This is a genomic window from Prolixibacter sp. DSM 2831 (assembly GCF_056493735.1).
In genome coordinates, this window is the sequence record NZ_CM151379.1 from 3,056,587 (window position 1) to 3,114,257 (window position 57,671).

General features: G+C 41.3%; 38 protein-coding genes and 1 riboswitch (2 of these 39 only partly in view). Of the genes, 6 read left to right on the top strand and 32 right to left on the bottom strand.

All coding sequences use genetic code 11. The features are described 5' to 3' along the window. The 3 genes from AC060N_RS12465 to AC060N_RS12475 all read right to left on the bottom strand — a co-directional run. A protein-coding gene (locus tag AC060N_RS12465; RefSeq protein WP_479524084.1) for a TonB-dependent receptor crosses the window boundary here: on the bottom strand, positions 1–2,594 show its 5' portion. Its footprint begins 784 nt before the window's first position; the window shows 2,594 of its 3,378 coding nt (coding positions 1–2,594); its start codon is at positions 2,592–2,594; its stop codon lies off the left edge, out of view. Positions 2,595–2,686: 92 nt separating this feature from the next. Further along, positions 2,687–3,676 carry a FecR family protein gene (locus tag AC060N_RS12470; RefSeq protein WP_479524085.1) on the bottom strand — a complete coding sequence of 330 codons (990 nt, stop codon included), beginning with the start codon at positions 3,674–3,676 and terminating at the stop codon, positions 2,687–2,689. A 125-nt stretch (positions 3,677–3,801) separates the two neighbouring features. Further along, a complete protein-coding gene (locus AC060N_RS12475; RefSeq protein WP_479524086.1) occupies positions 3,802–4,398 on the bottom strand; it encodes an RNA polymerase sigma-70 factor in 597 nt (198 codons plus the stop codon). 704 nt (positions 4,399–5,102) lie between these two features. On the opposite strand from AC060N_RS12475, the gene AC060N_RS12480 reads away from it, so the two are divergent. The 5 genes from AC060N_RS12480 (at position 5,103) to AC060N_RS12500 (ending at position 9,750) form a co-directional block, all read left to right on the top strand. After that, positions 5,103–6,371 (top strand): site-specific integrase, encoded by a 1,269-nt coding sequence (locus AC060N_RS12480; protein ID WP_479524087.1) that lies wholly within the window; start codon positions 5,103–5,105, stop codon positions 6,369–6,371. A 192-nt stretch (positions 6,372–6,563) separates the two neighbouring features. After that, a complete protein-coding gene (locus AC060N_RS12485) occupies positions 6,564–7,757 on the top strand; it encodes a hypothetical protein (RefSeq protein ID WP_479524088.1) in 1,194 nt (397 codons plus the stop codon). Between the two features lie 180 nt (positions 7,758–7,937). Then, positions 7,938–8,261, top strand: a complete 324-nt coding sequence (locus tag AC060N_RS12490) for a helix-turn-helix domain-containing protein (protein ID WP_051538935.1) — start codon at positions 7,938–7,940, stop codon at positions 8,259–8,261. Positions 8,262–8,333: 72 nt separating this feature from the next. Then, a complete protein-coding gene (locus AC060N_RS12495) occupies positions 8,334–9,086 on the top strand; it encodes a hypothetical protein (RefSeq protein ID WP_479524089.1) in 753 nt (250 codons plus the stop codon). Next, entirely contained in the window at positions 9,070–9,750 is a 681-nt protein-coding gene (locus AC060N_RS12500; protein WP_479524090.1) for a P-loop NTPase family protein, read from the top strand. Before AC060N_RS12495 ends, AC060N_RS12500 begins: the two co-directional genes overlap by 17 nt. Positions 9,751–10,115: 365 nt before the next feature. Here the strand turns inward: AC060N_RS12500 and AC060N_RS12505 are convergent, their stop codons facing one another. The 19 genes from AC060N_RS12505 to AC060N_RS12595 all read right to left on the bottom strand — a co-directional run bounded on the left by AC060N_RS12505 (position 10,116) and on the right by AC060N_RS12595 (position 39,351). Further along, positions 10,116–10,763, bottom strand: a complete 648-nt coding sequence (locus AC060N_RS12505) for a GDSL-type esterase/lipase family protein (protein WP_479524091.1) — start codon at positions 10,761–10,763, stop codon at positions 10,116–10,118. Positions 10,764–10,843: 80 nt separating this feature from the next. Continuing rightward, complete coding sequence (locus AC060N_RS12510; protein WP_479526995.1) at positions 10,844–10,984, bottom strand: hypothetical protein; 141 nt, start codon at positions 10,982–10,984, stop codon at positions 10,844–10,846. A gap of 146 nt (positions 10,985–11,130) precedes the next feature. After that, entirely contained in the window at positions 11,131–11,775 is a 645-nt protein-coding gene (gene ribB / locus AC060N_RS12515; protein WP_479524092.1) for a 3,4-dihydroxy-2-butanone-4-phosphate synthase, read from the bottom strand. A gap of 88 nt (positions 11,776–11,863) precedes the next feature. Next, positions 11,864–11,985: riboswitch (FMN riboswitch) on the bottom strand. Positions 11,986–12,146: 161 nt separating this feature from the next. Beyond that, positions 12,147–13,853 (bottom strand): glycoside hydrolase family 28 protein, encoded by a 1,707-nt coding sequence (locus tag AC060N_RS12520; protein ID WP_479524093.1) that lies wholly within the window; start codon positions 13,851–13,853, stop codon positions 12,147–12,149. Positions 13,854–13,916: 63 nt separating this feature from the next. Further along, the gene (locus tag AC060N_RS12525) at positions 13,917–16,139 is read right to left on the bottom strand and encodes an alpha-L-rhamnosidase-related protein (protein WP_479524094.1); all 2,223 of its coding nucleotides are present in this window, start codon (positions 16,137–16,139) and stop codon (positions 13,917–13,919) included. After that, a complete protein-coding gene (locus AC060N_RS12530) occupies positions 16,096–17,586 on the bottom strand; it encodes a pectate lyase (RefSeq protein WP_479524095.1) in 1,491 nt (496 codons plus the stop codon). The genes AC060N_RS12525 and AC060N_RS12530 overlap by 44 nt, the downstream gene beginning before the upstream one ends. Before the next feature lie 72 nt (positions 17,587–17,658). After that, the gene (locus AC060N_RS12535; protein WP_479524096.1) at positions 17,659–19,002 is read right to left on the bottom strand and encodes a pectate lyase; all 1,344 of its coding nucleotides are present in this window, start codon (positions 19,000–19,002) and stop codon (positions 17,659–17,661) included. A 319-nt stretch (positions 19,003–19,321) separates the two neighbouring features. Continuing rightward, positions 19,322–20,761 (bottom strand): DUF1593 domain-containing protein, encoded by a 1,440-nt coding sequence (locus AC060N_RS12540; protein WP_479524097.1) that lies wholly within the window; start codon positions 20,759–20,761, stop codon positions 19,322–19,324. 144 nt (positions 20,762–20,905) lie between these two features. Further along, entirely contained in the window at positions 20,906–22,360 is a 1,455-nt protein-coding gene (locus AC060N_RS12545) for a nucleoside hydrolase-like domain-containing protein (RefSeq protein ID WP_479524098.1), read from the bottom strand. Positions 22,361–22,482: 122 nt separating this feature from the next. Next, a complete protein-coding gene (locus AC060N_RS12550; protein WP_479524099.1) occupies positions 22,483–23,508 on the bottom strand; it encodes a GRP family sugar transporter in 1,026 nt (341 codons plus the stop codon). A gap of 198 nt (positions 23,509–23,706) precedes the next feature. Continuing rightward, positions 23,707–24,633: a transketolase family protein gene (locus AC060N_RS12555; protein ID WP_479524100.1), complete on the bottom strand. Its 927-nt coding sequence runs from the start codon at positions 24,631–24,633 to the stop codon at positions 23,707–23,709. 23 nt (positions 24,634–24,656) lie between these two features. Next, positions 24,657–25,568 carry a transketolase gene (locus tag AC060N_RS12560; RefSeq protein WP_479524101.1) on the bottom strand — a complete coding sequence of 304 codons (912 nt, stop codon included), beginning with the start codon at positions 25,566–25,568 and terminating at the stop codon, positions 24,657–24,659. 187 nt (positions 25,569–25,755) lie between these two features. Further along, positions 25,756–27,171 carry an L-fucose/L-arabinose isomerase family protein gene (locus AC060N_RS12565; RefSeq protein WP_479524102.1) on the bottom strand — a complete coding sequence of 472 codons (1,416 nt, stop codon included), beginning with the start codon at positions 27,169–27,171 and terminating at the stop codon, positions 25,756–25,758. Between the two features lie 37 nt (positions 27,172–27,208). Next, positions 27,209–28,705 carry a glycerol kinase GlpK gene (glpK, locus tag AC060N_RS12570; protein WP_479524103.1) on the bottom strand — a complete coding sequence of 499 codons (1,497 nt, stop codon included), beginning with the start codon at positions 28,703–28,705 and terminating at the stop codon, positions 27,209–27,211. A 339-nt stretch (positions 28,706–29,044) separates the two neighbouring features. Next, positions 29,045–29,806, bottom strand: a complete 762-nt coding sequence (locus tag AC060N_RS12575) for a DeoR/GlpR family DNA-binding transcription regulator (RefSeq protein ID WP_479524104.1) — start codon at positions 29,804–29,806, stop codon at positions 29,045–29,047. A gap of 325 nt (positions 29,807–30,131) precedes the next feature. Continuing rightward, on the bottom strand, positions 30,132–31,817 hold the full coding sequence (locus tag AC060N_RS12580) for a DUF4957 domain-containing protein (protein ID WP_479524105.1): 1,686 nt from the start codon (positions 31,815–31,817) through the stop codon (positions 30,132–30,134). Between the two features lie 18 nt (positions 31,818–31,835). Then, entirely contained in the window at positions 31,836–33,701 is a 1,866-nt protein-coding gene (locus tag AC060N_RS12585) for a RagB/SusD family nutrient uptake outer membrane protein (RefSeq protein ID WP_479524106.1), read from the bottom strand. Between the two features lie 39 nt (positions 33,702–33,740). Continuing rightward, entirely contained in the window at positions 33,741–36,986 is a 3,246-nt protein-coding gene (locus AC060N_RS12590) for a SusC/RagA family TonB-linked outer membrane protein (RefSeq protein ID WP_479524107.1), read from the bottom strand. A gap of 1,603 nt (positions 36,987–38,589) precedes the next feature. Then, entirely contained in the window at positions 38,590–39,351 is a 762-nt protein-coding gene (locus tag AC060N_RS12595) for a DeoR/GlpR family DNA-binding transcription regulator (RefSeq protein ID WP_479524108.1), read from the bottom strand. A 253-nt stretch (positions 39,352–39,604) separates the two neighbouring features. Here AC060N_RS12595 and AC060N_RS12600 point away from each other — a divergent pair, with 253 nt between their 5' ends. Then, complete coding sequence (locus AC060N_RS12600) at positions 39,605–40,999, top strand: glycoside hydrolase family 140 protein (RefSeq protein ID WP_479524109.1); 1,395 nt, start codon at positions 39,605–39,607, stop codon at positions 40,997–40,999. 299 nt (positions 41,000–41,298) lie between these two features. On the opposite strand, the gene AC060N_RS12605 is transcribed toward AC060N_RS12600, so the two are convergent. From AC060N_RS12605 to AC060N_RS12650, 10 genes are all read right to left on the bottom strand, one after another. Continuing rightward, positions 41,299–42,168 (bottom strand): DUF4350 domain-containing protein, encoded by an 870-nt coding sequence (locus AC060N_RS12605; protein WP_479524110.1) that lies wholly within the window; start codon positions 42,166–42,168, stop codon positions 41,299–41,301. Positions 42,169–42,357: 189 nt separating this feature from the next. Next, complete coding sequence (locus AC060N_RS12610) at positions 42,358–44,010, bottom strand: glycoside hydrolase family 43 protein (RefSeq protein WP_479524111.1); 1,653 nt, start codon at positions 44,008–44,010, stop codon at positions 42,358–42,360. Between the two features lie 43 nt (positions 44,011–44,053). Then, positions 44,054–45,610, bottom strand: a complete 1,557-nt coding sequence (locus tag AC060N_RS12615) for a DUF5060 domain-containing protein (protein WP_479524112.1) — start codon at positions 45,608–45,610, stop codon at positions 44,054–44,056. A gap of 55 nt (positions 45,611–45,665) precedes the next feature. Beyond that, on the bottom strand, positions 45,666–47,777 hold the full coding sequence (locus tag AC060N_RS12620; protein WP_027586052.1) for a hypothetical protein: 2,112 nt from the start codon (positions 47,775–47,777) through the stop codon (positions 45,666–45,668). Positions 47,778–48,396: 619 nt separating this feature from the next. Further along, entirely contained in the window at positions 48,397–49,812 is a 1,416-nt protein-coding gene (locus AC060N_RS12625; protein ID WP_027586051.1) for a hypothetical protein, read from the bottom strand. Between the two features lie 625 nt (positions 49,813–50,437). After that, positions 50,438–51,505 carry a DUF1593 domain-containing protein gene (locus tag AC060N_RS12630; RefSeq protein WP_479524113.1) on the bottom strand — a complete coding sequence of 356 codons (1,068 nt, stop codon included), beginning with the start codon at positions 51,503–51,505 and terminating at the stop codon, positions 50,438–50,440. 220 nt (positions 51,506–51,725) lie between these two features. Continuing rightward, positions 51,726–52,973 (bottom strand): hypothetical protein, encoded by a 1,248-nt coding sequence (locus AC060N_RS12635; protein ID WP_479524114.1) that lies wholly within the window; start codon positions 52,971–52,973, stop codon positions 51,726–51,728. Positions 52,974–53,210: 237 nt separating this feature from the next. Then, on the bottom strand, positions 53,211–55,172 hold the full coding sequence (locus AC060N_RS12640; protein WP_479524115.1) for a DUF5060 domain-containing protein: 1,962 nt from the start codon (positions 55,170–55,172) through the stop codon (positions 53,211–53,213). Positions 55,173–55,262: 90 nt separating this feature from the next. Further along, positions 55,263–56,678, bottom strand: coding sequence for a pectate lyase (locus AC060N_RS12645; protein ID WP_479524116.1), 1,416 nt, complete (start codon positions 56,676–56,678; stop codon positions 55,263–55,265). A gap of 440 nt (positions 56,679–57,118) precedes the next feature. Continuing rightward, positions 57,119–57,671, bottom strand: the end of a protein-coding gene (locus tag AC060N_RS12650) for a RagB/SusD family nutrient uptake outer membrane protein (RefSeq protein ID WP_479524117.1). It continues 1,493 nt past the right edge of the window; only the last 553 of its 2,046 coding nucleotides appear in the window; the start codon falls outside the window, past its right edge; the stop codon is at positions 57,119–57,121.

Sequence of the window (57,671 nt, forward strand, 5' to 3'; positions counted from 1 at the left end):
ACCTCATTTTTTACGGTTGAAAGATTCATTCCGATATTATAGGTAAAATCTCCTTTTTTCTCCTTCCACTGGAAATCAAATTCAACTCCGGAATTCCTAATTTTGCCCACATTCAAAGTAGGATCATCCATTCCTGCAGAAGGAGCTAAAATTTTAGTAATTAGCAAATCACTGGTGGTCGAGTTGTAATAATTAACAGTTCCGGTCAACTTGTTATTAAAAAGGCCCAAATCAAAACCGATATTTTTTGAGTCTGTGGTTTCCCACTGCAAATCAGAGTTAGCAAGCCCTGTTGCAATACTACCAGGCCAAGGCAGTTTTTCAACTCCCTGAACATAGCCCTGACTTTTATTATTGACGGTTGTGACCAGAGTTTGAAAATCATAATATCCAAGTGCGCTTTCATTACCCAGACGGCCGTATGATGCCCTGAATTTTAAATTATTGATAATACCATCCTTGGGAAAGAAACCTTCCTTTGAAATTACCCATCCGATTGCTGCAGACGGGAAAAATCCCCAGCGGCGTTTTGAGCCAAACTTAGAAGAACCGTCTCTCCGAGCAGTTACCTGAAAAAGGTATTTGTGTGCAAAAGCGTAATTAAGACGTCCAAAAAATGAGGCTCGATTATAGGTAAAATTACTTCCATCTCCCGAAAAGCTACCTCCAATACCTGCGTCAATGGTTTCCAAATTCGGGTCCAGAAACCCTCCGGTTGAACCATCCACGGATGTACCATGCCATTCAGAATAAGTAGCATTAATAGAATTACCCACCATCATATTCACTTCATGTTGTCCAAACCCCTTATTGAATGTTAATATATTTTCCTGAACTTGTTCTTGCCAATAAGTTGTTCTAGCTGAATTCATTGCATACAGAACTCTATCTTGCACTGATGGAGTGAACGGTGGAGTGTGATAATGATAGGAGTTAAAGGAACCTCGATATCCGTACGACGCTTTGAAGTTTAGGAAAGGAGCCAATTTGATACCAAGAGCAACATTCCCCGTCATCGTATAATCCCGGTTCTTAACTTTAATATTTTCATATTCTGCCATTGAGTTCCTATTCGCAGGCAAATCATTTTTATTAGTTAGTCCATAGCCCTCAGGTTGAGTTGGATCATAAACTGGAACCAATGGTGAGATCGCATATACTTCTTTCAGCGAGTATTGTGGTTGTTGGTTATTATCAAAATTTAATCCAATATTGGCGTCTAATGAGAAAATGTTTTTTGTAAATGAATAACGGGCACGGGCTATATCTTGGATATACCGGTTTCCAAGCATAATACCTTTTTCATCTGAATGAACAAATGACAAGGAATACTTAGAATCTTCCAAGCCACCTCGCGCTGCAAAAGAATAGTTCTGGGTAAAGCCGTTACGAGACATTGCATCAAACCAATCAGTATTTGCATTATCACTGGCAGTAATGTAGCTTGGAAGCGCTTTGCCTGCATTCTGATACATCTCGGTGTGTACTTTAATATATCCATTTGCGTCCAACATATCTAGTTTATTGGCGACATGAGAAACACCCAAATACGAGTTCACGTCGATGACCATACCACCCTTTTTCCCACTTTTCGTTGTTATTAGAATAACTCCGTTCGCAGCCTTGGATCCATAAATAGCAGCTGCAGCGCCATCTTTTAGTACCTCAACAGACGCAATATCAGCTGGATTTACCGTATTAATATCCATTGGAAAACCATCGACTAAAACATAGGGTTCATTATCAGAAAATGTGTTGACACCACGGATTTTAATATCAACATTTGACCCTGCATTCCCTCCCTGGCGCATGATTGATACCCCTGAAATCTGCCCGGATAGAGCCTCCGCAGGATTGGTTTGCAGACGATTTGAAATATCATCTCCCTGTACCGATGAAATTGCTCCGGTTACGTCACTTTTTTTGACCGTACCATATCCAATCGCTACGACTTCATCCAAGCCTACCGTTTCATCTTCCATGATTACGTTAATTGAAGTCTGCCCTGCTACTGGTATTTCCTGTTTTTTCATTCCAATGAATGAGTAAACAAGCACCGCATCGTTGGGCACCTTGCTCAATGCATAGTTTCCATTTGCATCAGTAACAGTTCCCTGGCCGGTCCCTTTAATCACAATCGTTACTCCGGGTAGAGGTTGACTTTTCATATCAGTAACCTTACCTGTTATGGTTTTTACTTGCTGGGTAGCGGTGCCAATATTATTATCTTCGTCAGTTTTTGGAAAAAGAATAATATTCTTGTTAACAATTTTATAAGAAATCCCAGTACCTGTAAGGAGATCATTCATTATGGCCTCCACATTCTTATTACTCACATAAACCGTCTTCCTTCCGATGTCACGTAACTGTTCGTTCTGGTAGAAAAACCGGAAATCAGTTTGCTCTTCAATCTGTCCAAAAATCTCCTTTAGTGTCCCGTTTTCAACATTAAGGGAAATTCTTGAATTCTGCGATAACGAAGCAGAAGCATCAAAAATGAAAAATAAAATCAAGAAGGTAGTTAGTTTCATGATTCGCAAAATTTTCATCCACCCAACTCTTGCTGGGTTACTGGATAATCGTGTTTTTTTCATAGATTTGAATGATTTATAGTTATTAAATCAATTAATGAAAAGGTGATTATTCGTTGGCGCGGGTGTCACCTTTTCTTCGTTCTCATTTTCAGTTAATTGTCGTTTTTATAAGTTAGTGTTATCGTTTTATTGTTTATTTCATACTTCATTGGAATCGTTAGGCTAATAAAATCAAGTACTTTGTCAATGCTTAAATTGTTAATCGTTCCTGTATAATGTTTGTTTTGAAAGCTTGTTCTGTCATATATGATCTTGACAGCGTAGTACCGTTCAAGTTTATTTATCAAATCACTAAATAACTCATTATCAAAAACCAAAACGCCCTCCCGCCATAAAACCTCGTTGTGGACATTTGCCGTTGTTTTTATAAATTTGTGTTGCTCTTCATCATATGTCAATTTCTGACCAGGAATAAGTTCAATTCCTTCGTTGTTCCCTGACAAGGACATAGAGATTTTTCCGGATAGAAGAGAAGTTTGAATAATTTTAGAATCCGGATAATGCGAAACATTAAACTTTGTTCCTAAATCTATAATTTTTGCATCCCCGGTTTTTACAATAAAAGGTTGGTCTGGATCATGTTTTACTTCAAAGTATGCTTCTCCAGAAAGAATTAATGTACGTTTATTCCTCAATAAACTATACTTGATATCCGTTTCCGCGTTCAACCAGACTAAACTTCCATCAGGGAGAGTAACTTTGCTCCGTTGCCCTGCCTCCGTAGCAACTTCCACATAATTTTTAGTATGAAACACACCCGCTACAGAAGCAATATAAATCGATATTCCTGATATAGTAACAACTGCAGCAACCGCAGCAGCAATTCTCCATACCTGACCAAATCGAGTCCTTTGAGGTTTTTCTTCTCTATTGGAATTGATACGGACCAGAAGCCTTTTACGAGCATGCTGTAATCTTTTATCAGGCAATGGATTGCCAGGTTTCTTCCAGTATGCTTCCAGTCCATCAGCAAAAATCTCATTCTGGGTTGAAAGATTTTTCCACTTCGCCAAGGTATCCTTCTCTTCCTTATTAGCCATCTTTAGCAAACTGTGTGCGATTATTTGAGAAATAGTTTTCATTACCAGAGTAAAGTTTATATCCTTGTTGTAATAAGGACACAACTTTCCTATGATCTCCCTAAAGAAAAATTGAGTTTTTTTAATATTTTTTAAAATTATTGCCCTGGGATGGCGAACTGATGAACCTAAAATGCTAGTAAAAAAGTCATTAGGCGCTTTGAATTTTGAGGATGGGAAAGATCGATATTAAGCTGTTCTGCGACCTTCTGAACAGCGATTGCAACCTGATTATCTACCGTTTTTACTGATATATTAAGTATGTGTGCAACTTCATTTCTATTTAAGCCATCTTCTCTTATCAATTTAAAGACAATCTTGCATTTAGCCGGAAGTTTTTTTACAGCACAATTAAGCTCATGTAACATCTCATGTTCAACAAGCTCATCCTCACCTGTAGCCTGATAATCCGCCAATTCAATATGAGAATCCTCCAACATATCAAAATCAAAATTCTGTTCCTTTCTCAATGAATTGATGGCCGTGTTTCTTACAGAAACGAACAAATAGGTTTCAATGTTTCTGATGCTATGTAGTGAATCTCTTTTGGTCCATAATTTCAAAAATACGTCCAGGACAATTTCTTCCGCTAACAATTCGGACCTGGTTATGGTAACAGCAAATTGCACCAGGCGTCTGAAGTAAAAATCAAAGAATTTGGTGTAGGACTCTTGGGTCCGTTCTACTTTGAAATGTTCAAATGTATATCTTCCTTCGTTTTCCAATATTACTCTTTTCGCGGATTGAATCACACCGTCATAAGTTTAACATTTTTGTAAAAGAAAAAAATCCTCTTCATCTTACAATTACAAAATTTGCCTCAAAAAGAGCAAAGTAAGATAAACGGAGATTCTTAGTGCTGAAATTCTTTATGTTGTTAAATATGGTTTTTGACTTAATCCAGAAAAAACCTTCCCCTTTAATGCACTTTAATTTTAAAATTCTCCTTCTACGCAAATAACCTTTGATTTCGATTTCTTTATTCTTAGGATCTTCATCGCGACCTCAATGTGACACAATAATGTACACAAACATTTCGATAAATTTAATATTTACCTATACTACCGCTCTTTACGAGGATTTGGATTTCCGTCTGGGGGGCGAGGGGTCGCAAGTTCAAATCTTGTCACCCCGACAATGCAAGATTCAAACAACATCAAAAGCCTGTTAATCGTATGATTATCAGGCTTTCTTGTTTTTTGTCATATCAATTCAAAGCAGAATATTTCAGTTTAAATGAGAACCACGCGGTGACCTCTTTTATTATGTATCTTTAGGTCACCAGAAACAATGTAATGTTCTGTCGGGGAGTTCATTGCAATTTCATACATACATCAGTTATGTTCAAAATTGATGGTTTTTGATGCCCTTTCAAGGCCCGTTCCGGTGACCTTTTTAGGCCAAAATCCATCAGAAAAATGAAATTGTTATGAGAAACACACACACCTTCACCATCAAGTTCATCCTCAGAATGAACAAGTTCCGAAATCATCGGGCACCCATCTATGCCCGCATTTCCGTTGATGGAGTCCGGAAAGAGCTGGCCATCAAAGAAACCATCGACCCGGACGAATGGGACAATGAAATCGGCAAAGCCCGCGGAAACCGGCCTGAATCACGTTCCCTGAATATCCGGTTGGTTCGAATCAAGTCGGAGCTGATGCAATGCTACCAGGATTTGCGCATGCAGCACAAACTTATTACCGCCGATAAAATCAAGAATCTTTACCTCGGCGTTGAGGTGGAACAGTTCAGCCTTTCCAGGTTGATCGATTACCACGAAAAGACCGGCAGAGAAACATTGGCACCCGGAACTTTAAAAAATTACTACACCACGCAGAAATACCTTTTTGAATTTATCCGGAAACGGTACAAGACGTCTGACATATACCTTTCGGAGATCAACTACCAGTTCATTACCGAGTTCGAATATTTCCTGCGAAGTCATCAACCAGCCGACCACCAAAAACCGATGCGGAATAACGGGGTGATGAAACACATGGAGCGTTTCCGCAAATTACTGCACTTGGCTAAACGTTTGGAATGGTTGGTTCGCAATCCTTTTGAATCCTACCATTTCCATTTCGAACCTGTCGACAGGGGTTATCTGACTGTTTTGGAACTTGAGAAGCTTGAACAAAAGACATTCACCATCGAACGCATGCAGCTGGTTCGTGACCTGTTCATTTTTGCCTGTTATACCGGTGTTGCTTATGTCGATATATCCAGGCTTACTCCTGACAATTTAAGGCTGGGCATCGATGGTCAGAAATGGCTTTTCTACAAACGTAAAAAGACAGAACAATCCGTCGCAATGCCAGTACTTCCCAAAGCCATGGAAATCATTTGGAAGTACAAAAACCATCCGCGGGCATTGCATCGCGGAACGCTCTTTCCGGTCCTGACGAATCAACGTTTGAATAGTTACCTTAAAGAAATTGCCGACCTGACCGGTATCGATAAGAACCTGACATTTCATCTGGCGCGTCACACTTTCGCCACCACGGTAACCCTAAGCAATAACGTGCCCATTGAGACGGTGAGCAAAATGCTGGGCCATACCAAAATTGCGACCACCCAAATCTATGCACGGGTAATTGAAACCAAAATTAGTCACGACATGGAGAAACTGAGAGAGAATCTCAATCAAACAAGTACAAATTTTATGCTTAACAAAAAAAGTAGTAAATTGGGGTAAACCAATTAAGTAACCAGACAGGAAATCTGAATTGACGTTAAAATCTATAGGCTCTTTAGCCGGGAAAACTTTGTTTTCTTGCCTGATAGAGTCTGTCTTTTTCGTCATCATTGAAGTAGGGATAATGCATTGATATGCCGGTTTAAGGAGGATGATAGCGGATTTCCCGTTGATGTTCAAACCTAAATCTCAATGAAGAATGAATTTCGTACCCTGGAGAAATCCGTGATTGGGAAATTATCCGTCACCTCTTTCTTTTGCCGGTCTTTCTCCCAGGAAGAGCTTCAAGCCTGGGACAAAATCTGTCTGGAAGAAATGAAGAAAATGGAAGATGCCATCAGGTACCAGATCTTCCATCAGGAAAACAATAAGCAGCTGTTGAAATACATCTCCGCTAATCAGGCTGCCATGGTCCGAATCCTGAACCATCTTTACGCACTGTTCTCTTCAGCCGCCAGACTGGTTCCAAACAAATCCCAGTTTACGTTACTCCGGATGGGCCAGCAGTTAGCCTATAAGCTGGAAGACTTTCTGGGCTTTCTGGCCGAAGACCACCCGGAGCTCTTCAACTTTGACCGGTATTGTTCCGCTTTTTTTCACCAAAGAATGGCTGATATTTTCAGTCGGCAAATTGTACCGGTTCAGGCGTACCTGGAAGAACATCTCAATAATCCGATGTTGGCGTCACTGATTTTTAAACCCTACCGGGAATTCATCCATATCAGCATCCGTAAATACACCTATCGTAAAATAAAATACCTCAATACCCTGTTGGAACAACTCTCTCAACTGGTTGATAAAAAACTGACGGATGCTGAGCTGAAGAAAGAACTGTTGGTAACCATTCTTTACATGAACTACAATGCGACCAACCTGTTTGTTGCCTGTTCTCGCTTAATTGCTAAAGCTTGCTACGAACACGAATCCACAAAACAGCAGTTGCATTACCTCCACCTGATTCGGAAAATAATAACGCAGGTCGTGCCGGCGCCTAAACTGGCATTCAGACCCGAACGCCCTTCTCTCCAAAAGCAACTGAAACAATGGATTTCCCAGGAAATCACTTATCTGCAAACCAAGCTCGACCTGAACCAGGATATTTCGCTTGAAACACCCCTAACAGACACTGAAATTAAAAAACTGCACACCCACCTTTCGGTGGCCCAGCTCGCTTGTGTGCTGAAAATCTACATGGAAACAAATGCCATTAAAAATGAAAACATCTCGGAGGTCATCCGCTCATTTGCCAAACTGGTCCGGACCGACAATAGCCGCAATATCTCGGAGGACAGTTTACGAATCAAATTCTACAATTTAGAGCATGCCACTTGTGAGCGGGTGAAAGAACTGCTCCGCCGACAACTGGATTATCTCGACAATGTGTAACCAGGCACCGGCTTCAAATCTCTATATTTTTAATGAACAAGGTTGTAACCCCTAAAGAAATTTAGGCTAAATTACTCGCTGACAAACAGTGCCTTAAGGGGGTTCTGTAACCCCCTTGTAACTGGATCGGTATTGGTTTCTTTCGTTGCTTTGTTAGCAAACCATTTTAAATCAACTGTTATGCCAAACGAAAGAAATCAGCACCCGGAAAACCGGGGCATCTATCGCGAACAGCTGGTCACCACACACGACCTTCAAAACTTAAAAGAAGAACTTCTTTCTGACTTCCGGAAGCTCTTAAAAGAACAGAATCATCAGCCGGTCAAAAAATGGCTGAAATCCTACGAAGTCCGCAAATTGCTTAACATCTCACCGGGTACACTCCAAAATCTCCGGATAAACGGCACCCTGCCGTACACCAAAATCGGAGGAGTCATCTACTACGAACAAAGCGACATTCAGCAAATGCTCGAGTCCCGGAAAACAAAAGGACACTTTGTATAAACCGGGTTTGTCCGTTAAGCCCATCTGATTTACCATGCAAACCTTTCGAAAATAGGTTAATCGTGAAGTACAATGAACTACATCCGGCACCTGGCGGCATTCTTCTGGTGTGTGGAACAAGACGATCGCCTTACCCCGCACCACATCAGCCTTTACCTCGCCCTTTTCCAACGGTGGAACCTCAACCGGTTTCAGAATCCCATCTCCATCAACCGGGCAGAGATGCTGCGAATGTCCAAAATTGGTTCGGTCAATACCTATTCACGGTGTCTGAAACAGCTGCATCAATGGAAATACATCGATTATCAACCGTCCCACAACCCCCTTAAAGGGAGCCGGGTGAACATGTTCATTTTTGATACAACTAGTGAACAAGTAGTGATCCCTTTAATAAACATTAGTAAACAGATTAAACAAGAAACTATAGAATACAATGAACCAATCCAATCTCAATCAAAAAAAATGGAACAGGAAACCAGGTACGGGAAAATGCCCGAAAGCGCTGCCATGCAAGAGAAGAAACCCCAGCCGGAAAATCCCGCCGGTACATCGGCAAAAAGTAAAATCCCGCCTCCGGAGGAACATGTCAAAATCTACTTCCTGGAGAAGGAGTTCCCTGAAGTGGAAGCTGAACGATTTTTCAACTACTACGAATCGGTAGGCTGGAAAGTGGGTGGCCGCACCCGGATGAAAGACTGGAAAGCGGCGGCCCGGAACTGGATGCTCAATGCCCGGAAGTACGGTCCGCGACAACCATTGAGCCCCCGGGACAAATCAACCGAGTACAAACCTGATAATGGGAAAAACTATGCCGAACCACTCTGAACTTTTCACCGCGCCGGGAGTCATCTCTTTCGGGAAAGGAACCGTCAACTACAGCTTTTCAAGCTGCCTGGAATTCATGGAACAAAAAGGCCGGGAATTATTCGGCGACACTTTCAAAATCTATGGTGAAGACCGGCCCATCATTTTCAAGCTCCTCATCTGGGCCATACGTGACCAGGAGAACGCGCAGCGATTAAATCTCAACCTCAACAAGGGAATCATGCTCACCGGACCAATTGGGTGCGGAAAAACCAGCCTCATGACATTGCTCCGCTTTTTCATTCCTCCGGACATCCGGCACAACATGAAATCCTGCCGGGAAGTCAGTTTCGAATTTCACAGGAACGGGTACGAGGTCATCCGGAAACACAGCATTCTGGCTTACGATCGTTCCACCGGCGGGAAAAAGCCCCGGGCCATATGCTTTGACGACCTGGGAACCGAACAAAACCTGAAATATTTTGGCAACGAAGTGAATGTCATGGGCGAAATACTGCTCAGCCGGTACGACCAGTTTGTATCTGACGGCATGCTCACACACCTGACAACTAACTTAACGGCCGGTGAAATTGAAGAATTCTATGGCTCCCGGGTCAGAAGCCGCATGAGGTCCATGTTCAACCTCATCTCGTTTGATGCCAATACGCAAGACAAGCGGCATTAGCCTGCTACAACTCCCTGCCATCGCTACCCCGACTATGTGGTGGCAGGGGTAGTCTGTTTGCCTCTTTATGGGCTAAGCCAATTGCTTCCAGAACCTATTCCACCCCCCACGAGACATGTCGCGGATGCAAAATACGGTTTTCGAAAAATTCATCCTGCCCGTCATCAATCCTAACATTCTGTTGAAATCGTGATTGATAAAAAAGAGCCTACTAAAACTCTGGGAAACAATTCCACAAATATCAAATGGATAAGTCCAAAGTAAGTTTTTATTTCTACCAAAAAAAAAGAAGGGGACTTTAAGCCTCTCTTAAAAGGAATATAAAAACGACGAGAAAATGTTTTTCTTATCCGGAATCGGAATGCCTAATTACGCATTCGCGAAAGAATACTCCGGGAAATCACACTGGCGATGCTGTCTGCACCCGCACTGTCAGGATGGACACCATCATCAAAGTATTTACGCAACGAAAGCAATGGGGTATTTGCATCAATAACGAGCAAGCCTTTTTCCTTGGCAATTTCCTTAATGACGTGTATCTCTGACTTAACAATCTCATTTCTTATTCGGTAAGGATTATCCCAAACGGGCGACGGCAGCACAAGAAATATTTCCGGTTTTAATGAAGAAGATTTCAGCGTATCAATCAATGATTCATAGTCCGATTTAAATTCGGAACCATGTTTATCCCAGTTTTGAGGCTTAGTGTCATTCGTTCCAAGCATAATGGTAACAATATCAGGATGGAAAGCCAACACCTGCGCAATGACCCCGGTGTTCCAATAACTATAGTTACCTTTCTTCAGCATTGTTGCCCCACTTTTGCCGTCATTCTGTACAATGTAGTCTGAACCGAGCAGCTTTTGAAGTATTGGCACATAGGAAGGATGCCCATGCCAACCTTCCGTAATACTATTCCCCACACAGGCAACCTTAACCTGGGCAAAAAGAGGAAAGGATACAAAAACAAAAACCAGGATTAATGACACTCGTTTTGAGAAGATTTTATCCATAACTTCATTTCTTTCTTTACAGTAAATATTTGCGAATCAATTAATTCTCCAGACGTATCTTTCTTATTTTGGTATAATGTTTAGATTATGCGCATATACCGCGACACCTGTGGCTTTCCCTTATCTGTTAGTTTCAATATGATGTGAGCCGTTTCTTTGTTGTCAACCTTTGGAGCAATAATGCAGACTCCATGAGTGTTTTCTGCTCCCTCAATCCTGATTAACTATTTATAAGTCCCGGCTTCGGGGTAGCTAAACCACTAAAAACCGGAACGATCTCCGTCCTGTTGATCGCGGGATGTTTAAGTTAACAAAATATTGGTCGGTCTATCCACAAATCATATTCACCCATCTAAACAAAACTATATCAATTCTTTTCTGTCACTTTCCGATATTGAGCAATATCTTCGATCGTTACAACAGTCATGTTGTTATTCACAGCAAAGTCTGTAATCTCAGGCAGTTTCGCCATTGTTCCATCTGCATTTGTCAATTCACACAAAACAGCGAATTCTCCCAACCCCGATAATTTCATCAGATCAATACTACCTTCCGTATGTCCTCCTCTTTCGAAAACGCCATTATCCCTCGCGAGTAAAGGAAACACATGACCTGGATTCGATAAATCTTCCGAAGTTGCATTTTCGGCAATCGCTGTTTTGATGGTTGTTAATCGGTCCTTGGCTGAAACACCTGTTGTTATTCCCTCTTTTGCTTCAATTGAAATAGTAAATGCTGTTTGATTCTTACTTGTATTGTTCTCAACCATCGGCTTTAATCCAAGGCTTTTGCATTTCTCAGCAGTTAAGCACAGGCAAACGATTCCACTGCACTCACGAATCATTAAAGCCATATCTTTCTCCGTCATTTTTTCCGCAGAGAAAATTATGTCTCCCTCGTTTTCTCTGTTCTCATCATCTACAAGTAATATTCCATACCCTTGTTGCAACTTTCTGACAGCATTTTCTACTCTTTCTTTGCTGTTTTTTCCAAATGAATCCAATGTAACCATTACTCCTATTTAATTATTAATACTAAGCTTTCGGAGCAAAGAACATATCAACATACAACTGTTCAATCACAATTGCATTTTACCCGATATTTTTCTTCTCTCATCCAGACTTTAACTGTCGGTTTTGGAATTTCACCAAATCAGTCCTTTTTCAAGGAGTCGCGGACTTTAACCGCCGGTAGGGAATTTCGCCCTGCCCCGAAGAAAATCGGTTCAAATTTATGTATTATTTTTTTTAAACGATTACTACCCTCATTGCCGTGAAGAAGTTTAATTCATGAAAGGGGAACGCTTTTAGTTCCTTTTTCCTTTTTTGTCCTCCATAGGCTTCTTCAATTTTAGATTTCATTATTCATTTGTGATATCTCTTCTTATCGTTTTTCAATCTCAATTGAACTTCGGTTAACTGTTTGTCCCAATTCATAAAATTTTCGATTCTCTACTTTGGACATTAAGTTGATTTTTACTTGCTTCGACTTTTCACCTTGAATCGAAATCAGAAGCTCCTTTGAATCACTCAGATACAAATCATTCATTGCTACATTCTTTGAATTAGTAAGCGTGATGGCAGGAAATTTTGTCGTTTGAAGATGTAGATTCCGAATCGTCACACTGTCAGCATCCATGCAAACCATGCCCTTAGTGGCTTCCATATTTAAATTCTCAAGGTTCACATTCTGCAGGTTCATCTCAGGCAGTCCCTGTAGATAAATGGCCTGACGGGCTCCTTTACAGGTAATGTTTTTAATGCTGATATCTTTAAATTGGGGCGTTCCTTCATTCACCGAAGGAATACTTTCCTCATCCGACGAGGCACCCGTCTTTTTCAATTTTTTGGCAGCTGAAGGGTTATAGTAAAGGTTAAAGGAAATGGCAACATCCGGAACATGAATCATATCGATATTGGAAATATAAACCTTCTGAACCACGCCACCACGTCCCCGGGTACTTTTGAAACGCAAACCGATATTGGTTCCAATGAACGTACAATCTGAAACATGCAAGTTTTTTACACCACCCGACATCTCACTTCCTACAGTAAAACCACCGTGCCCATGATAAACCGTACAATTCTTTACAATCAGGTTTTCGGTTGGCATGCCTCTATCACGCCCGGCTTTGTCTTTACCTGATTTCACGCAGATGGCATCGTCTCCCACATCGAAAGTACAATTAGTGAGCGCACTGTTTTTGCAGGATTCAATGTCAATCCCATCTCCATTTTGCGCATACCAGGGATTACGAACATCAACATTTCGAATGGTCAGATTTTGACACATTAGCGGATGCAAACACCAGTCTGGTGAATTTTGGAAGACCGGTCCATCGAGTAGCACCTTATTGCAGTTGATCAGATATACCAAAACGGGCCGCAGCCGATCTTTGATTTTCTGGTAATCCTTCAGCGTTTTAAAATTCTCCGAAATATCATTGTCGGTCAGCTTAGCAGCCGTCAGATACTGTTCCGAAGGATACCAGACGTCACCTTTCTCATCTACCACTCCGCCTGAAGCTACTAGTTCTTTCCATTGACTGCCCGTTAATTTTGCCTTTTTGACAGGTCGCCAGGCATCACCCGAACCATCAAAAATCCCATGACCGGTAAAGGCAACGTTTTCCAAATCTTTCCCGTAAATCGGAGATAAACGATGGACACTTTTAACGCCTTTTATGTTGATATCAATCAATGGATACAAATCTTTATCGGTACTAAAGAGTACCAGCGCACCCTCTGCTGTATGGATATTGACATTGCTTTTCAGAATAATCGGACCCGTCAACCATATTCCACGGGGTATGTTTACCGTGCCACCACCATGCTCCGATACGACATTGATAGCCTTTGCAATCGCCTTGGTATTCAAGGTTTGACCATCACCAACAGCGCCATATTTTGTAATCGATACCGAAAAATCAGTAAATACTGGTTCCACTATTTTAGGCATATCAAACTCCAGCCCTTGATATATCGAATCATTATTATGAATGGCACTGGCACTGTTCTTTGGACTACATCCAACTAACACCAAAAGAAACAGATAAAAATGTTTCTGTATGAAATGACTGATTGTGCTCATCTAATCTTTTTTATATGATTTAAAACTTGTTGTTATACCTACCCAGAAGATTGTTATCCCAAATCATTTTACACTCTTATATTTCACTACCACTTCCTGGTCTTTGTTGATGGCTAGTTCGTATTGATTACCGGCAATCTTTTTTATCGTAGCCGTTTTACAAACAGGTGTCGACAGACTCCTGAAACGTAAGGTACCCGTTCCTGTATCTGATTTTACCTTAATCTCTTTTGTTGAACAATACACATGAATTTTGCCATTAGGAGTCGGAACATCGCCTTCCATCCACTGTAAACCGCCCAAACTAGGCTCCGCAGTATAGGATTGATATCCCGGCTTAACCGGTTTAACCCCCAGAAAATATCTTCCCAATAAATATATTGGACTTGCTCCCCATGCATGGCATAGGCTTTTCCCAAAAGGACGCCCATACATACTCAACAACTGAGGATATTTTTCCTTCGGATTGTATTTTTCCCAGAATGAAGTTGCACCAAGTTTTAACATTCCCCCCCAGTAGTCACGGATTTGGTTCAACACATACTTTTGTTCTCCCAGAGAACAAAGCGCTGACAAATTGTAAAACTGCATATAAGGTGTTGTAATTTTCAATGCATCAGGATTAAGCAGTACGTTTTCTTTCACTGCCTCTCTTTTTTCGGGGTTTAGGTAGTTAAACAATACCGCGAAAATATTAGTATACGGTGTGACCTGGGTACTTACTACTCCTTTCACCCGGTTGTGGACGAACGCATTCTGCTTATCGGACCAGAAAACGGTAAAAAGTTTTGTTTTCAAATCAGCAGCCAGCTTTGTGTATAACTTTTCGCTACCGGAATCGTCCATCAATTTTGCGCACGTCGCCATGGTTTCGAGGCTCCGACAGAAAAGTAACTGTTCGAAACTAACCTCACCGGCTTTGCTCATTTTAAAGTCGGCCCAATCAATAAATACCCAGTCGCCGGCCAATCCCTGCATCATACCTGCACTGTCACGACGCGAGAGACAGAAGTCCATCAGGCTTTTCATGCGTGGATATAACTGCACAATCAGCTTTTTGTCACCTGTGTATTGATAATAATCATAGATACCCATAAACCAGTAAAAGGTATAGTCCATGATGGTATTAATATGACTCGTCACAGGGTCCTTCCCCCTTAGGGCAAACGTGGTACGACGAACCGCAGGGGAGTTGAAAAACAGGTAATAATTCATCAGATAGCTCTGATAAGCATCGCCGCTCCACATCCACCGATCACGCTTAATGCCATCGAGGAAAAACTCCCGGGTCGTCAGATGCAGCGTGTAGGCCGCCACATCCCATATTTTATTGATCTGATCATCATTGCAACGGAAACTACCTTTGTATTCAAGCGGCAGATACTCATACTGCATTGAAACCGAATCATACGAAAGCGAATTGCCTTTCTCAACATAAACATATCGAAAAGCTTTCGAGTCGGGTGCGGTGAAATCCTTGGCTATCGCATTTTTCACATGAAAACGATCCAGTGTTTCACAATGATCAACCGACAACGCTTCGTCAGCCGATTCGCCATAGTAAACGTTTAATGTTCCCTTCCCTTTTAACCCGTGAAATTTCACATAGCCAAAAGTCTCTTTTCCAAAATCGTATAAAATGCCGTTATTCTTATGTATTACAGAAACAACAGGCATCGGTTGGGTGGGCAGTTTGAATTTCGACGGAAGGTTGTCGGGTGAGTTAAAGTTCCAGGAAGCGGCATTAACATATACCGTTCCCGAAGAAGTGTCGGAAGCCTTACCCGAGGAATCGATCCACTCTTTGTCCTCATAGGTTACTTTCCACGAATCGTCGGATTGAATGGTTTTACCCTGGACAAAGATTGCCGGTACGCTTGTCTGGTTGTACACTTTTATATTTAACGAATGGAGCCCTGCCGGTATGGCAATTTTCTCGGGAGAACCATAGAGCAACTTACCGTCAAGCTTCACATTGTATTTTCCCTCCACCTTAATGCTGATGGTATCAGGAGCCGCAAGTTTGTATTTATGCGAGAATTCTACCAACACATAATGACTGTCCATTTTCCAGAACGGTGGGAAAAAGGTCCCACGCTCGGTACGACGGTTCTGTACCTTATTTCCTAACCAAATTGAGTAATCACCGGGATACCAAATCCAGGTTGCCTGTTGAGCATGTACCACTTCTGTAGGGACAATGGAAAGAAGCCCTATCAAAACAACAATAAAGATTTTCGCTTTATTTAATGCTGTTAATGTATTCCTCCAACATGGTGTATCCATCTTTTGCAATTTTATTTCGATCATCGGGATTATTTGGATCAAGGCCATTCTTTTGTTCCCATGCATCGGGCATACCATCGTGGTCGGTATCGGTTGGAGGTGTAGTACTATTAAGTGTCGGAAAACCGCCAACGTCGTTTTGTGAATCAATTATGCCGCAAATTTTTGTGGTATCGGGCACCTCTTTATATTGCTTGTACACCCCTTCATACGTTGCGGTACCAGTTTGAACATCATGAATAATTCGTTCATCAACAGCATCCCGTTTGGGGAGTGAACAACCGGCCTGCTCAAGAACGGAGTTATAAGCTTCCTCTGCCGTTTGTTGGTTAATAGGCATTGATGGCCAAGCACTAGTGAGCTTTATAATCGAGTAATCTCCACTGCCTCCTGAAGGTTGTACGCCACCATCCCAGTTATTGGCCGTCACTTGATTATTTCCCACCATAGTATTATCTGCGACATACCATTTGCCATAATCCGTTTTTACGTCACGATAGCTTGGATTAACAATTCGATAGGATATATTACCCGGGCGCGTAGCAGGGCCCGGCTTATAGTAATTGGCCACCATATTGATCTCCGTAAAGGAGTGGTTCGGGTCCGAATCTCCGACTTGTTGTTTTTCACCTCCGTAGCTACTATTGTACCCCCAATTGTATACTACATTATTTCTGAAGTCGGTGTATCCGGAACCAGAGGCAAAACGAGGATTACGACTGGAATTATCTGCTATAAGATTATGATGGTACGTACTATAGTTAGAGCCCCATATAGCTCCAAACCCGTGAGGAGCAATCTGACTTGGGTCAGCATCGTTAGGGTGATTTGCATTAAATAAACTTTCTGAAATTATACACCATTGAACGGTAATGCTGTCACAATGGTAAACAGACATTGTTTCATCTACGCTCCAACTTGCCGAAACATGGTCAATAATAACATTCTTGGTAAACCTGCTACCTATTGCATCATTGACATCTCCTGCAAGATCGCCTAATCGTGTTCTGATATAACGAATGATGACCTGATCTGCACCAATTTCTAATGGATAATTGGCGATACAAATACCATCACCAGGTGCAGTTTGCCCTGCAATGGTAATATTGGAATGGCGGATAGTCAAACTACTTTTCAGGTATATTGTACCTGAGACCCTAAACACAACCGTTCTTGCTCCGGATGCTTCAACTGCGGCTCGAAGACTTCCTGAACCGGCATCATTCAAATTTGTCACTTCATATACTTTACCACCGCGTCCTCCAGTTGTAAATTTACCATACCCTTCAGCTGTCGGAAAAGCCAGGTTGGTTACCTTGTAAATAACAGTGCTGTCCTGGTTATTTCCCGTATTATTGTCTACAGGATTCGTTACCTCGTCTTTCGTGCATCTGGACACTAAAAACATTAATGCACTTACAAACAGAACTACATATTTTGTTTTCATAACTATGGATTTGATGGTCTGGTTTTTAACTCTTAAATTTATTTTTTCTATGTTAAATTGATGAGTACATGCTTATTTTGCGGTGATGCTATTCAAATATCTTTCCAGCATCGTATATCCATCTGGTGCAACATTATTTCTGTCATTTGCATTATTAGGATCAAGATTGTTTGCCTTTTCCCACGCATCGGGCATACCATCCTGGTCGGTATCAACCGGAGCAGGTGTAGAGAGCAGCTTTGGCCAGCCCCCAACATCCTTCTGGCTTTTAATAATTTCACCTGTACGGTTCCTGACATCATTCACGATGCGACGATCGACCAAATCGCGTTTTGGCAAAATGGCCCCACCGGTGTCAAGTACTCGCCGGTATGCTGTTTCCGCATTTTCTTTTTTCACAAGGCCGGATTCAAACGGTTTGTCCTGCTTGTAAGCCCTAATTTCCTTGTCTGTCCAGCTTTTACGAAACTTCACCAGGCTCCACTGATTCCCGGGTAGTTTACCGTTGTAGTAATTTCCTGCAAAATATGCTCTGTTATAAGGCGACCCGGTAGAATAAGCTATCCCGTTCAACTCTGAGTTTACTCCCGGAATTAGAAAATTATCCACGAAGTTGAGACGAGTGACACTGATAGAATCCGCATTATACCCGGCATGTCCTCCACCCCAGTTGTAGATCACATTGTTCCTGAAATCGAGCAACAAACCTTTGGGATCTTTATAGTATGGATGACTATTATAGTTTCCGGGGCGTGGGTTGCGGCCACGATTATTTGCATAGAGGTTATGAAGGTAACTGTATTTTGCACCTCCGGTTCCCCGAATTAAGGATCCGAAACCATGATTGTCCGGATTCAAGCCTTCTGTGATAAAGCACCATTGCACCGTCACATTTGTTAAATTGGGTTTGTGGGTTGCGACTGATAAGTCTTCATCCAGGCTCCAGCTGGCAGAACAATGGTCGATGATAATATCCTTACCAGCGGAGACACCAATAGCATCTTTACCCTGCTTACTACCTATGCCATATGTTCCGTCACCCAAACGCACACGGATGTAGCGAATAATAACATCATGCGTTAAGATCTGTAGTGTTCCGCCTTTCAGACAAATTCCGTCACCCGGCGCAGTTTGTCCGGCAATTGTTATATCCGGGTTTTTTATTCTCAATCGGTCCTTGAGCTCAATTGTTCCCGATACACCAAACACGACTGTACGGGCCCCCTTCTGCTCCACTGCCCAACGCAAACTACCAGGACCACTATCATTAAGATTGGTAACATAAAGGACTTTCCCTCCGCGTCCTCCTTTGGAGTATGCACCGAATCCTTCAGCCCCCGGGAAGGCTAATTGTTGAGCATTAAGCACCGTTCCGCTAAGAACAATTAGTATAAATAAAGTGATTACTTTTCTCATTTTGTAGCTTTATTGGAGCAGAATTTAAGATTATTGGATTACTGCTATAACCACGTTGACACAGTGCTAATCATGGAGTACCATGCCATGGTGTGTTACCGTCAAATGTGATTTACCATTCCCGTTCCTGGAATACAATAAATATGCTTATAAAGACTTGAGTCCATTGAGAACTATTAAGGAAACAGTAATCTAACTCGTTGTGTGAAACTGTTTGAATTCAAGAAAAATCAAACTTATTTACTCTGAACCCGGTCAGGGCAAGGTTAAAAAGGCTGAAAAATCTTCACATCACTGAATTTCACACAACGGGATCTTCTTAATCTACAGTTACTATAACTCGCTTGTAACGAGTTAATACAGGTGAACCATTATCTTTAACCGAGCAAACAACATGAATCGTTTCCCCTCTGGAAGCATTTTCCGGTACGATGAACGAAGCTTCCGGTTCATTGGCATTTTGGATTTCAACATCTCCTTTATACGTCTCAGCCTCCTTATACTGCCACCACTTATAAACCAGTTCATTACCATCCGGATCGTAGCTTCCCTTTGCGCTAAGTTGAACTTTAGTGCCCGGTTTTGCCGTTATGTTCAAATCGTTCTTCAGCTTAACAACCGGAGCATGGTTACAATCTGAGTAGGATTTGACACACCAATCTGCTCTAGCCGCAAAATCATTCTGAAGAGCATCTGTCCAACGGGTAATTGGCTTGAAATACTCCTTCATCAAATCCAGGTTTTTGGGGTATTCGTGTTTCATGTATTGCCGCCCCCATGCTGTTTCTGTATACCATCTTCCTTTTGGATAAGTGTAGCCGGTTTCTGGAACAGGATCAAGCCAGGTATTCGCTCTGACTTTGGTGTAGCGGCCACCCCAACTTCCCCAATCGGGATGATCCATGTTGCCATCTCTTAATCCGTTAATAATGGCATAAATGAATGATGGAGAATCGCCTTCCGATCTAAAATCACCCGCCTTAAATCCTCCCTTATCTCCAGCCTTATGTGCCTGGTAGAGCGAACAGAGTGGCCCGTGACCTTCCAGGATATGTGATTTCATCCAGTCGGCTTTAAAGTATTTTTGTTTATCTGCCGGTAATATTTTGTCCCATTGGTAAGCGATGGCCCAAAACTGATCGCAGATGATGGTCAGAATATTATATTTTCCCCAGTTGGGTAGAATATACGATTGATAAGTATCATCCTGTTCCCAAATAAAAAAGAACCGTAACTTTTTTGCCACATAAGCCATTTTATCCGGGTATTTTTCCTGGATAGTTTTCAATGCCCGGGCAAGTGTATTCGTTCCGCCCCAGGCCAGAAACCAAATCGGCCGGTTATCCTTTTCATTCAGAAGGAGTTTGACGATGAGTTCGGAACCCGGAGTGTTCTTATCCATGGCCCCCTCTTTTGATACGTTTCCCAAAACCGTCCGCTTCCTCAAATATGCCGGAGTAGGATAATCCGGATCGTTCTTCTTCAGATTTGAATAGACCTGGGAGTAAGCATCCAGATATGGGTTCATCCAATCATCCCCAGTCCAATTGTGTCCGTGCGAATGGTATTGCGAACTTGTAGTGATGATACCCTCGACATTGAAAACATCAGCATAAAGCAGGAATCGAACCATCGAACACTGGTCATCAATCTCGGCATCTGTCAAAACAACGACACGTGGCTTTGTATTTTTATACTGCGCGGTTACTTTACCAATAGCAACCGAAAAAAGAAGTGATAAAATAAGAATTTTTTTCATAGCAGTTTCCCCCTATTATTGTTTATGCATATCCTTGACATTATGCAACCATCATTCGTTCCCTTGTTCCGCTCATCATGATTGCTTGGATTTAAAATCTTGTTAATATTCCACTTAGCAAGCGATGAAATAATGAATTATAAATCACTTGGTAACGGTAACAATTACGCGCTGGTAACGGGTCAGTCGAGGCGTTCCATGGTCTGTCACTGCCAGAATAATATGGATTGTCCCGGTGCCTGGAGGCATAACACGTTTAGTTGGCACGATAAACCAGGCCCTGGGCTGGTCAAAATCTTTAATTTCGATCGGCTGCCCACTTCGCGCGCTTGAAACAGGAAAAGTACCAGCTTCCTTATAACAGAACCAATTATAGGAAAGTGCGTCCCCATCAGGATCACTCGAACCGACAGCACTGAGATTGACGCGCTCTCCGGGCTTGGCAGTCAGATGTTTTTCACCGTCAATTTTCGGTACAGGGGGATGGTTGGCTTTATCATAAGGAAGAATCGTCCAGTCCATTCTGGCGGCAAAATCATTCTGAAAAGCGTCACGCCATCTCCATATCGTTTCATGATTACCCGAATGCCATCTGCCATCATATCCAAAAACTTCGTCGATAGCATCAGTCCAGATGGGACGGGTTTCCGGATATAGATACCACCGATGCATTCTCGGAGTGTACAACTCATAACGGCCACCCCAGCCTCCCCAGTTGGGATGCTCCGGGTCACTTAATCCATTATTGATCAAATTCAGGAAAGATGGTGTATCTCCCTCCATTAGAAACTTCCAACGAGGATACTCTGCGCCAAGGGGACCCTTTTTTCGAATGTTTCGATCCAACCATTCATTTGTTACTTCCGAAAAATCTGCACCAGCAAAGCGGCCGTGAAAGAAATCGCCGCTAATACCGCTCCAGGTCGCATAATGATAAGCACCGCCAGCATTAAATCCGGGACTGACGATGTAAAACAAATTCGGAAACTCTTTTCTAAGCCATGGACCGGTATCATCCTGGTCTGATATGGCATAAACTCGTAACCTGGACACAAACGCTTTCAACTCTTTTGTTGAACGTGTTTTCCTGACTTTCCACAGGGCTTGCGCCAATACATTTGGACCTCCCCACACACAGACCCAAAGAGGTCTTGGATCAGCTTTGTCAACCGCCTGGATTAATAGCTCGGAAGCAGGCGAATCCTTACCTTCTCCAATAGCCTTCATACCATATTCCGGAAGTCCTTCTGTAATTTTCGAACGTAAATAATCACCGGTAGGAAACCCGGGTTCATTTTTTTCAAGATTGTCTCTTACCTTACTATAGGCATCTACAATCTCCCGAATTCGTCCGGGGGCGACATGATTTTTTTGATGAATAGAAGTGGTCGCTGCCAATCCTTCGATGTCAAATTGATTGGCATATACTAAAAATCGAACCATCGACATGGCATCGTCCGGCTCATTCTCAATATCAGTCAGTACAAAAACCCGCGGTTTTTCATGGGCAGAGGTAGAGGTGCAGGCAATCGTAATGATCGCGAAAAGCACGAAAAGCTTTCTTACTATCTTTAAGCTTACAGGTTTTGATTTGTGCATCGTGAAGATTTTTTTCTCCTACTACTAAGTCTGGTTGTATCAGCTACCGGAATTAACCTTAAAAAAACATAACTGCCAGTACTACTAACAAATACCGACAGTTATTTAAAAAAACTAATTTACTAACCAATAACTTTTGATGCGGTAATAATACCAAGCCCAATCAGAAATAAAATAAACATAATTAGTAAGATTCGATTGGTCCCGCTTGGTGCACCTTTAAATTCTTTCCAAACAAACACTCCCCAAAGGATAGCTACAACCGGAGCAGCATTGCTAAGAGCATATGAAACTGCTGGATCACCAGCGCCCACTGCCATAAAACTTACTACCATTCCGGATGCCCAAAGAAAACCACCTAAAACTCCGATTGAATGAGTTTTCAAGCTTCCTGCAAAGTATTGTCTCATTTTAACAGGAGAACCTTCAACCGGCTTTCTCATAAAAAATGGATTGAAGACAAAAGTGGTCAGGAAAGCACCAAGTGTAAAGAAGAACACACCGCTGTAAGGGCCAAGATTCCCGGTCCCTCCGGTTACAAATTGATGATCCATTGACTTGACGACTAACCCATAAAAGAAAGCAATAAATAATCCGGCTAAAACGGACAAAGTAATGCCTTTTGCTGAAGGCTTTTTCTGCTGTGAGGCCAATCTTTTGTAGGCAACCATCGTTAAAACAATGGCAACAAAAATGATACCCACTCCAATAAACAACATAGAGGTTGGTATGGCTTCTATTTTAGCACCACCATATACCTCCAGTATAAAATTAAAGATGATGCCCCCCAACCAGGCAATACCACCGCCGATCGGAAATGCAACTGACATACCTGCAACAGCAATAGCGGCAACCAGTAACAAGTTACCGATATTCCATACTAAGCCACCCAACATCGCATACATAATACTTTGTGTATCTGCTTGCTGTAAGTCTGCCCAAAACGTTCTGCCATGTTCGCCAAGGGTACCAAATGTAAAACCCCACAGAAGTGCGGTAAGTACAAGACCCAATACAAAGTCCCAATAGAACAATTCAAAACGCCATGTTTTAGCGGCTAACTTCTGAGTATTTGACCATGAGCCCCACATTGTCATGCAGAAGACAAAAGCGCAAACGGCCAGCCAATAATTACCAATTAAGACCATCGATTTTTCCTTTCCATAGATTTGGTTACTAGCAAATTATTCATTTTGTTAAAATCCCTATTGATTTAGTCTCGAATTATGATGATATACCTATTTTGACATCATTTTCTGGATTGCTCTGTGGAAAATATGCTCTTGCCCGGCTCTTCACAACAAAAAGCAAGCAGCTGACTAAGAGTTAATTAAAAACAAACTCACCTATAAAAGGCTCTTTGCAGTACGATATAAACCGTCTCCAGATATACCATAGTGATTCAGTATTTCAGTTTGCGAACCTGTAACTGTATCTTCGTCGGGAATTCCTACGATTTTAAAAGGAACATAAAGTTTCTCTTGCATTAAGATAGATGCACACGCTTCACCTAAGCCCCCGTTTACACTATGCTCCTCTACTGTAATAATTGCACGACACTTTTTTGCAGTTTCGACAACTTTTTCCGAGTCAAGCGGACTTACGGTATGCATACTTATCACTTCAGCTTGTATTCCCTCTTTTTCCAAAAGCAGAGCCGCTTCATAAGCCAGGGCGACAGTTTCCCCACAGGCAATAAAAGCAACATCCCCACCTTCACAAATCGTTGATGCCTTGCCTATCTCAAATGTGTTTTCCAACCGCGGAAGGTTAGGCATCGGTTTTTTCCCGAACTTCAGAAAAACAGGTACCTTCGATTTCGAAGCGGCAATAACTGCCTCACGAGCTTCATAATTATCAGCCGGAACCACGACTTGTATGTTATGTATAGCTCGAAATACCGCAACATCATGTGTCGAATGATGAGTCGTGCCCAACGCTCCGTAACTCACGCCGGCACTAATTCCAACCAGTGTTACGGGTTGATTGGAGTAGGCCACATCATTCTTAACCTGCTCCAATGCCCTGGCACTCAAAAAACAAGCGGGCGATACAGCAAACACGTTTTTCCCGGCAGAAGCTAATCCTGCAGAAACACCTACCAGATTTTGTTCAGCAATACCTACTTCAACAATTTGCTCTGGAAATTTCTCTCCAAAAGGACCCAATTTGCCAGATCCACGCGAATCGCTCGTTGCTGCCAAAATATTGGAATCTTTATCCGCTAGTTCCATTAGCGTTGCAGCAAACACTTCCAGATTTGCCTTTCCCATTGTCAGTGTTTTGATCGTCATGTTTAGTTTACAATTGAATGTTTTACAAGCTTTTTTTCTAGTGCATCTAATTCATCCATCGCTTGCTTGTACTGTTCATCAGACGGAACGCCGTGATGCCATTTTTTTTCATCTTCCATATAGCTGACACCTTTCCCTTTTACTGTATTGGCAATGATCAGAGTAGGTTTCGATTTTTCTGCTGGCAACTCATGAAATACTTTTCTGAGCTCAGGAATACTATTTCCGTCAACAGAAACAACCTCCCAACCAAAAGCTTTGAACTTTTCATCAATTGGGTAAGGACTACAAACTTCACGATTTCTACCAGTGATTTGCAGGGTATTATGATCAAGGATAGCCACCAGGTTATCCAGTTTGTAGTGGGCGGCCATCATCGCAGCCTCATAGTTAGAACCTTCCGCCAGCTCACCATCTCCCAGTAAGGTGAAAACGTAGTTTTCTGTTTTGTCCATTTTTGCAGCCAATGCAATTCCTGCAGCAATCGATAAACCATGTCCCAAAGCACCGGTATTAAATTCAATACCTTTCACTTTGCGTGTTGGATGGCCAACATATTTGGACTGGTATTGACACATAGTCTCCAAATCGCTTTCCGGGAAAAATCCCTTATCAGCAAGTACCACATATAAAGCTTCTACCGAATGTCCTTTGCTCTGCACATAACGATTACGATGCCTTATTGCAAAATTTTCCGGAGTAACCCCCAAGACATCATTGTAAAGAACATTAAGAATATCAGTACAAGACAAATCTCCCCCAGTATGCCCTGCGTTTGCCAGCTTAATATACTTAAGCAAAGCCTTTCGGTATTTAACCGATTTTAACTGGAGTTCCAAATCTGTGTATTGACTCATAGCTAATGAATTTTCTTTTCTTATTCCTCCGCTCAGGATCGTTTCTCCTCGATACATTTTCAAATTGTTTTACAACTTTATATTGCCCCATACAGGGACATATAGAATACTTCCAATGTCTTCTCCCCTGATATTATACCTGATGAAAAATCACTGATCACTTATACCATTAAGAGCCAATCCAGGTTAAAAGCACTAGTGACTCAGGTAAGGACAAGGTTGACTATATGATAATCTGAATTCTTTACTCGTGTTTATAAAGATCCCACCCTAAATAATTGCCAATAGCTTCTTCCAATACTTCGCTCACATGGCCGCGAACCATAGCGACATGGTGTTCAAAACCATTTTTGCACATAAACTTCATCAGATTTTGCAGGTTCGGGATTTCGCAAACAGCGATACCACCGTCCATTCCATAAGGATCGTCAGTCATTTTACCTTCTCCAAGGTAAGTTTTGATGATTCCCTTGTTATCATCGGTGGAAATTCGGAAATAAGTCATGTCACCAGCAGCAACTTTCCCCTTCACTGCGCCGAAAGTATCTTCACTCCCCAGAACTGTTCCCAGAACATCAAGACTTCCAATTTCAATCTCACTCTGGAAGAACGATTTCGGATAATTGCTACAGTGGGTAGCTACTACTTTGTCACGATCCTCTGCAAAATTGTTGTTCCAGTCAAGAATAGCTGAAGGTGTTTGAGCTGCCAGTGCCAAAGCATACATAGAAATGGTGCCCGCCACGTCCACTTCGCAAGCTGATGGCATAAGCTTCTCTCCCATCATACTCATAGTAACACAGGCAGCACAACCGAAATTCTTCTCAATGGATTCCCAACATTGCAGGGCCGATATATCAATGTTGTTTTCATTAATCCAGTTTTCAACAGCCAATCCGAATCGTGCCTGATGAGCTACCTTACCCTTCGAAGCTATTCCACAAGCTCCATACATTTGTATCGATTCAGCTTTTTCAAGAACAGCAGGATCGTCTTTATCAATCTTCTCTGCAGCGGCAATAATTTCCGACATATCAACCGGAACAACGGTAATACCGTATTTCTGCAGCAATTTCTCACTATAGCGCATAGTCTGGAAACCAATCGGACGAGTACCAATAGCACCAACGCGTAGATTGCTCAATCCTTTCACCACGCGACAGATACTGGCAAACTTCACCAAATCTTTGGTAAATTCGGCACTGTCCAAACTATAAGTGTGGTAGGTGGTGTCGGTGAATTTGATGCCATACTGATAGAAGTTGTTACACACCGAAAGCTTTCCGCAGAAAGCGTCACGGCGGCTTTTTACGTCAACTTTATCATTATCATCATCTACGGCCTGTACCAAGACAGGTACGTTCAAACCAGATAGTTTGATTGAGTTGACTACCCCCAATTCATCTCCAAAGTTAGGTAACACCACGATGATACCTTCAATCAGATCACTGTTTTTCTTAAAAAGAGCACCGCACTTAACAGCATCAGCATATCCCTCAATATTACCGGTCGGTGTTTCATCCTCAGGTAGGATTACATAACCGAATCCCATACTATCAAGTTTGGCTAATACCTTCTTGCGGGCTTCAACAGCTAGTTTATAATTGAAAATGTTTCGTGTGGCGATGATTACGCCGAATGTTTGCTTTCCCGGTTTCATAGTATTGTCTTTTTATTGATTTACCTAATTTATTTGCTTATGATAATCTAGCCCGCTCTACAGCTTTTTGCCAGCCAGCATAGAGTTTTTCAGTTTCTTTTTCCATCATGGCAGGTCTAAAAACCTGATCTACATCACGAAGAGATCCAATCTCCTGAAGGTCCTTCCAAAAACCGGTTGCCAGCCCGGCCATATAGGTAGCACCAAGAGCTGAAACCTCTTCTATATCCGAACGAACAACTTCATGATTGAGCATGTCAGACTGAAACTGCATCAGAAAATTGTTATGGGTTGGACCACCATCGACCCGCAACTCCTGCAACTGAATGCCGCCTCTTTCCTCCATCAGACGTATCAGATCATTAACCTGGTAAGCGATGCTCTCCAATGCAGCCCGTACAATATGTGCTTTGTTCGTGTTTCTGGGCATCCCCGACAAGCAGGCACGCGCTTCATTGTCCCAATAGGGCGCTCCCAGTCCAACGAATGCCGGGACCAGATACACGCCATTATTATCATTGACAGACTTCGCCAATCCTTCTGTTTCAGATGGGTCACTAATTAACTGAACTTCATTCTTCAACCAATTAATTGTATCACCCGTACAATGAATATTTCCCTCAAATACGTAGTAAATTTGATTGTTCATGCCATACCCTATAGACGTAACCAAGCCCTCAGGCGCATCCAACGACTCGTTTCCAATATTCAGCATAATAGAAGAACCCGTCCCATAGGTTGCTTTAGCCATCCCAGGACTGAAACAGTTTTGTCCGAACAACGCACCATGAGAATCCCCAAGCAGTCCCGCAATCGGTAATGCTTTTCCGAAAGTCACATCAGGATCACTGTACCCAAAAATTTCATCACTATAACGAACTTCCGGGAACATATTTCTTTCAAGATCAAATAAGTCGATTAATTCACTATCCCACTGTAAAGTGTGAATATTGAACAGCATGGTGCGGCATGCATTCGAATAGTCAGTCGCATGAACCTTGCCCCCTGTAAGCTTCCAAAGCAACCAGGTATCCATGGTTCCCAGAAGTAAATCACCAGCTACGGCTCGTTCTTTTACTCCCTCGACATTTTGCATCAACCAATGCAAACTACTTGCTGAAAAATAGGGATCAATCAGCAATCCAGTCTTGCTTTTTATTAATTCATCATATCCCTTACTTTTCAGTTCGTGACAATAAGGTGCACCGCGCTGACATTGCCAGACCATGGCGTTGTAGACCGGCTTCCCTGTATTTTTGTCCCATACCATCACCGTTTCTCTCTGATTGGTCAGGGAAATAGCAGCAATGTCATCAATACTGATCTTTTTTTCTTCAAGCACATGATGCATGGCCATCATTGTATTTTCGAAAATCTCAACCGGATCATGTTCCACAAAACCGGGTTGAGGGTAATATTGCTCATGACCAACCGTAGTTCTGTACCCTACTTTTCCTTTTTTGTTAAAAACGATTGCCTTAGTAGCAAATGTACTTTGGTCGATTGCTAGAATATATTGCTGAGAACCATTCATTTTAATAACATCAATTAAGTTTTCCCATTATTGATTATTTCCGTAATATAAGAACATACCTTTCTTCTATAAGGCAAAAGAAATTTTTCGAAATATAAAAAGAAAATAATAATAAATCAAACAAAAGACTCGCAAAAAAAAGAAGTAAATAGTGGACCACTATTTGTATCGTTTTCAATACGATATAATCAAGAAATAGTTAATCCTTTACAGCCAAACAGCAAACAAACATCAATATTTAGCGTCCAATCAAGAAAATTGTGGAAGGAGCATTTCAAATTCCTAAGCCAACGAACACAAGACTAGCGCAAAAATTCGTTCCCGCGCTGTGGTTGTGCGTCATGCAACAACAATCTTAATATCATTACTCTTAAGCATTCGAATGTCTGCCTCACTAATATTCGAGTCCGTTATCAAAAAATCAATCAAGGAAAGGGCTCCCAGGCTGGCAAATGCACTTTTCCCCACTTTACTGGAGTCGGCAACCAGGTAAACTTCATTGGCTGACTCGATCATCGCACGCTTCACAACAAGATCGCTGATACTGGGATAGGTAAGACCAGATTTCAATGTAATTCCGGCAGTAGCCAGGAAGAGCTTATCAACATGCAGGCCGTCGAAAGAATCTGCCGCTTTTTGCCCTGTCAACGATAAAGTCGGTGACTTAAACTCACCTCCGGTAACCACCAGATTTATCTCAGGAATCCCTCCGAGTATCAGGGCGATGTTCAGGGAGTCGGTAATGACCGTCAAACTCTTAAAGCCGGTAATCAACTTTGCGATTGCGGTGGTTGTTGAACCAGAATCCAGAATAATGGTATCCCCATCGTTAATCAGTTCCAGTGCCTTTCTGGCAATTGCCGCCTTTTCTGCAATACGCTCCTGGTTGTGTAAAGCAACGTTCTTTACATTCATTCCAATATTTTTGAGGTAAGCCCCACCATGCTCCCGTTCTACATAACCGCCTTTCTCCAGTTTCTCGAGATCCTGTCGAATGGTGACTTCAGTGACTTTAAAAATCTTACTAAGCTGCATGACCTTGGCATGCCCGTCTTCTCTGATTAAGTCCAGTATTTTCTCCCGTCGTTGTTGTGGTAGCATTATTTTGGTAATAGGTTACACATTCTTTTAGTGCAATTAACTTCCTTACCTCTATTGTAACTTACTTGATTTTGTGCCAGCTTATATACCCACTCCGAAAATTGATTCTCCCTTAATACCCCGGAACCATAACAGGCTTTTTTTCGATCATCTGTTCTAACCCCCACCAGTACTTGTGTAGTTACCATTTTTCGATAAAGAAAATCTCTGAATCAATGATAACTCCAAAATCAGAACATTAAAACCTGAAGTCAGCCACCTTTCAGTGGCGGACTTCAGGTATTCTTTACGTTACAAATTAATAAACTAATTCAATATGGATAGCTCACAATTTCATACGCCATCTCGGATCTCCTGAATCATATCTCCCGGGGAAAACGGTGTTTACAATCGTAAAATCACCTTGGAATCCATTTCCAAGAGGTTCAGCATCTGTAGGGTCTACATAATCATTACCTGCATCAGGATCTGCCCATAAATCTGCTTGAGTGCAACCTGCGTTTCCAACAACTAAACCAGCAGGAACTTCAGAATCATCATGCCAAACGAAATCGGTTACGATATAGTTACCAGTAGCCGTTATTGCAGCATTTGAACTTCCATTAAGAAAATCTACCTCAGTTACGCCTTTATTAGCGTGACCGAAAATACAATTGGATATTGTCCAGCTGTTTGTTACATCAACACCATCATTCCTAAGTCTGAAAATACTATTATTTTGGTTTACAATGGTGCAACCGTCAACAAGTACATTCTCAACTGAATTTCTTACATAAAATAAAAATTCACAATGATTAAACGTACTGTTTGTATAATTGATATTTTTTATCATCTGGCCGGTTTTGCCATCAGTGTAGGCAACTCCATAACCACCAATCCAATCTAAATAACAATTATTTATATTAAAATTATTAATGACATCATAATCCCCTTTACTTTTTAAGACGCCTCTAAGATTATAGATATAACAATCATCAAAAGTAATTTCATTTACAGTAGTGTTGTTATTGCCTGGGTACAATACATAATTGCCGTTACTGGGTGATAACAAGTATAAGTTCTTATAACGTATGTGATCGATATTTGCACCTTCCGGCCAGTTTGCACTACTATTAACGATGATCCTTGCTTTATCCTGTCCAATTCCTAATTCGCCTTGAATGGTTACTGACTTATCAAAAGTGGTAATTGGATTATAAGAAGCACCAAATTTCAGTAAAATAATGTCACCATCACTGGCAGTTGCATATGCATTTACAAGCGCATCAGGGTCCGTACTTTGAGTAAGGTCAATTACTCCGGGAGCATTTGGATCAACATCGGCTGCTTTCGTTGTATATTTAACCCAACCTCTAAGGGTGGCTCCACTATAAATAGCTATTTGGTATGTTGTTGCAGGTTGAAGTCCATTAATAATCCACTCCCCACTTGTTTGTCCGCTATCGGCAACGGCAAATTCGGGCAATAATGGATTTGTCAGCTTTATATCATCTGGCGCAAAAACCTTGATGCCAGTCACCGGAAGCCCTTCAACACTCCATCTTAATCTTGCTTCCACATCAGTAACATCTATATTTAAGTTAGGAACCTTTAAAATGCTTGGGAAACGTTCTGTTCGCACAGAACCTAAATCTGAAAATTTACTATCATATATAGAATCTGACGCATCCGCTTTGGCTCTCACCTGATAGAGCATATTCCAATATAATTCATCGCCAAGATTATCTTGATTAAGTACTACATAACTCGTATCTACTTTAACTGAATACTCAACCGTATTGAAGGAGTCTCTACTCAATTCGATGGTATAACCTGAGGCTTTACTTAAATTACCCATGTTAACGATTATCGCATTACCCTGAGCAGACAATGGTTGATTGAGAACAGGTCTGAATAACCGGGTTTGTTCATATATCGGATTATCCTTTTTACAGGAAGAAACCATTACCGTTACTACACATAAAAACAAAATTGTTTGAATGCTAATAGTATGAATTATATTTTTCTTCATTTGTCTGATTTTTAGAGATTAATTTTGAAATCCGTAACCATCATTTGCCAGAACACCACCACTATTATCGATAGCTACCGATGGAATAGGTTGAATATATCGAACAGGTGAAGATTCAACATAAGGTCCAAAACACTTGTCTAAGATGGAATTATAGTCATTTGTACCACTGTCCCATAAACTACTAGTCCAGTCGGCTCTAACCCATCCATTTACGAGCGGCAAGGTATTGCCATCTAAATCTGCGCCAGTACTTGGGATATAGCCAGGAGGCACTGCGCCATTATTGTATAAACCATCTTTAAAAATAGTTATTTTCTTATTATCAACCCGATAATAGATATAAGATGCATGTTTGGCTGATGGATTATCAGTTAAAGATTCATCAGCTAAAGCTTTAATTTCATCAACTGCCTGTGTCATTTTTTGCGAATATAATCCCCATCTAATTAGGTCATACTTTCGTAATAATTCGCCACCAAATTCCCAGGCTCTTTCATTAACAATAGCATTAAAGAAAGACTCTTTGCTACCAGATACTGAATTTACATAATCATCCACTTTGGTAGCCCAATCACCTGGATCAAAAGCTCTCTCCCGTACTCTTTTTAAAGCATTTTGTGCCGCTTCGTCGGGCCCGTTTAATTCATTTTCGGCTTCCGCAAACATTAATAGTACATCTGCATATCTCATAACAACCCAGTTTATTCCGGTTCCTTTAAAAGAAGCTGTACCTAACGATGGGTCACAATATTCTTTACTCCATTTCCCTTGTGAAATATCAGTCATACGCACAACAGAAGGAACTAAATTTTTATCCAGATCATACATACCACAAGTAACATCTCTTCTTAAATCTTTCGCATCAAATGAATAGAAATAACTTGGTGCCATGCTAAGATCGTGACCGCCTTGTCCATATGGGTTATTAGGACCACCAGCAAGTCTCATACCAATATTGTATCCAACTTCGCCTGTAGTAAGCGCGAAAGGAATTTCAAATAACATATCACTATTACTTGGGTAGATATTTTGACATTCATTTTTAAATACTTGTGCAAAATCTCTTGGTAAAGTCCTGTCCTTTAAAGTCATTAATTTTTGGCAATAATCTCTGGCAATTGTGTAATACTCTGTTACAGAATCACCACGCGCTTTAGTCATATCTGGTTTTAAGTAATATCCGGCACGTTGCAATGACAACCTGGCAATCAGTCCTATAACAAACTCTCTGTTGACTTGTTGTATCGATTGTGGCAGCTCATCCGCCCATTTCATGGTAGGTTCTGCCTTTATTAAGTCTTTGATCATAGCAGAGAGAATCACGTTTCTATCTGTTTTAGGAAGGTTAAAATCCATACCTGCTTTAGGCGCTGCTGTTGTAAAAGGAACATCGCCCCACTGATATACCAGGTTACTATACCAAAATGCTCTAATTGCATAGGCTTCACCTATGAATTGATGCATATCAGCACTAGCGGCTGGATCAGTTTTTGAGTTGTAAAGATCACTTGCTAAAATACCATCAATTACTACATTACAGTCCTTTATTGCAGCATAAGCTGATTCCCAGGCTTTCTTTAAATCTCCGTTACCTGCTACGGCATGTAATCCGATTATTTGGTAGTTATCCTTTGAAGAGGTTCTATCGCCACCGAAACAAATATCGGAGTTACCTTGCATGGTTATAGAAAGTCTGGTTCTATATCCATCTTCACCAAATTGTCTATAAACATTATTTGTTGCTTTTCTGGCATCATCAATATTAGAAAAAACCAGCGTTTTATCAAATGTTGAAAGTGAAACCGGATCTAGAAAATCCTTTTTACAGCCAGTAAAAATTACCGCTATTATTATGATTATAAGATTTATAACTTGCTTCATAATAAATATTTTTATAATTTATTTTATATCTTCTTTGAATTAGAAAGTGACATTTACTCCACAACTAAAGCTTCTGCTTTTTGGATAAGTAGAGTAATCTACACCAGGCGTTAACGCTTTATAACCATCACTCCTGGACCCATTTGCATCAGGATCATAACCAGAATATTTAGTCCAAAGATATAAGTTGTTTGCACTGAAATAAATACGCAATCTTGAAATCAAAGAACTTCTCAATGGCACGGTATAGCCAATATTTAGGTTACTAAACCTAATATAAGAACCATCTTCAACAGCCCAGTCAGTAAGTACCGGTGTTCTTCCGGCAAATGACATATTACCACTCCAAATTGTTTTTCCTGCATTCATTTTTCCTAACGTAGCCAAATCTGTAATCACTGCACCTGCAGGGCCATATTCGCCTTTTGTATCAACATATGTAAATCTCTTAGAAGGATCCATTGTAGATAGCATATTTTGATAACGCCCGCCATTGCTACTATACAACATATTAAATGCAATTTTTCCGGTATTGTACTCATCATTACCATAAGACCAGCTAAAAAATGCTGAAAAATCAAATCTTTTATAGTTGCCGGTTAAACCAAAACCACCGGTAGCCTTTGGCAAAGTATGTCCAATTACCCGACGGTCTTCAGCATTAATTACGCCGTCTCCATTTAAGTCTTTTATTTTTATATTACCAGGCCTAAGCTGATTAATTTTTAACAGCGGTGTATCGTCTACAAGCGGATTGCCATTAGCGTCTTTAGGTTTTAATATATATTGACCAGTTGCTGCATCATAGCTTGAAAAGTCGTCAACAGTATAAAATCCATCACTCACATAACCTACGATTAGTCCAATTTCACTTCCAACTTCGGCCAGGTAATCCAAATTTTCTTTTAAATCTGTACCAGCCCAATTTGAAGCTGTAGCCAGAGATTGTGTACCATCGAGTTTATCAATTTTGAACCGGTTAATGCCAACATTTGCATTTATTGATATTGAAAAATCCTTTTTATCTACAACTCTGAAATTCAGACCCAATTCTGCACCTTTATTAGAGGTATTACCTATATTTTTCCATTGATAATTAAACCCTGAAATGGGAGCTATTTGTGCTTTAATCAACAGATCTTTCGTTTGATTACTATAAACATCTAAACTACCGTTTATTCTATTTTTAAAAAATCCGAAATCTAATCCAATATTTTTACCAACGGTTGTTTCCCATTTTAATTCAGGATTATATAACACACCGCCTGGCGAATACATAAAATAATAGGACGCAGATTGATTATTGTTAAAACCAGGCCCCCTGGTATCGGTAGGTGAATTTGGAGCAAACAATAAATTCGTTGAATTTGATGGGATTCGATCATTACCAGTGGTTCCGTAGCTAAGTCTTAACTTTAACTCATTAACAGCTTTTGACCCCATTAAAAAAGGTTCACTGGAAATTTTCCAACCAGCCGAAAAAGCCGGGAAATATCCTACTCTATTATTTTTTGCAAATTTACTAGATGCATCACGACGTAAGGTTGCCGTAAATAAATATTTGTCTTTGAAAGTATAATTGACCCTGCTAAAAAAGGAAAGCATATCTGAATTGGCAGCCTCACTCGTACCTTGTGATGTATATTGATTTTGGCCTAGTTGCATATTTGCAAATAACGCATCCGGAGTCATAGAATACCTAAAACCACCAGCCTGTACATCCTGTTCTTTACGACTATAAGAACTTACTTCCTGACCCAACAATACATTTAATTGGTGTTCTCCAAGATTTTTAAAATTATAATATAAGGTATTCGTAAGTTTATAGGAACGGGATTGTTGATCCTGTTTTAAACCAACAGGCAATCCTCCGTTTACTTGAGCAACACCTGTTAAAGGGCCATAAAACCTAAGATTTTCGTAATTTTTATTTTCTATTGTAAAGGCTGATTTAGCAGTTAAGTTATCTAAAATATCATAAGTTAATGCGGTATTAAAGACATAGCTTAAATCAGTTCTTTTTCTGTAATCTTGTTTTGCATATTCAACTGCATTCAACTGATCCAATAAAAACTGGTTGTAATAAGATTGGTCAACAGCATTTGGGTCAATAATCATCTGGTCTGCTAAACCATTTGTTGGTTGTGCGGTAACGATACGAGACACTCTTAATTGTGATGAACCAGAGGTTCCGGCACCATTTACCACTCTATTGGTTACTCTGGCACCTAAATCAAGTTTTATTTTCTTAGAAATCTTATGATTTAATTTAAAAACAAAAGCATCTCTACTTAGGCCAGAACCCACCATAAGACCATCGTCTCTATTTCCAGTGTAACCAAGCATCATTTTAGTAGCAGCAGTACCACCTGTGACGCTAAGATTATAATATTTAGAATAAGTGTTATTTCCAAATAAATCGTTTTGCTTGTCTATAGGTGCAACATTTTTATATAACTCTAAATCATCATACACACCAAAGTCTTTGGTGAATTGATCTAGCGTATTATTCATTGCAGCTGTTTCATATTGCATTTGTACAAAATCATATGGAGATAAGACCTTGTATTTCCTTTCTTTCGGGAACGTATTTAACTGTACATGGGTGTCAAAACTAACAGTAGTCTTACCCGCTTTTGCGCTTTTTGTTGTAACAAGTATAACGCCATTTGATGCGCGGGAACCATATATAGCAGTAGTAGCGGCATCTTTTAAAACATCAATACTTTGAATGTCTGCCGGAGCAATATTATTCAAATTATCAACAGGAAAACCATCAACCACATATAAAGGAGCATTGTCTTGCGAAATAGAACCTCCACCCCTTACACGAATAATGACATCAGAGCCCGGAGCACCATCCATGGTTTGAACTCTTACACCAGGAAGTCTACCTGCTAAAGCTTCTGATACGTTTGTAACGGGTACCTTAGCTAAAGCCCTTGACGATATGGATGCAACAGAACCGGTTAGATTTTCCCGTTTAACTGTTCCATAACCAACAGCAACTACCTTAACTTCATCTAACTGACTAACGTCCGTCTGCATTTTAACGTTAATAGTTGACCTGTTTTTCAAAGGAATTGTCTGCTTAGCATAACCGATATAAGAGAACACCAATGTAACATCAGGACTTGGTACACTTAATGTAAAATTCCCCTTTGAATCGGTTATTGTACCGGTTGTGGTTCCTTTAACCACAATTGTAACCCCTGGCAAAGATTCTCCATTTGCCGCATCAGTCACTGTACCTTTAATCGTTTTACTTTGTGCAAATGCCTTCACACTAAATAGCGTAAAAATTCCAACTAGTAAGACCAAGATTATCCGATTGGGAATTTTAGACGTTTTGCTTAGACATGGAATCATAATTATTGGATTAAGTTTGAATTAATAATTTTGAACTGTTACATTCATCATTTTAGTTTTTATTTTGTAATGGCTTTATTGTATTTACTTTTTCCAGCTATTCCATTTTTTACTCCCCATTTTTTATGTTAAAGAATTATATTTAAAAGTATGAAGAGCATAATTGCCAACAGAAGAACTATTGACGGAAGTATTATTCGATTTAAATTTTTCAGATTTTGCCTCGTCCGCTTCATAGTTTTAGTTTCGTTTAGTTCATTAAATTTTTCAGAAAACAGATATTGATACTATGGCCGATGGCTGCTGTGCAAAAGCGCACCCAGAAGCAAAAAGCAGTACTGAACTATATTTGACATATGCGATTTCAAACATCTTTAAATGCAATAGTATTTTCCAATACTTCATGTCCATCAGTTCTCAGTATTTCATCATTTTCAAAACTAATAAAAACCTTTTCGAAGATTTTCGTTAATTCATTTGGCTCCAAATGTAAAAAAGAAACAAACATTAACAAATAAAAATCATATTTATTTTACCTTAACATTAACTACTTTGGTTTTTACTCGCAAACTTGAAAAATATTATGTCGAAATAAACAGACATCGAGTTGATTAACATCAAGTATCATTGGCTGGTAAAACATATTCTTACTGGCTCTATATCTGCATCTTGTAACTACTAATAGACTTAAGGAAAGGTGAGGTTACACATTAATAAATCAAAAAAACACCAAATAATGGCTGTTTCGTTTGAGTAAATATTTTTTTCGAATATTAACATTTGGATTCTGTTAATTCACTCAATCCAATACAATCATAACCCTTTGACTTAATGAAGAATTACTCCTGATATAATATTTTAATTACGAAAACTTTTAAGTTAAGAAATCAACTAACGAAACGAGCATGACAATAATATTGACTTAAACGCAACGAACTGTAATCAGGCGAGTTCCATATGATGCCTTTGAAAACAGGCAAATGATTTCGACCAGCGAAAAAAAGGAAAGTGGATGAAACTTAAAAATTTACTGCAAAATCAACGGCGCGAAAAAATATTGGAACTTTTGAGAGAAGACGGTTCAGCTAAAGTTGCCTCTTTGTCCGTATTATCGATAAATCCGGAGCTTGTTTTGTGCTTGAAGTAACCTGACACAAATCAGTCAATTGACTCATTTCGCCTCCCACTGGAGGCATTCAACCGACTCAGGTTGGTGGACCAATCATGTCAACATTCTCCAACACGATTTTCAGATTCAGTGAGCCCAAATTGGTGGAACCTTCCTGATCTTTCATTCTTTTAGAATACAGACTTTTAAAAAGTAAAAGGAAAACTAAATTGACAATTACGGAAGCAATTCTATTGTCATCCCTGTTTATAAACAGTCGCATTCCCAGACGAACAAATCACAGAGGAACCTATTGAAAATGAAAAAAATAGTGAATATATTCGACGAAAGATTTTTTGTTATTCTCACCAGAATATTAAAAAATCCTTTTGGGCAGTCTCTTCCTAAAGGTTATGCAACAATAATCTTAACCTCATTGTCTTGAAGCATTTTACTGTCTGCCCCAAGGATCTTTGAATCAGTAATCAGGTAATCAATTAAAGAAAGGGCACCAAGACTGGCAAAGGCGCTTTTCCCCACTTTACTGGAGTCGGCAACCAGGTAAACTTCATTGGCTGACTCGATCATCGCACGCTTCACAACAAGATCACTGATACTGGGATAGGTAAGACCAGATTTCAATGTAATTCCGGCAGTAGCCAGGAAGAGCTTATCAACATGCAGGCCGTCGAAAAAATCTGCCGCTTTTTGCCCTGTCAACGATAAAGTCGGTGACTTAAACTCACCACCGGTTACCACCAGATTTATCTCAGGAATCCCTCCGAGTATCAGGGCGATGTTCAGGGAGTCAGTAATGACCGTCAAACTCTTAAAGCCGGTAATCAACTTTGCGATTTCGGTGGTTGTTGAACCAGAATCCAGAATAATGGTATCCCCATCGTTAATCAGTTCCAGTGCCTTTCTGGCAATTGCCGCCTTTTCTGCAATACGCTCCTGGTTGTGTAAAGCAACGTTCTTTACATTCAATCCAATATTTTTGAGGTAAGCTCCACCATGCTCCCGCTCGACATAACCGTCTTTCTCCAGTTTTTCGAGATCCTGTCGGATGGTGACTTCGGTAACGTTAAATATTTCACTAAGCTGCGCGACCTTGGCATGCCCGTCTTCTCTGATTAAGTCCAGTATTTTCTCCCGTCGTTGTTGTGGTAGCATTATTTTGTGTATCGGTTACACGTTATTTTAAAACAATTAACTTCTTTACCCCTGCTATAACTTACCTTATTTTTCAAAACAAAAAATAATACAAGGTCAATTCGATGCAAAACGAAAAATAAAATCATTCAAAATTGAATCGGTTAGAAAAGATGTACATATCTTTAAACACTGATTATTCCATGAAAATTGATGCAAATGTGCAAGAAATCTTTCACCTAAGCATTATCGCATCATTAATTATCAATGACCTATGAAAAAGCTATTGATTCTCCTGTGTTCAGCATGTTTACTTTTTGCCTGTACACAAAAGGAAAGCAAATCTAGAAAGCCGGATTGGTTGAAAGTGTCAAAGAATGGACATTTTTTGATGGATTCTCAAGGAAATCCGTTTTTCTGGCAGGGCGATACCGGTTGGTTGTTGTTCACCAAATTAAACAGGCAGGAAGTCCTTCATTACCTGGATAACCGGGCACAGAAAGGCTTCAATGTTATCCAGGTAATGGTGTTACACAGTGTTTCTGCTAAAAATATGTATGGCGATTCAGCGCTGGTGAACCGTGATGTGGCTCATCCACTGGTAACAGAAGGGAGCTCTTTCGACAAACCGGAAGAATATGACTACTGGGACAATGTGGATTACGTAATCAACGAAGCCGGTAAACGGGAAATTTACATCGCAATGGTCCCTGTTTGGGGTAGCAATGTCAAAGCCGGAGATGTGGATGTGGCACAGGGTAAAGCTTATGCTGAATTTCTGGCTAACCGGTATAAAGATTTTCCTAATGTCATTTGGGTCAACGGTGGCGATATTCAGGGGAATGACTCTATTAATGTTTGGAACACCATTGGGAAGACACTCAAAAAGCATGATCCCAACCACCTGATAACATTTCACCCACGAGGACGAACACAGTCTTCAATGTGGTTTCATAACAAAAAATGGCTTGACTTTAATATGTTCCAGTCGGGGCATCGCCGTTACGACCAGGACGATACAAAGCTGGCTTACGGCGAAGATAACTGGCGCTATGTTCAAACTGATTTCAACTTAAAACCAACCAAACCCACCCTTGATGGAGAACCTTCGTATGAAGGAATTCCGCAGGGACTGCACGACACCAACCAACCCTACTGGAACGCCTCTGATGCCCGCCGCTATGCCTACTGGTCAGTTTTTGCCGGAGCCTGCGGACATACTTATGGTAACAATGCGGTGATGCAGTTTTACAATCCTAAGGATAAAGAACCAGCCTACGGTGCGAAAGAATACTGGACCGAAGCCATTGAGGATCCGGGGGCCGGACAAATGCAATACCTGAAGAAACTGATGCTATCGCGTCCGTATTTTGAACGGGTTCCGGATAAAACGCTGGTGAATAGCAGTACGCAAGGTGAAAAATACAATTACGAAATTGCTTCCCGCGGTAAGGATTATGCATTTATCTATACTTACAATGCCAGGAACATTGCCGTGAACATGGGCAAAATTGAAGGAAAGCAAGTCAAAGCAAGCTGGTATAGCCCCCGGAATGGACAAACTACGAAGATTGGTCAGTTTGCCAATGAAGGGGTGCACAAATTCAATCCTCCGGGTGAAGTGAAGGATGGAAACGACTGGGTACTGATTTTGGATACAGTAAAGTAAATTATAGAATACCTTGTCAGGAAACCCAGGAACCCACACTATAGGCACGACAAAAAGAACTTGCTTAGATAGTAATCCGGTTTTCAATCCTGAGCATACCTGTTCATATGGAAAAATAAAAATCCGCCATCAAAGTAGGCAGATTTGAATAAGGGGCTGTCCCCAAAATAATTGGACAGCCCCTTTTTCATTTACACAGTTTTTAGGATAGTGCTTTTTTTTACAATTTTTTTCTGTTCATATTTTTAGGCTGATGTTCTTCTTTTAGCAAAGCCCAATACCATAAATTAGTCTATATTCTACTGTTTTGTCTCACTCAACAAATAATCGACCAGATTATGTGCGGCTTTCATATTTTCGAACGACTTTGGTAAACGACTGTTACCGATGTATTCGTTATACAACCATGGGTCGCCGATTGCCAGTACTTTGCCTTTTCCAAACGTAGTTTCTGCCATCAATATATGCTTACCGTCTTTCAGAATGGGTTTGGCATTTTTACTTAGCAAAATTGGAGACACCTCTTTCAGATAAATTTTCTTGACTCCTTTGAATAATGGGTGATTCGGCAGGTTGGTTTCGGCACCCATTTCCCATTGATGATTTGTCACCGGATTAAGTGTTGTCGGCACAAAGTGGAATCCAAACGTCCCGGCCAGTTGATTTAAGTGAGTGAATTCACAGTTGGGACCGTCGTTAGCCAGCAAGAGCAGTACGCCCCCATTACTTACCCAGTTTTTAATGGAAGAAATATCAGGCCCGGTAATGTAATTCGGATGTGGATTCTCACTGGTCGTATCCGGATCGACAATAATATAAACATCTAAGCCACCCAATACTGACGGTATCGGGGCCCGTGCAATGGTTTTAAGAATGGCGCCTTTTGCTTTGAACACATCTCCCAATTGTGAGAAACCACTATTCAACGTATCGGTCCAGGTGTAATGATAAATCTGACCTGCCTTATTACGTTCGTGATTGAACCAATTATCCAAACCAACAACAGGACGCTGTGCATCCTCATGCTTGGCCAATCCTGTTGGTAATTTACTCGAAGCCTGTGTGGCCATCGTCGAATCTCCAATGGTATAAAGTTGAGTAACATCCTTTTTCTCGGAATTCCCCATCAAAACCATGGTCACTAGAAAAACTAAGATTTTGAAATTCATAGAATTATGTATTAGTTATTATCCAAATAATACCTGGTATTTATGCCCCAAAACAGGGAGCCGCCCCGGGATTACTGACATTATCGGTTAAATCATCCACAGTGCACGCATCCCCATCATCGTTTAACCCGTTGATTTTATTCATTTTATGACTACTTTATTTCAACCGTGCTTTTCCTGTTCACTATGCTATTTTTCTATTTTCTCAACCCGGAACCAATCGATATCGGCGTTTCCGGCATCGTTTATTTTTCCGTTACGCAAGGCGAAAAAACCCATTTTGGCGCCAATCCAACGTCCCGGAACGGCATGGAAATTTTCGCCTGCCGTGATGAATTTTTTATTGTCGGCACTGTAGCTAAAGCTGCAAATTGCTCCTTTCTGTACCTTGACCCGGAAGTAGATGGTATTACCGCTAAATTTCTGCTGGAAAATTTCCTTTTCCGGGTTGCCTTTCGGGGCATTATGGCAGGTTATGGTTTTTACGACCACTTGCTTGTTTTCTTGCTCGAGTTTGATGTACTGATAATCTTCGCCCATGATCACCAATCCAACTTCTTCGCCATCGAAATGGTTATGGAAGGTTAGTTTGGCGGTCACCATAAATTCTTCAGCGGGAAATTTCTGAAGTAGCAGATTGGGAACCGACCAGAGATTCACAAAACCATCCGGTTTAGGAATACAGTTTAATCGGTAAAAGCCCAGTCTTCCTGAAGGAAAACCCCAGGTAATTTTCGGATTGGCATGCCATTGCCATTGCAAACCCAATGTTGGGCTGTTGAATTCGTCACTCTCAGGAGGCGTTACAATTGGATACGTGCGGCCAACGTCAGGCTTTTTCCAGGTCAAAACCGGTTCGCCGATTCCGTTGCCATTTTTATCAACACCAATAACAGGCCAATCATTTTTCCATGTCATTGGCTCCAGCAAAACATCACGACCATAGGCCTCTTTTTCCTGGAAATGAAGAAACCAATTCTGACCACCAGGAGTATCCACCCAAGCCCCCTGATGCGGCCCGTTTATATTTGTTGAGCCTTGTTTCATCACCACTTTTCTTTCATAGGGGCCAAATACATTTTTTGACCGCAATACAATCTGCCAACCAGTTGATACGCCACCTGCCGGAGCAAATATGTAGTAATAACCGTGGCGCTTGTAAAATTTGGGCCCTTCCACTGTCGGGTCATCTTTATGACCATCGTAAACCACTACATCATTCCCAATTAGTCCGGTGCCGTCGGGCTTCATGCGACTGACCATTAGTAAACTTTTTACTCCGGCCCGACTTCCGGCGAAGGCATGAACCAGGTAAGCATTCCCATCGTCGTCCCAGAGGGGAGACGGGTCAATCAGTCCTTTTCCAGCTTTTACTAACAAAGGATCCGACCATGGACCTTCCGGATTTTCAGCTTTGACCATGTAGATTCCGTAATCCGGGTCGGGATAAAAGATGTAATATTCTCCATCGTGGTAACGAATACACGGAGCCCAAACGCCATTGCCATGCTGTGGTTTGTCGTACACATCGAATGGAGGTTGTTTGTGTAGCGCATAGCCTATCAAATCCCAGTTGACCAGGTCTTTTGAGTGCAGAATGGGAAGGCCGGGAATACAATTGAACGAGGAAGCTGTCATATAGTAATCAGTGCCTACCCGGATGGCGTCGGGATCGGAATAATCGGCATGCAGAACAGGGTTTTTATACGTTCCATCGCCATTGTCAGCTACCCACACTTTTGATACAGGAAGGCTTTCCGTAAGTTTCTGGGCAACTGCATGGCCCATAGTGCCGACTACGAGCAACAACCCCAGGAGATATACTTTATTTCTTCTTTTCATGATTGACATTTAAACTGTGGTCTATTGTCATTTCAATTTCCAGCTATTCAATTCGTGTAATCCGAAGCGCCATATATGGTTTCCCCGGTAATTTTACCGAACGGTTCTCCTTATCGATGAAATAATAGTTGTCTAATTTTTTAACCTCAAATATTTTATTCACCTGAGTGATGGTCATATTCCAGGTATCAATAATTTCTACTTTGAATCGCATACCGTCTTTCAGGTTTTTATGAGGTAATTCAAACTTCCATTGTTTTGGAGCCTGTTTTCCGAAATATTTCAGATAATAGTTTCCGGGCTCACCTGCCATATTGAGAATATAGGCCTGATCTATAGGGTTTAGTGCAGGAGCTGCATCAACAATCTTTTTCAGGAAAGCAATTCTGGCCGGACTCGTTCCAATTAGTCCACCACCATTTGAAATCCATCGGCTGGTTTTATATGATTCGCCATGGGTCGCATATCCTCCACCTACATAGGTCGTCCAAAAACGATGCGTCATCTGCTGACCGGTCAGTTGTCCCCATCTACTGTTTATGTTACCTTCATAATTGATTTCGTCTAAGATGATGGGTTTTCTATAGATATCTCTTAGCAGTGGTACCACACCAGGTTCTTTTGAAGCATTGTAATTCTGAAGGCTCACATGTGTAACCCACGGCTCCGTGTAATGATAAATCCTATCTCCATTATGTATGGAACGAAGATGATGATAGGGATCCTTACGTTGAACCAGCTTAAACAATTGATCCCAGTCTTTATCCGTCAGACTTTCAATAAAACTGTTTTCGTTGGACAGACTCCACCAGACATTACGATAAGCGGCAAACCGCGCCACACAATACTTGATCAATCGTTTATCCGTAGCTAAATCTACATTTTCAAATCCCCATCCTCCATCATATGGATTCAACAGGATGACATCAGCCTGTACGCCAATCTCATTCAATTGCTTAATACCATTTTCTATCCGCTGAAAAAAGGCAGGATTAAACCGTGCATAATTCCAGTTTTTGGGAGGTGTACCTTCAAACGGAAAAATATCCAGCTTATAGGGACCTTTTAAATATCTTTTATTGAAGGGAGGAAGTACCAACATCCTGGCCTTATTAAAAGGAGAATGTTTCATGGTAGCAATGGTCTCCTTTCTAATCGAATCCGGAGAGAAGCACCATTCATAAATGGTCGTCCCAAACGGAATGAAACGAGTTCCGTCTGCATACGAGAAATTATAGGTATCCGATACCTTTACCGGGCCATGATCATTGTCAGATGGCGGCGTACAGAAAAAAGAGCCTTTGATGCCATTGAGTTTGTCATTGTTGCTATGCGTTACGTATGTCCAAGTCCCTTCTTTATCGGGCATAAACCGGATTTTAAAGATGCCGTTACCATCGTAAAATCCATCGGGTTCAAAAGTCTCTTTACCATTTGTAAATACGGCGCTAAGTTCTAGGCCGACAAATGGATTCCCGGTACTTGGACCTTTCAATGTCACCTCGTAAACTCCCCACTTTTCAACGGATTTCTTTGGCGATTGCGAAAATACCAGTACTGGAATCAACAATAAAATTATACTTACTAATTTTCTTTTCATCGATTTTATTTTTGACGAAAATGAGTTCTTTTCTCTTGTCTCTTTTTCGAAAAGTTTAAATGGAATTCATATAAACTTCAATGTTATCATATTTCGGATCCAAATCGTGCCCCGTTGCTTTTGTCTTTTTCAGGTCTAGTCCATGACTGATTTCCCATTTGTCGGGAATGCCATTTTTATTTGTGTCGACCGGAGCTTTCACTTTGGGGTACGTTGCAAAACCGCCTTCCGGCCAGTCAGCTGGAGTTCCAGGGATAAACCCGGTGCCATTTTTGACCGTCTGTGCCACATACGAAGTGATGGTGTCCCTGACCGGCTTGGTCGCGCCACCTTTTTCAAGCACCAATCGATATGCTTCTTCTGCAGGTTGGGTAACCACAGGAATCGAAGGAATAGGCGCACTGATAACCGCTACATCCGATTTGCCGAAAACGCTTTTAAAATCAGCCGGCAGCTTGTTATCTCTGCCATACCATTGTGCATATTTCGTGTTTTCGCTCCAGGCATATTTCGGGTTACCTTTTGAATCGGGGCCTTTTTTAAGCGTATTGCCAACATAATTCAGACGCAGATAATCGTTTGATGAGCCATAGCCCGTGCCCACAAAATTGTAGATGACATTGTTTCTGAAATCGTAGGTGAGCATGTCTATGCGCGGATTGCGCACACGTCCATGCGCCAAAAGATTATGATGCGAGGAAACCCAACCCCAGCCAACGCCTACGGAAATCATCGAATGATTCCCTTTCTCATGGGTTGAAGCTGTTGGTGCCCCATAGATATATGACCACTGGAGGGTAGTAGCTTCCCGCCTATGCTGGCCATACGTGTTGAAAACCTGGTCGCAGGCATAAGCAATGTCGCAATGGTCCGCAATAATGTTCATTCCGTTTAAATCAAGTGCATGGGTTTGTTCTCCTAATAGGCGTTTAAGATTACCAGGCCCCTTAATATCACCGACGCGAATACGGAGGTATCTAAGAATAACATCGTGTGTATTTACGCGAATTCCAAAATTTCTGATTTGAATACCATCACCTGGAGCTGTTTGCCCGGCTATGGTAATATAAGGATTCTTAATGTCAAGTGGTGCTTTTAACCTGATGGTTCCTGAAACAGCAAAAACAATGTAGCGCGGTCCTTTTGCTTCAACAGCCTCACGCAACGTGCCATGAATCAATTTTTCTGGCGGTAGTGCTGGGAATCCCGGCAATAGTGGACGCCCTTCCCCGGGATGTTTATTTCCCAAAGCATCAACATAAGGGATCCATTTTCCTTTGCCTAGTGTTGTGGCATATTCACTTGCCTGTCCATAGGTACCTTCCGGTCTACCGGGACGGCCATTTGGCAAATAATCATCCAATGAAGTTACCACGAAGACTTTACCGCCTCGTCCACCCCTCGAATAACGACCAGCGCCCTCAGCTCCGGGGAAAGCAAGCGTTTGACTATCTGCAAATTTCTCAACCGGACCCCAAGGCCTCAATTCAATTTCGACATAAGGGGTTCCATTGGTTGAACCGGTCAAATTGGTCACTGTCATTAGAACGTCATTGGGCAGCAAATAACGCGAAGCGAGGTAAAAATCACTTGGTAACCGTCTTGCGCCATACGGAGCCAATAGGTAGACAATGCTGTCCAATTTTTGTAAAAACGGAGGTATCACTTTTGGGTCAAGAAACGGAAACGTTGGTGTTAGTTTTTTTTCCATTGCAAGGGCCTCCACTCGTCCATGCTGCACACCAAACAAGAGCGGACGACCAACGTGGAGCTTCATGACGGGATATTCCCGATCAAAAGTATAGTATTCAGATTCATAAGCATATTGTCCGAATATTTTCTCGCCGGGCCATCCGTTTTCCTCACGACGATCGCTAAACAAAAGAGGGTATGCTTCATCACCTTGTGCTATTTTCGGCATCCGGTCGAACACTTTTCCTGCAAGCGCCTCCGGCTGCATTTCCCAGGGATTTTCTGTCGTCAAAAGTTTTCCCAGGAAAGGGAATTCCTTCAACAACGTCTGCGCCTCAGGTGTACCTTTCAGCGGATTAGAAGCTTGCCCGGAGAATACCCCAATAAATAGTATAAAAATCAGGGTAGTGACCCCTTGTTTCAAGATGCCATTCCCAGCCCTGGGGTAAATCAAACTAATTTTGTTTGAATTCATTATTATCAGATTTTAGTTGGTTTACATTCATAAATTGATCGTAATAGTTTTTTCTTGTTATAGAATAACAAAAATAAGGAAAGAATATAACAAATAAACGAAAGCACAAAAATTCTTTTCTTTTACGAATATAGGGCAACTACTTAAAAATAAACGGTTGCTTCCTGTCAATAACTGTTATTGGGAATCTGTGCCAGAGTCAACTGAAATACACCCAAGACTAATACTTGCATGAGTATAATTTTAAATTTTGTCTCTCATAACGGATTCCCATTCATATCAATCAAAATCGTTAGGTTGTCCTTCACCCTGCTTTTCTAAATAGAAGAGCATATATACATCTCAACGGCAATCAATTACTTCTCCAGATCGACCATTCCGTCATTCCTTTACATTCAAACTTACCAGCTTAAGCCATGTCACATTCGTTCGTTCCACACGAAGCTTTTTTTTATTGCCAACAGAATTTCCTTTTACCTTGATTAGAATTGTCCTCCCGGTATAAGTACAAATATGAAAGTCTTTTCAATCCAGCTTTTAAAGACGCTCATTGATTACTTATTAAAAATGGAAACATTCCCCAAAAGGGGAAGTCTCCATTGAATCGTTTCCTCAGTTCTTAATGAATGCTGTTCAAGTAGTTCTCCAGCATGGTGTAACCATCTTTCCCAACTTTATTTCCATCTACAGGATTATTGGGATTAAGGCCATGTTTCAGCTCCCATTGATCAGGCATACCATCATGGTCGGTATCTGTTGGGGCGGTAGTACTTTTAAGTAATGGCCAACCGCCCACATCGTTTTGAGAGTCGATCATTCCGGTCTTCTTTGATTTATCGGCTACTCTTTTAAACTTTATATATGCTTTGCCTTCATAGGTAGCATACCCTCCTCTGGCATCATTGACTATTCGAGTATCAACAGGGTCTCTTTTGGGTAAAGTAGCACCTGCATTTTGAAGCACTAAATTAAAGGTTCCCTTAGCCGATTGCTGATTAATCGGCATGGATGACCATGCTTTTTCAAGTTTAACTAAATTGAGATTAGCTTTACCTCCTTTAGGTTGTACGCCACCATCCCAGTTATCTGTTGTCACTTTATTATTCCCTTCAATGACGTTACCAGCAACATACCATTTCCCGAAATCAGAGGTATTATTGCGAAAAGAAGGATTGATAATTCGATAGGCTCTCTCTCCAGGCTCAGTTGCAGGACCCGGTTTGTAATAGTTATTTACGATGTTAAACTTTGAAAATGAAAATCTGGAATCACCTACCTGCTGGTTTTCCCCACCATAGCAGGTGTTGTACCCCCAGTTGTATATCACGTTATTTCGGTAATCGGTGTAACCTGAACCCGATGCCATTCTGATATTACGGCTCGCATTATCAGCAATAAGATTGTGATGATAGCTACCATAGTTTGATCCCCATATACCTCCAAACCCGTGAGGCGCATCTACACTGGTATTGGCGTCGTCAGGATGGTTTGAGTCGAATAGGGCTTCTGAAATAATACACCATTGAACAGTGATACTATCACAATGATAAATCGACATGACTTCGTCCTCACTCCAGCTTGCCGATACATGATCAACGATAAGGTGTTTCACAAACCTACTGGATACTGCATCATCAGCACGACCCGATTCGTCGCCAAGCCTTACTCGCAGGTACCTGATGATCACCTGATCGGCACTAATCATTAACGGGTATCTTCTCAAACAAATACCATCTCCAGGCGCTGTTTGTCCGGCAATGGTAATGTAGGGATTTCTAATCCGTAAAGCCTTGTTCAGTATTATGGTCCCTGAAACCCTAAACACAACAGTTCTGGGACCTGACGCTTCAACCGCCGCACGAAGGCTACCGGGGCCGTTATCATTCAAATTTGTCACTTCATATACTTTACCGCCGCGTCCTCCAACGGTATATTTCCCATAGCCTTCAGCAGTTGGGAAAGCCAGTTGCTGGGCCCATGTAGCAGTAACGGATAATAAAAAAAATACGAATAGTGAAAGAATCTTTTTTCTCATAGCAATCTAAATTTTAGTATTATGCCTATTCTCAATTATTTCATTTATCAATTTCTTATAACCAAAGAAACTACCCGAATCTGAAATAAAATGGGAAACAATCTGGAAACAATCTGAAATTCTTTCCAATTGACAACAATTAAGATATAACACATCAACATTTTCTTCTCAATAAACTCATTATCCATGATCAAAAAGAAAACTAAGCTTAAACCAAATTCATCCTTAGCTGTGTCTAAAATGACCAACCTTTTCCTGCTCAGACTATTCTACCTGATGATTCTTATTTCTACGTATTCATAAAAAGAAAAAAGAGCTTTTCAGCTCTTTTTAATCAAGTAAAGTACCGGAACACAACACCTCCGGTTATTCAATGTTGTTGAGAGTGCAGATGTATTCAGATCAGTATTACCTTCCTTATCTCAATAATTGCTATGCACAGTGCTAATTCTTCTGACAATTCAATTTACTCTCACCTGCTTAAACTGCAAACCTTCTGGTTCCATATGGATTTCTTACACGCCTTTGCCACATGAAGCATATCCTTTCCGCCGCTTTCAACTCAACTGATAATTCGTAAGGATCAGTGAATTAATTTATGCTAAGCCAGAATTGAAGTTCATCGTCAAGGTAACATCCAGGTTGCGCGAAGTGCGAAGTCTGCCTGGACTTGAGAACGCCAGCGGTAGACGGTTTTTGGGCCGGCAGGGTCATCAAACCAATGATTCTTGGTAGAGTCTGGGCGTACAAATTGTCCACCCCAACTCGGCTCAGATGGATTTTCAGGGTTATTCAATCCGTTTACCGCACTAACCAGGTAAAGGAATGAAGGCGAGTCTCCTTCCTTCTGCCCCGGTGATTTCGGATCCCACCCGCTTTTGGGGTATACTGCGCCCAACGGCCCATGTCCTTTGCGGATGTGCGCGTTAATCCATGTCAGGTTCGCAAGTGTTGTATCAGAGCCAGCCGCGTTCCAAATCATCCCCTTGAAATTATTCTCTGAGCAAATCACGAACAATTTTGGGAAATTATCGAGTAGCCACTGCGCAGTGTTGTCCTGTTTTCCAATTAAATAAATACGCAACTTACTCAGGAAACGTTCAAGTTCAGCAGGAGTACGCGTATTTTTAACTTTCCAGATCGCCTGTGCAACTTCGTACGAACCACCCCAGACACAAACGAATACTGGCCGATCATCAGGTTTGTCCACTATCCTGATAATCGCGTTTGAAGCCTCCGTATCCATATTCTTACCTAGATTTTTCATACCATTTTTTCCGTACGTCCCATCACGGCCTTGCCAGGTAATCGAACGCAAATAGTCAGCGGTTGGATACCTCTGATCATGCTTCCTCAGATTCTCATCCACTTGGTCGTACAGATTTAGAATGTCCAAAATATTTTGTTTTCTAGCGATATAGGCCTTGGTGCCTGATGTAGCGATCAGACCCTCGACATCGAAATCATTTGAGTAGAGAAGAAAGCGGATCATCGACTGCACATCATCTGGATCACTGCGTTTCTCGGATGGGCCATAGCCCAACCCACCGGGGATAACGTCAACTGGCGGAAAGTCAGACATAATAATTACTCGTGGCTTAGCCTGCTTGTTTTGAGCAGTTCCCATGTTCGTATTCGATATTACGCAAAGTAATATCAAACCAATATTCAGAATAACCTTTGATTTTTTCATAATTAATTGACTACTTAATATTTTAGTTGGTTTTCAAACTCTACAATTTATTTTTAAACAATGAGCGTTCTCAACAATACGGTTGGAGTTGATTGATTTAGGAATCATAACCACTTCGTGCCGTAAGTTCCAGTGCAAGGCAACCTGCGCCGGAGTCTTGTTGTATTTTTCAGCTACTGGATACGTTTTTATTGTTCCGGAAATTGCCAAACGGAACACATCAAAAGCGTTCATTGATTACACTATTATAAATAGAACCAAATGTAAAGCGAAGGCCAATTTCCATTTTAACTTCGTATGTTGTAGCCAATTTACGGCGTTGTAACAGAACATCTTCCAGCGAAGCATCGCCTTTAGATAGATATAACTGATCGTGGACCACTTGTGCTTTCATTTTCCCATACACCGAAAACTGTTTCGCCAATCGAACCGAGAATTTAGAATTAAATGTCAGCTTGTTTTTTGAAAAATCGTGAAAATAGTTGGATCCCTCCAGGCTGGACTCGATGGTTCCCCAGGGTTGTACCAATTGGAGTTCCAGTTTTATAGCCTGGTAAGCTCGAATCTCTCGTATTTTGTTGTAAATGGTTTCTTCATAATACACATAATTCTGGACACCCGTGGTGTAACGCAAGATAAAAACCTTGCGGTTGCTCATGTCCCATGGAAAAATATTATACTCCAGTCCGGCATACAAGCGCTCTGAATTCTTGGTATTTATATAGGTATCTGAGAGATATTCACCAAAAATGCCGGCTGACCAGCGTGGATTCAGGCTCTTGATGTAATTGGCTGAAAAATCGGTGCTATTTTGATTGTTTACAATCTTTTCTCCATTATCAAGGTAGCTTTCATGATCAATATTATATTCTCCCTTGAATTTTGTTTTCCAGGCCTCAGTCACTTTCTCACTTTGAACTTCGGTATTCAACGAATATTCGTTTTTACTGGCCTCCATTTTCAGGTAACTGCCTGCATCTACCTGAAATACCCACTTCTTCCAGGGATCATTATATTTATCAACGACTCGTTTACCGTCCCTCATGCCCAAATTAATATCAAGCTCGTCAAAATAGCCGGTTTTAGAATAGTATTGCAGTATTCCGGTCTCAAGCCTCTTCAATAAACCCCGACGGATGTCATCATCCGAATCCAGTTGGTTGCTGGTATACCCATACTCAAAATCCTGCCCTTTAAGCGAATTCAACCCAATAAAATTAAGATAATATTTTTTACCACCACTACCCGTCTTTGAATCACTCACTAAAATCTGGACGTCGGCCTCTTTCGGATCACGGACAAACGAAACAAATTTCAATTTCTGTCGCACAAACGAAAAATCACAATCATGACAATCCAAAAAGAAATTCAGCGAATGTTTTTTCTCTATCGGTGCTTGTCCATAGCTTTTATTATTCAACTGAATAAACAGCAAAAGGATCCCCAGTAGAGTTATTTTACTCATCATCAATTTCGTATTAATTAGCTGGTGAAAAATAAATTATGAATGCAATTCAGATCAGGTCTAATCTGAAAATAAAAACTACTATTTCAACCAAATTTTACTTTGACAGATTCGAAAAATCTGGTTGTTTTTCCCTTCGTTCCCCAGCCCAGAAAACAACAAGATTTATCTCCTGATTTAAAACAGACCTGGTCAACCAGGAGAGAAATCCTGTACCCTTAACAATGTTTCAACGTAGACTTAAGGTCTCTGTCGTTTTACTACAGCGAGCCAATCATCATTTTTTGATGGTGCGTTGAGCAACACGGGCTGACCGCCATCAACAATCTTATCAGGAAAAAGTGCGCCACCTTCTCGTGGGTTAAACCAGGAAACACTGAACTCGCCCGCTGCCAGGGTCATATCCAGGGTCGCCTTACCGCCATGAGGCAGATAGACCAGGTAAAGTTCACTTTTGCTGGCAAAACAATAGAGCGAGTTATCATGTGCATAGTTTCCGACCAATTCATCTTCATTTTCCATTTCCCAAAACGGGATTTTTTTCTCCTTGAAGAAGTCAAGAGCGATGCGGCAATAGTCCCACGATTTATCACGACTGCGAAAATCTTCCGCCACAATGTCGTTTTGAGGGAGTTTGTACCCAAAATAATATTCCACGCCGGCTCCACCTGCCATTAGGTTTCCCCAAAGCGTGTATCGCCGTATGTCATTTAGGTCGTAGGCATCGTCACCTTTCCCGGCTGTGCCGCTAAATCCTTCGTAGCCTGGATCAGGTGGCACGCCAAAACTGGCAGAACCCTGTTCATCGTTAGCAACAACCCATGGTTTGCCTGCCTGGTCTGAGGCTTTTACCCACTGAAGTGTTTTCGCATGCGTTTCATTATACATATTTTGAAGCGAAGCGCCGGTTAGCGCTGATCCGTTTCCGAGAAGTGGCGGGTAGACCCGATCCTGCATATTGGGATAAGTGTGGATGACAATATGATGAATATAGGGATCGGTGTCGCTGATGTACTGCGCCATGGCACGTTGCTCCTCCGAAGTCTGCGTGTTTTCCTCGCCAAGGTTCCAATTCAACGCAAGATTCTGACCGAAGCGGGCGATCAATTCGCGCAGGTAGAGCCTGCGTTCAGGCCCCAGGGCACCGCCATCAAGCGCTTCCGGAACTGGAAGCTGGCCATCGGCCTTTCGGGGAATATCGATAATATCTGCCCCTTTGCGTTTCCGCTCGTCATCGTTCTCCGTTTCCTGCAATTTAAAGTGCAGGTAGAGCCCCTGCTGTTGAGCGTAAGCAAAAACGATTCCCCACTGATCAAGCTTTGAGCAGTCGTAGTGCAATTTGTCATTACGTTCAACAAAAGGCCAAACATCATCACCATCACCTCCTGCATTGTAGGGGATGAAAGAGATGGAATTCACTCCTTTACTTGCCAAATAGTTGATCGCGCCAATCAGGCCTTTACCTTTATTTCCATGCCATACCGGGTCTCCTTGTTTCCAGTCTTTGAGATGAGCCGACCATGTTTTAAGTGGTACTTTCTCTTTCATCGCGTTGGTATTGTCGAAGTCAGCAGTTCCCAGCAGCGTTTCGGGTGCATCCGAACCTGCTTTTAAGAAATACTCACCGGTACCGGCAAACTGCAGGTAATGACGCCCAACATATTGCAAACGTCCTTTCCCTCGGAAATCACGACCAGTCTTGTTAGTTGGCTTAACGTTAAATGTTCCGGTAAGGCCATTGAACGGTGCAACGCTTTTGCCAGGCAAATCAGAAATGGCAACACCCGGACCACGAACAAACGAAATGTGATAAGTCCATTGACCGGTTCTGTCTGGAGACAGGTGGGCGCGCCACACGTTGCCTGATTTCGCACCAGATTCAGCCGCATTCCCATCAGCGGCAAAATAACCGGGGACTGTATATTGGGGCGTACCTGATTCATGCTCGAAAGTAACGGTGAAGGAATAGTCTGTGAACGGATTGGGAGCCGTGTCTGTCTCGTTGCAAAACGGCCCTGTAAGATCAAGTGTGATATCATGCCACTGCCTAAGTTCTCCCGAGATGGCCACATGACCGTCGCCATCTACATCATGTGCCGCATTGGACTGTGCAAATGAGGTGGGTGCAAACGCCAGCACAACAAGCACAGAGGCTATGATGTAATAGAGTCCTGTTTTGCTAAAGGTGACTTTAGATTCCATAATCATTTCATCTAAGGATAGTTAGTTATTTGAAAATATCCTAAATGCCATAGGATATTTTCAAATATTTTTTTCAAGACTGGATTTACATCAATTGATGCTGTTTAAATAGTTCTCCAGCATGGTGTAACCATCTTTGCCAACTTTATTTCCATCAGCAGGATTATTGGGATTAAGGCCATGTTTCAGCTCCCATTGATCAGGCATACCATCATGATCGGTGTCTGTTGGGGCAGGCGCAGATTTAAGTAATGGCCAGCCGCCCACATCGTTTTGTGAGTCTATCATTCCAGTCTTCTTTGATTTATCGGCTACTCTTTTAAATTTTGTATATGCTTTGCCTTCGTAGGTAGCATACCCGCCTCTGGCATCATTTACTATCCTAGTATCTACAGGGTCTCTTTTGGGTAAAGTAGCACCTGCATTTTTGAGCACTAAATCAAAGGCACTCTTTGCCGATTGTTGATTAATCGGCATGGATGACCATGCTTTATCAAGCTTTACGATTTTTAGATTGGCGTCACCTCCTTTCGGTTGTACGCCACCATCCCAGTTATCTGTTGTCACTTTATTATTCCCTTCAATCACGTTACCGGCAACATACCATTTCCCGAAATCAGAGGTATTTTTGCGAAAAGAAGGATTAACAATTCGATAGGATCTCTCTCCTGGCTCAGTTGCAGGACCCGGTTTGTAATAGTTGTTTACGATGTTAAATTTTGAAAATGAAAATCTTGGATCTCCGACTTGTTGGTTTTCGCCACCATAGCAGGTGTTGTACCCCCAGTTGTATATCACGTTATTTCTGTAATCGGTGTAACCTGAACCCGATGCCATTCTGATATTACGACTCGCATTATCAGCAATAAGATTGTGGTGATACGAGCCATAGTTAGATCCCCATATACCTCCAAACCCGTGAGGAGCATCTACACTTGGATTGGCGTCGTCTGGATGGTTGGAGTCGAATAGGGCTTCAGAAATCATACACCATTGAACAGTGATGCTATCACAATGATAAATCGACATGACTTCATCTTCACTCCAGCTTGCCGATACATGATCAATAATAAGGTGCTTGACAAACCTACTGGATACCGCATCATCAGCACGTCCCGATTCGTCTCCAAGCCTTACTCGCAGGTACCTGATGATCACCTGGTCAGCGCTTATCATTAACGGGTATCTTCTCAGACAAATACCGTCGCCAGGCGCTGTTTGTCCGGCAATGGTAATGTAGGGATTTCTAATAACCAGTTTGTTATTCAGAAGTATTGTACCCGAGACCCGAAAAACAACAGTTCTGGGACCTGACGCTTCAACTGCTGCACGAAGACTACCCGGACCATTATCATTTAAATTTGTCACTTCATATACTTTACCGCCGCGTCCTCCAACGGTATATTTTCCATAGCCTTCAGCAGTTGGGAAAGCCAGTTGCTGGGCCCAGGTAGCAGTAACGGAGAATAAAAAAAATAGGAATAGTGAAAGAATCTTTTTTCTCATAGCAATCTAAATTTTAGTATTATTTCTATTACCAATTATTTCAATTTCTTATAAGCAAAGAAAGTACCCGAATCTGAAATAAAATGGGAAACAATCTGGAAACAATCTGAAATTCATTCAACCGAACAATGAATCAAACGCAAACCACTAACTAAAATTTGGATTTAAGTCAAAACCGCTTCTCCTTTTTTTAAGGGAAAAGACGGTTTCAAGCCAGACACATCTGCGATTATTCCCAAATTAGCCAAACCCTGCAATGTTCGAAGTTGTACCTTTTTGAATTCCCGCTGAAATGTTCAAATAATCTGTACTGGTTATCTGATTCAAAAGGCTGTATTCTATAGGTAAAAATTGAAGAGTAAATGATGGGACTATTCCTTAAGTTCAGTGATTACAAAAAGATAATCCGTCATTTTTGACGGATTATCTTTTTATTTTAATTATTCCTGGGGTAAGCCATAGCCATTCGTAATTTGTCCGTTCGATTTGCTGATTGTTTCGAAAGGAATAGGAAAATAATATCTTGGGGGATCATCCGGCGATGTTATTCCTGAAAGAATATTTCTTTGATAGCTGGAAAAATTATTCACAATATCAATCCCCCAATTCGTCTTGACATATCCTTCACCTTCCAGGGTGGCAGCTTCCGCACCGCTAGGATCAATATAATGGAATAAACCTTTAATGGCTAAATTATGGTCGGTACCAACCACTTTCCCACTTACAGCTTCCAATGAACTATAGTCATATTGTCCTCTCCATCCAGGGTAAAGAGCTGCATTCGTACTATCCGTACAAGTATAAGTTAACGGATTGTCCAGATGAACCATTTTGGTCCAGATATAATCTGAAATTTCATTGCCATTCGCGAAACGATGATATCCCTGCGCCTTGAGGTCGTTAACCATTGTCTGCATTTCCTGTTGAACAGCAATTGCTTTTTCCGAAAACTCACCTGAGCGTATCAGGTCCCAACGACGTGTTCCTTCACCC

Bases quoted from the DNA above. Each gene is read 5' to 3' on its own strand.
- AC060N_RS12470 (WP_479524085.1), bottom strand. From the start codon at position 3,676: ATGAAAACTATTTCTCAAATAATCGCACACAGTTTGCTAAAGATGGCT.
- AC060N_RS12480 (WP_479524087.1), top strand. From the start codon at position 5,103: ATGAGAAACACACACACCTTCACCATCAAGTTCATCCTCAGAATGAAC.
- AC060N_RS12485 (WP_479524088.1), top strand. From the start codon at position 6,564: ATGAAGAATGAATTTCGTACCCTGGAGAAATCCGTGATTGGGAAATTA.
- AC060N_RS12490 (WP_051538935.1), top strand. From the start codon at position 7,938: ATGCCAAACGAAAGAAATCAGCACCCGGAAAACCGGGGCATCTATCGC.
- AC060N_RS12495 (WP_479524089.1), top strand. From the start codon at position 8,334: ATGAACTACATCCGGCACCTGGCGGCATTCTTCTGGTGTGTGGAACAA.
- AC060N_RS12500 (WP_479524090.1), top strand. From the start codon at position 9,070: ATGCCGAACCACTCTGAACTTTTCACCGCGCCGGGAGTCATCTCTTTC.
- AC060N_RS12505 (WP_479524091.1), bottom strand. From the start codon at position 10,763: ATGGATAAAATCTTCTCAAAACGAGTGTCATTAATCCTGGTTTTTGTT.
- ribB (WP_479524092.1), bottom strand. From the start codon at position 11,775: ATGGTTACATTGGATTCATTTGGAAAAAACAGCAAAGAAAGAGTAGAA.
- AC060N_RS12520 (WP_479524093.1), bottom strand. From the start codon at position 13,853: ATGAGCACAATCAGTCATTTCATACAGAAACATTTTTATCTGTTTCTT.
- AC060N_RS12525 (WP_479524094.1), bottom strand. From the start codon at position 16,139: ATGGATACACCATGTTGGAGGAATACATTAACAGCATTAAATAAAGCG.
- AC060N_RS12530 (WP_479524095.1), bottom strand. From the start codon at position 17,586: ATGAAAACAAAATATGTAGTTCTGTTTGTAAGTGCATTAATGTTTTTA.
- AC060N_RS12535 (WP_479524096.1), bottom strand. From the start codon at position 19,002: ATGAGAAAAGTAATCACTTTATTTATACTAATTGTTCTTAGCGGAACG.
- AC060N_RS12540 (WP_479524097.1), bottom strand. From the start codon at position 20,761: ATGAAAAAAATTCTTATTTTATCACTTCTTTTTTCGGTTGCTATTGGT.
- AC060N_RS12545 (WP_479524098.1), bottom strand. From the start codon at position 22,360: ATGCACAAATCAAAACCTGTAAGCTTAAAGATAGTAAGAAAGCTTTTC.
- AC060N_RS12550 (WP_479524099.1), bottom strand. From the start codon at position 23,508: ATGGTCTTAATTGGTAATTATTGGCTGGCCGTTTGCGCTTTTGTCTTC.
- AC060N_RS12555 (WP_479524100.1), bottom strand. From the start codon at position 24,633: ATGGGAAAGGCAAATCTGGAAGTGTTTGCTGCAACGCTAATGGAACTA.
- AC060N_RS12560 (WP_479524101.1), bottom strand. From the start codon at position 25,568: ATGTATCGAGGAGAAACGATCCTGAGCGGAGGAATAAGAAAAGAAAAT.
- AC060N_RS12565 (WP_479524102.1), bottom strand. From the start codon at position 27,171: ATGAAACCGGGAAAGCAAACATTCGGCGTAATCATCGCCACACGAAAC.
- glpK (WP_479524103.1), bottom strand. From the start codon at position 28,705: ATGAATGGTTCTCAGCAATATATTCTAGCAATCGACCAAAGTACATTT.
- AC060N_RS12575 (WP_479524104.1), bottom strand. From the start codon at position 29,806: ATGCTACCACAACAACGACGGGAGAAAATACTGGACTTAATCAGAGAA.
- AC060N_RS12580 (WP_479524105.1), bottom strand. From the start codon at position 31,817: ATGAAGAAAAATATAATTCATACTATTAGCATTCAAACAATTTTGTTT.
- AC060N_RS12585 (WP_479524106.1), bottom strand. From the start codon at position 33,701: ATGAAGCAAGTTATAAATCTTATAATCATAATAATAGCGGTAATTTTT.
- AC060N_RS12595 (WP_479524108.1), bottom strand. From the start codon at position 39,351: ATGCTACCACAACAACGACGGGAGAAAATACTGGACTTAATCAGAGAA.
- AC060N_RS12600 (WP_479524109.1), top strand. From the start codon at position 39,605: ATGAAAAAGCTATTGATTCTCCTGTGTTCAGCATGTTTACTTTTTGCC.
- AC060N_RS12605 (WP_479524110.1), bottom strand. From the start codon at position 42,168: ATGAATTTCAAAATCTTAGTTTTTCTAGTGACCATGGTTTTGATGGGG.
- AC060N_RS12610 (WP_479524111.1), bottom strand. From the start codon at position 44,010: ATGAAAAGAAGAAATAAAGTATATCTCCTGGGGTTGTTGCTCGTAGTC.
- AC060N_RS12615 (WP_479524112.1), bottom strand. From the start codon at position 45,610: ATGAAAAGAAAATTAGTAAGTATAATTTTATTGTTGATTCCAGTACTG.
- AC060N_RS12620 (WP_027586052.1), bottom strand. From the start codon at position 47,777: ATGAATTCAAACAAAATTAGTTTGATTTACCCCAGGGCTGGGAATGGC.
- AC060N_RS12625 (WP_027586051.1), bottom strand. From the start codon at position 49,812: ATGAGAAAAAAGATTCTTTCACTATTCGTATTTTTTTTATTATCCGTT.
- AC060N_RS12630 (WP_479524113.1), bottom strand. From the start codon at position 51,505: ATGAAAAAATCAAAGGTTATTCTGAATATTGGTTTGATATTACTTTGC.
- AC060N_RS12635 (WP_479524114.1), bottom strand. From the start codon at position 52,973: ATGATGAGTAAAATAACTCTACTGGGGATCCTTTTGCTGTTTATTCAG.
- AC060N_RS12640 (WP_479524115.1), bottom strand. From the start codon at position 55,172: ATGGAATCTAAAGTCACCTTTAGCAAAACAGGACTCTATTACATCATA.
- AC060N_RS12645 (WP_479524116.1), bottom strand. From the start codon at position 56,678: ATGAGAAAAAAGATTCTTTCACTATTCCTATTTTTTTTATTCTCCGTT.